Raw genomic sequence first — 57671 nt, forward strand, 5'->3', positions numbered from 1 at the left:
ACGCCTCACCAGATCGATGATGAGCGCGTCTTTTTGCTCGTGCGTCAGGTCTTCGATGTCAGGCATCTTCGTCATGTCCAGCACTATGCAGTGCCTGGCTCCGGTTTACAACTGCTGAATAGTTACGCGGCAGGCAAAGAAAAGTAGGTGCCCGCCCCGCACAGGGGCGACGCTAATAAACCAACATCAATTCAAGGAAAGGCCAACGCCGTAAGGGCACAGCCCCAAAGCGCCTCGCAGGCAAAAACCCAAACAAAGCCCAACGCCGTAGGCAAACAGCCGAACAAGGGCCGCGAAGGCAAAAAAAACCTTAATCCCCCGCTGGCCACGGCAACCCCACCGCCGACCAATCCAACTCCACCCCAACAACAGCCCTTTCAGTAGCAAACTGCACAGCCAAAGTAACCGCAACACAAGGCCGCCCACTAGCCAAAGAAAGATAAGGATTACTAGCCACCGCCACCCCAGGAAACAAAACCGCATTGCGAAAATAAGGCCGATGATCCCATCTGGCATACTGGGGATTCGCCACAGGCTGCAGCGAAGCCGCTTCGCCATTCCATGCCGGCCCCCGCAATTCATTCCCGATCTGCCGCCCTGAATCATTCAGAATAAAACAACTGACACACCGCTCAAGCGTCGCCAAAGCAGCAAACGCCTGCTCCATCAAAACCCCAGCCAGCAAATCATCAGCCGCCCGGCTCAAAGCCGACCGATACGGCTCCACCTCCGACTCGAACAACGCATGCTGACGCGCCCTCCCCTGGGCAATCACATCGAAAGCATCATCGATCCGCTGATGCGCCGATTCAGGCGGCGCAATCTCGGCCGCCGGCCGCCCGAGCAGATAGCCCTGCGCGAAATCCACATTCGACTCCACGGCAAGAATCAATTCCTCAGTGGTCTCCACGCCCTCAACCACCACTAGCATCCCCGCCTGATGCAACAGCGAAACAAGCTTCGGCAAAATCGGCTGCTCGGTGCCGTGACTGGTCGCGCGAATCAGCTCGCCATCGAGCTTCACAAGATCCGGCCGAATCCGCAACAGCCGGTCGAGATTCGATTGACCCGCACCAAAATCGTCGACGGCGATCAGGAAGCCATGCTCGCGGTACAAAGCCGCCGCGCGCGACATGTCATCGACGCTGCCGCCATGTGATTCGAGAATCTCGAGAATCACCTGTTCAGGTTCAAGTCCCACCGCCCGCACGATCGCTGCGAGCCGATCGGCATAGCCTTCAGCGATAAACGTAGCGGGCAGAATGTTGAGGAACAGCCACGCATCGCCGGGCAGCAACTTGCGCGCATTGGCCAGATGCACGGCATGACTCGCGCGATCGAGCGCGCCTTCGTCGCTGGACGGCCGCGGCGCGAACAGCACCACGGGCGGCACCAGCGTGCCGTCGTCCTGCTCGCCGCGCAGCAAAGCCTCGAACCCCACCTGCTTCTGATGCGACAAACTGTAGAGCGGCTGGAAGTGCGAGGTCAGGTAATAGTCCTCCCAGCGATGCCGCCGCTCGGCCGCCCCACCCTCCTCGTACGCGGCGTCGGCGTCGAATTGCAGCAGTTCGAGCGGCAACGCGCGTTCGGCGCACACGCGGTTTCTGCCCGAATGCTTGGCGCGCAACAAGGCTTCGTCGGCGCGATCGAGCAGCACCATGATGCTTTCGCCGCTCCGGTGTTCGGCCACGCCGAAGCTCGCGGTCAGATGGCCGTCCGGGCGTTCAATCGCGGCAATCGCGCTACGCAGACGCTCGGCCAGCGCCAGTGCGCCGGCCAGGCCGTCGCGCAGCAGCACGGCAAACTCCTCTCCGCCGATCCGGCTCACGCTGTCGTCCGCGGAGGTTCCCTCCATCAGCACCTGGGCGACCTCGTACAGCGCATGGTCGCCGACCGCGTGGCCGAAGCGGTCGTTCAGCGATTTGAAACTGTCGATATCGAGAAAAATCGCGCTGACCCGCTCATCCGGCGCGATGACTTCGAGGCGGCGCTCGGCCTGCTTCACAAACGCGCGGCGGTTCTGCAGGCCGGTCAGCGGATCGGTCGCGGCGAGCTGCGCCAGTTGGCTCTCGAGCAGAAATTGATTGCGCCGGAACCGGTAGAAGCCGAAGTGAAACACAGCGGAAGTCGGCACGCCGATCGCCACGATCCACATCCACACGACAACGTCGACGTCATGCGTGCGCGGCGCGCCGAACAGCGTGGCAAACGCCGCCGCATAAAAAAGCGCGCTGCCGACGAAGAAATGCATCGGCGTGAGCCACAGGGGCGCGGCGCAGATCGGGATCGCGACCATGGCCGGCAGTACCCACAACAAAGGATGCTCGACCCCGGAGACGTTCAGCGCGAGACCGGCCACCAGCACCAGTGAGTACGCGACACCGATCGCGCCGAACGTCCAGGTCGAGCTGGTGCGTGGAATCGCCATCACCAGCAGTGCAAGTACCAGCGCACAGGAGAGCCGGTAGGCGAGCGGCGTCGCCGGGCCGTTGACCATATTGCGCGCCCCAACAAGACACAGGAACGCGACAACGGTGAACGCCAGCGTCACGGTCGAAAGTGGACGCTGGTGTTCCAGCGATCGTCGATGAAAGCGATCGCGCAAACCAGAATCGGACAGTGGCTTCGTTGAAGTGGAAAGCATATTGATAGATATCAGGCTGGCTCCGGTCACTTGGCCCCTGTATAACGGCAATCGTCTGATAAATATTTATGCCCTACCCGCAAATAGAATGGCGCCCCGCCCCATCTGGGCTACGCCGCCATCACGCGATCGCGTCCCGAGGCCTTGGCGGCATACAACGCGCCGTCGGCACGCGCCATCAACTGGGCAAGCGATTCATCGCGCCGATGCTGATCCACGCCGACGCTGAAGGTGTACTTCAATCCACGCGGCAAATCCGCCGACGCGGCCGACGCGAGCCGAACCCGCAGACGATCCATCAGTCGCACCGCTTCGGCGGTGCTCGTCGCCGGGCACAAGACGCCGAACTCCTCGCCGCCCAGCCGTCCGAATACGTCGCCGACTCGCAAATTACGGGTGATGAAGGCTGCGAAGTGGCTCAGCACCTGGTCGCCGGCGGCGTGGCCGTAGCCGTCGTTGACCGCTTTGAACGAATCGATGTCGATGATCGCCATCGCCACCGGCGAGCGGGTGCGCAACGACGCCTTCAGCAGCGCCTCGCCGATTGCGGAAAACGCCCGGCGCGACAACGCGCCCGTCAGATCGTCGACATTGGCAAGCCGCTCGAGCCGCTCAGCAAGCCGATCATGCGCCAGCATCACGACGCCGATCGAAAGACACGGCGGCGCGAGGATGCCGAGTGCGAGAAAGGCGACGTTACTTGGCGTCACCTGCAGCAAGCTGGACTGCAGCAGCATGCCGAAGCCGTTCATGACGCCGCGCGAAAGATGCCCCGCGCATAACAGCACCGAAGCTACCGCGAGAAAGTAGTAGCAGTAACGCGGCCGGTTCGAGGGACGACCGCGCAGCATCATGATGGCGAGCATCGCGTAGAGGACCGCGTGATACGCCGATGCCACGGCCACCCGCGCATCGAAGTCCGGCCGGGCAAACGTCCAGTAGATCATGCCGATCAACACTGCAAGCGCGCCAGCGTAAGCCACCCAAGGCCGCGTGCGGCGGCCCAGAAAACGGTAGCAGCCTTCTACCACCAGCAGCAGCGAGATGGCCAACAGTTCGTTGGCCGCCACGAAAGTCAGCCAGCGCGACGCGTGTCCCTGCAAGGCAAAAGCTAGAAGCGCCACGATCGCGACCGCGTTGGCCGAGATCCAGTAGCCGACGCCGGGTATCGCCGCGCGCCATAACGAGCCGAGCACGGCCATCCCCATGGCGCCCGACAAAACCGTGACAACCAGAATAGTGAGTGGATTGAGCATTGTTGTTTTGAGTCGAACGGCATCGCCATAACGCACCACGCCCCTGCGTGTCCGCGCCTGTCTGCTGCGCGATTTGCGCCGGCACTCGCACAGCCCGGCGGCACCAGTCCGTAAGCTTACTGGTAGAGGCAAATGTTGGGGGCGCAAAGAACCTGAAAGATGCGACAAGCATTCCCGGCGACCCAAATGCTTATCGCATCCGCGCGAGGCAAACTCGACCGTTGCATTGACCACGAAACGAAACGCCGCTTTCTTTGCTTATCTTTCTTTGCGGCGGCGGCAAAGAAAGTAGGTGCCGCCCCGCACAGGGGCAACGCTAATAGACCACTAGAAGTCTTACTGTGTCACGTATGTTTCGTGCCATCGCTGCGATGAATGGTGCAGGCGCTGCGTGAGCCGTAGTCCGAGGAGGACGCGCAACGTCGTGATGGAGTCAGGAACGTGGCGTTGTGCGCGCTGGGCTGCCGCGTGCGATGTAATCCGCGGGAAGCGCAGGCAGCGCGCGTTCGATGAAGTTTTTTTTATCGCCGCTGCCTGATCCCATCCTGAGTCTCTGGGCCATCAGAAACCCATATGCGGCAATACTCAGCGTGGCGTGGTGGTGAAAGCCACGCCAGCCGCGACCTTCGTAGTGACCCAGTCCGAATTCCTGCTTCAAGTCCTGATAGTCTCGCTCGATGCGCCAGCGCATCTTGGTTACCGATACAAGCTGTTCAAGTGTCGCCTCCCCGGGAGCGGTACTGAGAAAGTACTTGAGCGGCTCTTTATCTCCCTCGGGCCATTCGATGAGTAGCCACTCTTCCTCGCGCTGGGTAGTGCGCCAATAGTCCTGATGAGCGGGACGAACCCGCACGGCGGCAAAGCGCGAGGAGAGTGCCGCGTTGCTGCCTTCCCGCCAGGTGACGGTCTGCCAGGCGTTCGCAGGTAATTGCATGGCCAGCGCCTTGACCGCTTGCGGTTCGTGGCCGGGTGCGCGACGCAGCAGTGTCGGTGGGTTGCCACGCCCATTCCAGGGCTTGGGCGGTAGCGGCGCCGTACCCGGTGCCCATACTGAGGTGCCCGGACGGATCCCCACGGCGTATAACAAACCCAGTTCGCTTATCCCTTCCCGAAAGGCCGTTTCATCACCATATCCTGCATCGGCCAGCACGATACCCGGCACAATCCCGGATGCAATCGCTTCGCGCAGTTGGGCCAGTGCAATCTGTGGTTTGGTTGCGAAGGCCTGATCGTCAGGAATGCCGGCGCGACGGGCACGTTCCCGATCGTCAATCCACTCCCTGGGGACATACAGTTGCCAGGCGACAGGCAGGCTGCCGCGTTGCGTTGCGATCGATAAACTCACTGCGACCTGACAGTTGTCCTGTTGATATGACTCCCCGTGTCAATAGGGTGGTTTTTAAATCTTGCTCATAGGCGTTTTTGAATTTCCTGAGGGCGACGTAGCAGTAAATCTCGACGGTGGATCACGCTGATATTCGCGGGTTGGGTACCGCATTACAGAGGTCCGTGTCATGAGCCTGCCGCTTTCTTGCCACGCAAGTCGGCTTGATGCCATTGCCAAACAGGAGCGCGGATTACTCAGATACCGGGCTACGCCGCCTTCAGAAAACTCTCGTAGTGTATGAGCTGTTGTGTGGTTGGAGAAACTGGTTATGCAGGCTGTTCGCTTTGCGGCACCGCCAGGGTCATCCCCATCCGGCCGATGTCCCAGATGAACGCGGCAAGTTCACGAGTCACAGCAATGATTGCAACTTGCCGGCTCTTTCCTCTGGCCACGAGCCTGCGATATCGGCCACACAGCCGTAGCTGGGCATCCCAGGCCCGATCGGCAATGGGCTTGGGTATGCCTTCCTGCCGTCTCTGTATGTCTTTGCTCACGCGCGCCGGATGCTGGTAGCTCCAGGCTGATTCGACCAGCAGCTTTCTTGCATAACTGTTGCCGGCCTTGGTGATACTGCCTTGGCGCCGTTTGCTACCTGATGAATGTTCTGACGGCGTGACGCCCAGCCACGCCATCAACTGCCGAGGGTGCTCAAAGCGCGACAGATCTCCCACTTCGGACACCAGCCCGACCGCCGACGTGAACTGGATGCCGCGCATCGCCTGCAACGCCAGCACGACCGGATAGAACCGCCAGCAAAGGACCGCTTCGTGCAGCGCGGCCTCCAGTCGGCCACACTGCGCGAGGCGATCTTCGATGGTGCGGCGGTGTTCGTTGAATGCCAGTTGCTGCCACGCACTGTCGAACGAAAGGGTACTCAGCCAGCGCCGGTGGGCCGGGCCCCAATTTGCCCGGCCGGAGTACTGTACGCCGTGCGACAGCAGGAAAGACTTCAGCCGCTGCCGTGCCTGCTTCAGATCGTCACGGGCGGACGACCACGCCCTGGCCAGATCGCGAAACGCCTCGTCTTCCACGGTCGGCACGTGGACTGCGGACAGATCGCCGGCTCGCAGCGAGCGCACCAGCTTGATCGCGTCACGCCGGTCGGTCTTGACGCGATCACCGGGCTTTCTCGGAATCAGTGATGGCGCACAGACCATACAATCGAAGCCTTTCCCAACGAGCCGGCGATGCAGACCATAGCCACAAGGGCCGGCCTCATAGACAACGTGAACATGCCTCGCTTTCGACTGCAGCCGCTTGCACAGGCGATCGACTTCTACCTGTGTCGTGCCGGTCTTGCCGAGCAGTTCAACTTCGTCCAGGCCCATCGCGTAGGCAACCGTGATTGAGTCCTTGTGAACGTCCAACCCAACGTACAACGTGCTATCCTGGTTCATGCTGGCCTCCGTGTCCGGAAACAAACCGTCGAGTGGTGGCTCCGGCCACACTCTTGCGGCTCTGGCAACATGCTAACCCGCGTTTCACTTCCCCACGGCGGCCAGCCTCGCTGCCACGGGAGTCATACTGTTGAGCTGGCCACAGTACTGACGTGCAACGCCCACCGAATGGCGGCCCTTCTTTGGAAAGCCTGTGTCGTCAATAATCCAGTAGTAGCCGGCCTCTTCAGCGGCATGCGCGCCTAGCGCCGGCATCACCCATTCGCGCACCCGCTGCATGATCGCCTTGTCGGACCACTCGGCCTTGGCAACGAAGTGGTGGAGCGACTGATGCTTCGCACTGGCATGAAGCGGATCGATATGCGCGGCCATTGGTTCGACGCTCTTGCGTGACAGTGGCATCACCAGACCGGAACAGTAGCCTTTAAGGCCGGCGTGGCGATTAGCGTGCCCTAACTCCTGTGCCAGATGGTCGAGATACGCGTCAAATTCATCGAGATCGTCTGTCATTGCGATACCCCGTAGTCGCTATTACTTCATACTACCAGGTATCGCTTTTAGCTGACACAGTAAGACTAAGAAAGCAAGGAAAGGCCAACGCCGTCAGGGCACACCCCAAAGCGCCTCGCAGGCAAAAACCCAAACAAAGCCCAACACCGTAGGCAAACAGACAAAAAAGCACCCCGCAGCCAAAACCCAGGTAAAACTTGCCAGCCCCCCGCACACGTCGTGCGGCAAAACCCGTAAAGCACACCTGATTAGATCCTCAGCAAACCGTTGTAGCCTACAATTATTGCTGCCGCATGGCCGCTTCACCCCCCCGCGGTGCACAGCAGGAGCTTTATCCCGCTTCCAGCTGAACATCCACGCGCGCCATGCGCGCCGGCAGAGTGGGAACACACTCATCGACGTGACCTCTGTGGAGTGCAGCAATGCCATTCCCGCCACAAGACCATGGCTGCCCCGGCTGGAACGGGGAAATGGCCCGCCGCATCAGCGAATTCGACTGGGCCGCGACCGACCTCGGCGCGATAGAAAACTGGCCCCGCAGTCTGACCGCCACCGTTCAAATGCTGCTCGCCTCGCCCGTGCCCCTCGTGCTTCTATGGGGCAAACCAGGCTACATGATCTACAACGACGCCTACGCAATCTTCGCGGGCGGACGCCATCCGTATCTGCTCGGCTGTCCGGTCGAACGCGGCTGGCCGGAGGTCGTCGAATTCAACCGCCATGTGATGACGACATGTCTTGCCGGCGGCACCCTGTCGTACCGCGACAAGGAACTGGTCCTGCTGCGCGACGGCAAGCCCGAAGACGTCTGGATGGACCTCTACTACAGTCCGGTCGCCGACGACAGCGGCGCGCCCGCTGGCGTACTCGCGATGGTCGTCGAAACCACCGCTCGCGTACTGACCGAACGCTGGCGGCAACGTGCCGAAGCGGAACTGCACGAGACCAACGAACGGCTGCAACTCGCGCTCAACACCGGCGCCGTGCTCGGCACATGGGTGCTCGACCTGCGCACCGGCACCGTCACCGGCGACGAACGTTTCGCGCGCACCTTTTCATTCCCCCTGGAAGAGGCCGCGAAAGGGGTCGAGCGCAATGCCGCGACGCAAGTGATCCATCCGGACGACCAGCCGCTCTACGAGCGCCTGACGATCGAAGCCATGCGCACCGGCCAGCCGTTTCGCGCCGAGTACCGGATTCGCCGGCCCGATGGCGACTATATGTGGGTGCAGGCAAACGGTCAGTGCGAGGTCGATGAACATGGGGAACCGACGCGCTTTCCCGGCGTGCTGATTGACATCCACGAACGCAAGATCGCTGAACAATCGCTGCGCCAGTTGACCGAAACGCTCGAACAACGCGTCGCCGATGAGGTCGCGGCACGGGCGCTCGCCGAAGAGCAGTTGCGCCAGGCCCAGAAGATGGAAGCGATCGGCAGCCTCACAGGCGGTGTCGCGCACGACTTCAACAATGTGCTGCAAGTGATCAACGGCAATCTGCAGATGCTCGCCGCCGATGCCGATGGCAATCCGGCCACGCTGCGGCGTTTGTCCGCCGCAACCGACGCCGTCAAACGCGGCGCGAAACTGGCCGCGCATCTGCTCGCCTTCGCGCGCCGCCAGCCGCTGTCGCCTACCGTGCTGAATCCGCGCCGCCTGCTCGCCGGCATGAGCGAGATGCTCCGTCGCGCGCTCGGTGAGACCGTCAAGATCGAAACGGTATTGAGCGACGACCTGTGGAATGTGCAAGCCGATCGCAATCAACTCGAAAACGCACTACTCAATCTCGCGATCAATGCGCGCGACGCGATGCAAGCCGACGGCACGCTCACCGTCAGCGCGACGAACCGCGTGCTGGACCATGCGTTTTGCCGCGGCAAGCCGGAGCTCTCGCCGGGCGAATACGTGGTGTTCTCGGTGACCGACACCGGTGTCGGCATGAAGCCCGAGATTCTGGAGCACGCGTTCGAACCGTTCTTCACGACCAAGCCCGACGGCCATGGCACCGGCCTGGGCTTAAGCATGGTGTTCGGTTTCGTCAGACAAAGCGGCGGGCATACGGTGATCGACAGCGAAGTGGGACGCGGCACCACCGTCTCGCTGTTTTTCCCGCGTTGCAGCGAGCCGGAAACAGCCGAAGCCGTCGATCAGACCGCAGCGCCGGTGGGCGGCGGCGAAACGATTCTGGTGGTCGAAGACGATGCGGATGTGCGTCTGACCGCCGTCGAAATGCTCGCGCAACTCGGCTATAAAGTGCTGACTGCATCGAGTGGCGACGCGGCGCTCGAGTTCATCGATAGCGACGTACCGATCGATCTGCTGTTTACCGATGTCGTGATGCCCGGCCAAGTGAAGAGCGTGGAACTGGCGCAGCGTGCCGCGGCGCGTTCGCCCGCGGTGCCGACACTCTTCACCTCCGGCTATACGCGCGACGAGATCGTCCATCACGGCAAGCTCGATGCCGGCATCACGCTGCTCTCCAAGCCTTACCGGCGCGACGATCTCGCGCGCAAGCTGCGCCACGTATTGCGCGCTGAAGTCGCCGGCTTGGGCGATGGCAAGATCGCCCCTTGCGTGCCGCACACGGCCTACGATCCAGCCGGCACGCCCGAAGCGTCCGATCCGCAGGAAAGCCTGCACGAACCGCCTCTTGCGGGAGAAGATCCGCTCGCAAACGCCCCGGCGAGTTCGCTGGCGGATTCCATGGCAAGTCCGCTGTCACGCCAACCCGGCACGCCGGCTCGCGTATTGCTGGTCGAAGACGACGCCGATTCGCGCGACGCACTCAGCGACCTGCTCGGCGCGTTGGGGTTCGCCTGCACTGCGGTCGCTAGCGCCGAAGAAGCGCTGCCGCTCGTGCCCACGCAACGTTTCGACGTCCTGTTCACGGACCTGACCTTGCCCGGCATGTCCGGCGACAACCTGGCGCGCGCTGTGCTGCGTCAGCAGACGGACATCCGCGTGTTGCTGGTATCGGGCTATGGCCAGAACGCCGAGATTGGCGACACCATCCCCGGCGCACGGCTGCTCGGCAAGCCGCTCGATATTTCGCAGTTGCGGCGCGAACTCGCGGAGTGGCTCGATCACACGGAGGCGGCTTCCTAGGCTCGCCTGCTCCGCGCAACCAACACGACTCCGCCGATGGACATCCGCTGCGGCACCGCTGGCTGGACCGACAAGACGCTCATTGCCTGCAAGCGCTTTTATCCACGCGGCAGCAACAGCGCTGAGGCCCGGCTGCACTTTTACGCATCGCAGTTTCCGCTGGTCGAAGTCGATTCGGCCTACTACGCGATTCCGTCAGCGAGCAATGCGCAGTTGTGGACCGAGCGCACGCCGGAAGACTTCACCTTCAACTTCAAGGCGTTTCGCCTTTTCACCGGACATCAGACGTCGCCCGATGTCCTGCCCAAAGACATTACGATGGCGCTGCCGGCGGGCATCACGAGCCCGCGCAAGAAGAACGTCTACTACGGCGACGTGCCCGCCGAGATCCGCGACGAACTGTGGCGGCGCTATCTGGAAGCGCTGGAACCGCTACGCACAACCGGCCGGCTCGGCGCGGTGCTGTTCCAGTTCGCGCCGTGGATCACCCGCTCGCCGGACGGTCTCGCCCTCGTCGACGAATGCCGGGCGCGCATGGCGGGCTACATGATGGCCACCGAGTTTCGCAATCAGTCCTGGTTCAACGGTCAGCACGCACAATGGACGCTCGACTTTCTGCGCGAGCGCAGCCTCGTCCATGTGATCGTCGATGCCCCGCCAGATGTGACGAACCGCGTGCACACCGTGTGGGAAGCAACCCATCCCGAGCTCGCGATGGTGCGTCTGCACGGCCGCAATACGCAGACGTGGAGCGCGACGGGCGCGGCGAGCGCCGCCGATCGCTTCGATTACGACTACAGCGACGGCGAACTGAGCGAACTGGCCCCCTCGATCCGCGCAATCGCGACACGGGCCGGCCGCACCCACGTCATCTTCAACAACTGCTTCGAAGATCAGGGGCAGCGTAATGCGCGGACGCTGACGGGCCTTCTGGGCGACGCCGCCGTCGTGCCGGCGCGATAGCCCGCCGAGATCGTGCACTCAGGACGGTAAGGCATCCTTTTTGCTCAACGCAAAGTACTGTCGCGAGAACGCTATGCAGGCTGGCGACAAACCCGACACGTGAGGGCGACGGCCCGGTCAACCTGCAGGGAGGCGCTATGCAAGGAAGCAATGACAAGGTACGTGCTGCAATTTTTGCCATGCTGGTTTCGTTGTTGACGGCATGCGGCGGAGGTGGCGGCGGCTCGAGTAACGGCAGTGGCGCGACGCCCCCGGCGGGTGGCATTAATCTGCAAGTTGTCTCGTTCGGCGATAGCCTGTCGGATGTCGGAACCTATGCGCCGCTTGCGAGCGCGGTGGGCGGGGGGCGTTTCACGACCAATCCTGGGCAAGTGTGGACTCAGGATGTCGCGCAGTACTACGGCGGCACGCTAAGCGCGGCGTTTACGATCGACATCACGCATAAGTTGAGTGCGCAAAACGGCCTCGGCTATGCCGAGGGCGGCGCGACCGTGGCAACGCCGGCAAACTTGTCCAACTTCCTTGTCGGCGTGATCGGCAATGTCGAAATGCCCGTCAACCAGCAGGTTTCGAGCTATCTGTCGGCTCACGGAAGCTTCAACTCCGGTCAACTGGTGCTGCTCTGGGCCGGCGCGAACGATGTGCTTCGCGCCGGGGCGCTGCCGGCCGCGGCGCAAACCGTGCAGACTGCCGCCGCCGCCCTGGCTCAAATCGTCGGACAGATCGTCCAGAACGGCGCCACGCATGTCGTCGTGGTCAATGTCCCGAATGTCGGACTATCGCCCACAGGCATCGCTTCATCCGACGGCGGGGCGAACCTGACCCAGTTATCGCAAATCTTCAACAATAGCCTGAACGCTGCCTTGCAAGCCGACAGCCTGCAAAGCAAGGTCATCCAGATCGATTCTTATGCCTGGGTGGACCAGATCATCGCGAACTTTCAGGCCAATGGCTTTACCGTGTCAAACACCGGTCAGGCCTGCAACCCTGCGACAACGCCCGATGACACGTCATTGCTCTGTTCGCCGGCGACCTACATAACGGCCAATGCCGATCAGACGTACATGTTCGCCGACGACCTTCATCCGACGACGCATCTGCATGCCCTGTTCGCCCAGTACGTGGAGCAGCAGATCGCCGGCAGCGGTCTTGGTCACTGAGCCCTGGGCGTCGCCGTTAAATTTGCGCCGGTCCCAACGGCAAGCCGCTATCGCCTGTACCCATCGTTCAGCGTCGCAAGAAACGCTGCAACGTCGTCGATGTCCCGCTCCGACCACACGGGGCGCTCGCCGACTTTGCGCGTGAGCGGCTCATCGGCGGTATCGACGTTCACGCGCAGCGCAACCGGCAAGTCGTTGAACTTGTCGACCTTGCCGTGGTCGTCTTTCGGATACCACTTTGCCGGATTCGTATCGCGCTGAACGTAGAAACGCAGCGCGTCCTTCAGCGTATGGAAGCGGCCATTGTGAAAGAACACCTGCCGCGTCGCCGTGTTACGCAGCGACACCGACTTGAAGAGTCCGCAGTTGCTCCTGTCGCTCTACTGATCGGTGCGTAGCGGACCGCACAAGCCCATATCAAAGTACTTCGGGTCCGCGTTCGCACGCAGCTCCGGATTGCGCGGCACACCGAGCGCCTGGAAGTTGAAGTCGGTGAAAAGCGGATGAGAGCCGTCGACTCCCGATTGATCGATGTGGCAGGAGGCGCAATTGCCGCCCGCCGGATCGTCGAACAGCTTCTTACCCCTTAACTCCTGTGCCGTCAGTTGGACCTTGCCGTCGAGGTAGTAATCGAACTTGCTGGTGTACGGATGAAAACTCGGGTCTTCAAGTTCGAAGCGCTCGATGGCGTACATCGCCTGCGCGAAAGCCTTGGTGGGGTCGGCGAAGGTGTTCTGCCCGAACACTTCCTTGAAGCGCGCGGCATACGGTGCCTGCGCCAGTTTCGCGAGTACGGCCGCCGGATCCTTGTTGGCCATCTCGTCCGGATTGAATAGCGGGAAACTCGCCTGATCGTGCAGACGGTTGAAGCGCCCGTCCCAGCCGTAGCCGCCGACCGGCGCGTTGTCCGTCTCGCTCAGGCGCTCGGACAGGCTGGCCGCCTGCGCGTGACTCCACATCGGCGTGCGGTTCAGCACATAGCGCAGGCTCGGCACGGCGCGCGTGCCTTGCGAGCGCATATCCGGACCACCCAGCTGCGCAGCCAGTCCGTTGGGCGGCCCGTACGCGTGCGACGGGCTATGACAGCTCGCGCACGACATCCTGCCCGAGGCCGACAACGATGCGTCGAAGAACATCAGTTTGCCGAGCGCTGCGGCATCGCTGTAGACGGGCTTCGCGTCGGCCGGCGCCGACGCTGCGGCTGCCGGGAGCGGCAGCCATACGGCACTGGCCAGCGCGGCGAGCGCCGCCAATCGGGTGGCTGTGCTCACGGTGAATCCGGTTGCAGAAAACAGCATCGAGTCACTTACAGGTTCGTGAAAATGTCATTGCCGAACCCGACCAGGCCGGCCTGCCCCGCATAGCCCAGATGACCGAGCTGGAAGATGTCTTCAATGCTCTTGAGCATCGAGTAGTGGTTGTACTGCACCGTCGACACCGTGCCCGGCTTGATGAACTTCGAGATCATCACCGCACCGGTCTGGTCACCGCCAAAGCTCTGCTTGGTCAGATTGATCGTCGCGCCCTTGTACGACAGCGACGAAGTCTCCGGGAACGCCGGCAGGTTCGGACCAGGCTGCTGACTGCAGCAGGTTGTACCCGCAAAGGTCAGTTGCGTTTGGCCCGCCGAGGGCTGGGTCACTGACGCGTAACTGCTTTCGTCGAAGTTGATGATCAACAGACCGTCCTGCTGGAACGCCGGCGAGGCGGTGATAATCGGCACCCACTTTTGCAGGAACGTGTTCGCGCTGACCAGTCCGCCCGGCTGGCCGTTCACACACGGCGAATCGTGGCCGTCGTCGCACAGGCTCGGCGTAATCAGGTTGAAGTTGGCGGTGGTTGAGATCGACTGCAGGTCGGTGGTGAGCTTGTTCAGGTTCACGACGTTCTGGCCGCAATCGGGCGAATCGATGATCGAGTGAAAGTACATGAACGGGTTGTGACGCGTCGCGTACTGATCGCCCAGCGGTACCGCCGCGCTCGGTGCTTGTCCAACTTGCGTGAGGTCGGTTGTGTTGAGCGTCGGGTGACCACAGGTCGCGGCTTCGCGCGTCGGGTCATTGCCCATGTCGTCTTCATAGCCCTTCCATGTCAATCCAGCGGCCTTCAACTGGTCCGGCAACGTCTTGACGCTGGCCGGATACACGCAGCCCGAGCCGATCGCCTGACCGTCCGGCGTCATGCCCGTGAGCGTGAAATCCTGGTAGATCGGGCAATCGTTATCCGTTTCTAGTGTCGGTGCCTGACCACTGATCATCGAGATGTAGTTGTCGAGGCTCACGTGCCCCGTGCCGTAGTACTGCTGCACCATCGCGCCTTGCGAAGCCAGTGTCTGCGACAGGTACGGCGCCTTGCTGTTCGCACCGAACGTGGTCGCGTAGTTTTCGTTTTCGAGCGTGATGACGAAAACATGCTTGATCTGTTGCTGCCCGGTCTGATTGAGCGACGAGGACGCCGAGCCGCACGCGGCGACGATAACGCCAATCATGGCAGCAGAAACGGCAGCGAAAAGTGTGCGCATCCAGGTGCGTTTTGACATTCCTTTCCCTTTTAATTGTGTTTTCTCGTTCTGATTGAATCGATATGCGTCAAAATTAATTTGCATACCAAACTAAATCAGATTGAATCGATGGACCTGCAATTACCCGTGCGACCTACCGGCAAAAAAAACCGGCGTATCCCGCGACCGGGACCGCCGTTTTTGGTCCATGGCGAGGCTAACACGGCAGGTTTAGCCGCACGTAGTCCATCTCGACTAGGGGGAAACGACAAGTGCCGGGGGCGGAACGCTTCAGGCAATCAGATACTGCTCGACGAGCCGCACCACGCTGCAAAAACCAGACCGGATGGCTCTTTGCGCTCCAGGTCGCCATGCAGATTCCGGTCGGTACAGCCCTCGCCGTGTTCTCGCACCGCCTGCTCAAGCGCGGCACGCCGTCGCGATTTGCACGCGGCGCGCTGATCAGCGGCAACGCGGGCGGCAGCGCCGCGTCGATTGTGATCCCGAGCGTGGTCGCCTTCGACGGCCGCGCACTCGGCGCCAGTTACGTATTCAACAACCTGATCGTGAAGGCCTCGTATGTGCAGTACAAGGTGGCAGGGTCGTTCAACGATCGGGTCTATTCGGGCGGCGCCAGCTACCACATCACACCGGCGCTGAACGTCGACGCCGGCGTGTGGTACACCCATGACGGGAACCACTCGACCAACCATTCGGTGATGGCGTCGACGGGGGTGGAGTATGCGCTGTCGAAAGCCACCATGATCTATGGGCAAGTCGGCTTCGTGAACAATCACGGCGCGATGCACACAGGCCTGTCAGTCAACAACGCCCTGAACGAAGTCACGGGCACGACCAGCGGCGTGAATGTCGGCATCCGGCACATGTTCTAGTGGACATTGAAGCCCAATAGCAGAATTGATCCACGTGCCGGGAGAGCAAACCTCCCGGCATTGGGTGGTTTGCTCTATCATTTGGCCAGTGCGTCGCACTACTAATGCATCAACGTGCGTCGGCACTACCGCGATGAACTTGAACTTACCAACCTAAATTGCGTTTCGCCGGTCATGCGCGGCACATACTAGCGCTGTGTCTTTCGCTGACCGGAAACGTACGTATTCAAAGGGCTCCAATGTTTATCCACTCCAGTGATCTTTCATCAGTCGGAAAGCGATGTGCAGCTATCGCCGTCGTGGTCGGCTTGTCATCATGGCTGTCTGTTTGTGCCGCCGCCGACAGCGTCGCGTCAGAACCGGCGCCCACAGCGCAAAGCGGCGCCGCGGTGGATAACGAAAGCGGCACCGTGAGTTTCATCGACAAGCAAAATTCAATCATCGTTGTGTCGGTCAGCGGCGGTCAAGAACTAAGCCTCAACGCGAAAGATCATGCTGACGTGCTGGATCGCGTTCGCGTCGGTGACAAGATTGCAATCAGCTATCAGGAGCCGTACGTAACCGGCCTGACGCGCGCGAAAGGTGCGCCGCTCACGCGCCTGACGCACACTGTAAAAGTGACCAAGTCCGCGACAGATGCTGGACCAGACGGTTTCCAGGCTGTGCGGACGTATAACGGCATGGTGGAAATCACCGCGATCAATCGTAAGCAGCATGTCCTGACCTTTGCCGACAAGTCCAATGCAGCTCACTCGATCAAGGTGATTGACCCTGCATTGGTGAAGGTCGTGGGCTCGCTTGCACGTCACGATCATGTTCAAATCAGCTACGAATCCGCTTTCACGGTAACCTTCGCGCGCTGACGTCAGCCCCGCGCGCTCCGCCCAGCGTACAACCGGTTCATCGTCGCGGGCGTGGCGATCGCCGCCTGGACGCACAGTGCGTCCAGGCCTTGATATCGCGCCTTGACACCAAGACATCATGACGTCATGATGTCTTCCATGAACACCGACCGTAACAGCCAACTCCCCCTCTACGCGCAAGTCGAAGCGGTACTCGCCGCGAGGATCGCTGACGGCACGTATCCGCCAGGCACGCAGTTGCCCAATGAAGCGAGCCTGCTGGCAAGCTTCGGCATCAGTCGCACCACGCTGCAAAAAACGGTGCAGAACCTGATTACGCGCGGCTTGATCGAAATCCGCCGCGGCAAAGGCACCTTCGTCAGCCAGCCGCGGCTCACTCAGCCGCTTACCGAACTGAGCGGCTTTGTCGAGGATATGCGTGCGCACGGCCGCCATCCGACCGCCCGGCTGTTGGCGAGGCGGATCGAAAACGCCAGCGACGCCGTCGCCGGCAAGCTGGCGCTCGAACCGGGCGCGCCGGTCGTCCACATTCAGCGCGTGCGCATCGCCGACGGCACACCGCTCTCGTTCGACGAAACCTGGCTGCCGAAAGACATCGGCGAAAAGATCATCGAGAACGATCTGGAAGCGGAGCCGATCTTTTCGCTGCTCGAAGAAAAGTACGGTATTCCGCTGATCGAGGCCGAATACCGGCTCGAGGCGATCGCCGCGAATGAAGTCGTTGCACAGGCCCTCGAGGTCGACACGGGCAGCCCGATTTTCCTGATCGAGCGAACGTCGTATTGCGACGAAAACCGTCCGGTCGACTATGAAAAGCTGTACTACCGCGGCGACCAGATCCAGTTCGTTACCCGTCTCGCCCGGCGCAAGCCGAACGCCCAGTGACCGGCGCGCATGCAACGGATCTGAGCTACACGCTGTGGCTGTTCGCGGTGTCGCTTGGGGCAAGCGCGCTGGGCGGCATGCTCGGCATGGCAAGCGGCATTTTTATCGTGCCCATTCTGACCCTGTTCGGTCACCTCGATATTCACGTCGCAATCGGCGCCAGCATCGTTTCGGTGATCGCCTGTTCGTGCGGCGGCGCCGCACAGTTCTTGCGCGGGCGCTTGACCAATGTTCGTCTCGCCGTTGTGCTGGAAACCGCCACCACGCTGGGCGCCTTGTCCGGCGTGTTGCTGAGCGGGTTCATCCCGGTACCCGTGCTGTTTTTCATTTTCGCCGTCATTCTGCTGCTGTCCGCCCAGCAAATGCTCGCTCGGCGTGCCGACCCGGTTGCCGGCCAGCGTGCTAACGCGCCAGGCGCAAATTCGTGGGGCGCTTCGTTGCGCCTGGATTCGAGCTATCCGGATCGCGCACTTGGCCGCGACGTCGGCTATCGCGTGCACCGCGTGCCCTTGGGCTTGTCCTTGATGTACGGTGCCGGGCTGATTTCGGCCTTGCTCGGCATCGGCAGCGGCGTCCTCAAGATCCCGGCGATGGATACGGCGCTGCGCTTGCCGATCAAGGTCTCGTCGGCCACCTCCAATTTCATGATCGGCGTGACGGCGGCGGCCAGCGCCGGCGCCTACTTCCTGCGCGGCGAGATCGTGAGCGCAATCGCCGGCCCGGTGGCACTGGGATCGGTCGTCGGCGCGGTGCTCGGCGCGCGCGTCCTCATGCGCGTATCGAGCGACAAGCTGCGCGTGCTCTTTGTCGTGGTGCTCGCGCTGCTCGCCGTGCAGATGCTGCTCGAAGCATTCGGCGTGCACCTTTTCGGAGCGTCGTCATGAGTCGCATCGCGTCAGCGGGGGGCCGGCTCGAACACTGGCTGGCGAAGCTCCTGCACTACGGCACATGGGTGGCAGCGGGCACGATTGCGGCCGGCCTTGCGATGGGCCTTCCGGGCGGCCTCGACAGCACCCTTGAAAGCGCATTGCCCGCTATGCGAGCTCACGCGGGACTGCTTTCACTGCCGGCTGGCATGCATATTGTGACCGTTGGCATCGCGCTTTTTATCCTGCTACCGGTAATGCGGCTTATATTGATGTTAGGGATGTTCCTGCATCAACGCGACTACCGGTTCAGCGCGATTACGGCGCTCGTGCTGGTGATCGTTGCGGTGGGATTACTGGTTGGGGCAGCTTGATGTGTGCGGCGCGAACGGCCCCCGGTATGATGCCGATCGCACCCCGGTCGGCGTTCGATTCATCGCCGCGCTGTGTTTTGCATTCTGATTTGCATTTGCAGCCGCGTTTCGCGCGGCACTTCTTCTAGTCACGAGAACCATCATGCCCGCCCAACACGACGAAGTCCCCACTGCCAGCACCACGCCGGGCAAGGCGAAGCGCAAGGATCTGTCCATTATGTCGCGCAATCTTCTGATGGTTGCGATCGGCGTCGTGGTCTTCGCGATCGTTGCGACCGTCGTGCTCTACGGTCCGATTACTTACGGTGACGAAATTCCCAACTTCGGCATCATTCTCATGCTGACCGTGCCGGTAATCGCTGGCGTGGCCTTCCGGGTAGGACTGGACGCCTGGCTGGATAGGGAATGAGCGCGCTCAACTAGGGCGCGAGCGGCAACACCACCCACACCTCCAACCCGCCGCCCTCGCGCGCACGAAACTGCAGGCTGCCGCCGTGCAGCCGCGCGATCCGCTCGACAATCGCCAGGCCCAATCCCGTACCGCCGCTGTGCGCGCGCGCATTGCGGCCGCGCTGAAACGGTGCTTTCAGTTGTTCCAGCTCCTCTGCCGAAAGACCTTTGCCGCGATCGCCGACCGCGACATACACGGCTTCGCCTGTCGCCCAACTCCGCACGGCAAGGCCCGTGCCGCCATATACGATGGCGTTCTGCATCAGGTTCATCAGAAGCCGCATCATGCTGATCGGCCGGTACGCGACCGGCGGCAGCTTGGCGAGCGACAGCGCAAATTCATGGCCCAGCCCCGCGAAATCGCCCGCGAGCCGTTCAATCAGCGCATTCAGATCGCCGGGTTCGGCAGCCTCTCGCTCGCCGCTGCCCGCGTAATCCATGAACTGCTGCAAGATCGTCTCGATCTGGTCCAGATAGGACTCGGCGGCGACCACAAAGCTGCTGTCGCTGCCGTCCGGCATCGCCATCGCCATCGAGAGCCGCAGTTTGGTGAGCGGCGTGCGGATGTCGTGCGAGATGCCCGCCAGCATCAGTGCGCGCGTCGCCTCGGCTTGCTGCAGCGCATGCGTCATCTGATTGAATGCACTGCTTACCGCTGCGATCTCAGTCGGACCGTCGGTCGGCAGCGGCGCGGGCGTTTCGCCGGCACTCACGCGGCGCGCCGCCCGAGTCAACGCCTGGAGCGGCTGGTTGAGGTGGCGCTGGATCACGTAGCCGGTCAGCGCCGCCAGTGCGCCCAAACCGAGCGACAGCAGGATCGCGGCGTCGAGTCCGGCACCTTGTGCGTCTTCTGGAATCGGCAGCGCGATCCAGTATGGCGCTTGCGGCGCATCCGCCGGGGCATGCATGCGAATCCACAAGCGTTGACCGCCTTCGGACTGCCAGCGCGCGGGCATGTCGGCAGGCAGATGATCGCGCAAGCTATCGAGAAACACTTTGCGCTGATAGGTGCGATAGGCGAGCATCAGACTAGGCGGCGGTTCAACGGCGGCTTCAGCAGGGAGTTGCGTGCGAGCATCGAGGCGTGCGGTCAATTCGGTCCGCGCGCCTGGCGGCGTGGCCCGAAGCAGGCTATCGAGCGTCGTCACATAGGTGGCGAACACCGCGCCCGCGCGCTCGACGCGGGGCCGCTGCACGTAGTGCAGCAGCACGCCAAGCGCGCATATCTGGCTTAGCATCACCAGCACGATCAGCAAGGCGATATTGCGCGCCAGCAGCGTTTTCGGCAGCGCCCTGTGCAGCCACGCGCGCGTCATGAGTCGACGTCCGCGATCAGCATGTAGCCGACGCCCCACACGGTCTTGATAAAGCGCGGCTTCGACGGATCGTCCTCGACGATCTGCCTGAGCCGCAGCACCTGCACGTCGATGCTGCGATCGAGCGCATCGTGCTCACGCCCACGGGCGCGCGCCAGCAGATTGTCCCGGCTCACGGGCCGGTTCGGCGACGAGGCCAGCGCGACCAGCAGCAGCATCTGTGCCGAATGAATCTCCAGCAGTTCTCCAGCACGCGACAACTGCTGCTTGCCGACGTCGAGACTGAAATCGCCGAAACGCACGCTCTGCGAGGTCACCGTGACATCGCCCGAGGCGATCTTCTGGCGGCGCAGCAGTGCATTGATCCGCGCCACCAGCTCACGCGGCAGGAACGGCTTGGCGAGGTAGTCGTCAGCGCCGGTTTCGAGGCCGGCCACCTTGTCGAGCGGATCGCCCTTCGCGGTCAGCATCAGAATCGGCAGCGTCTGCCCTTGCGCGCGCAAACGGGCGCAGATGGCAAGGCCGTCCTCTTCGCCGATCATCAGATCGAGCACCAGCAGATCGAACGGCTCGCGCTCCAGATAACGGTCGAGCCGCTTGCCGTCTTCCGCGATCCGTACGTCGAAGCCGTGGCCGCGCAAGAAGCGTTGCAGCATGTTGCGCAGTTCGGCTTCGTCGTCGAGCACGATGATTTTGGCGGGGCGATCCATACGAAAGCTCCTCGGTTCAGGCGTCGGGACGTGGCGGGTGTGCGTCAAAGGTCCTACGATCCCGCCGGAGCCCACGCGGCTCAGTGCGCTGCCCCGCGTTCCTGCATGAATGCCGCGATCTGCGGCAACGTGATGTAGCCCGCTTTCTGCGTGTCAATTTCATCGAAATGCTTGGCAACCATCGGCATGCCCGCAGCGGCCTGCGCTTTGGTGAGCTTACCGTCGTGCGTGGTGTTGGCGCTCGCGAAGCGCGTTTGCAACTGCTGCGCCATGCGTTCCATGCGCTGGGGATTGCTGCCCTGCGGCGCGGCGGTTTGGGCAAACGTGACGGTGGATGCGCAGCACAGCAGCACAACGGCGATCAACTTTTTCATGACTGAGTCCTTCGATTGAGTCATCGTGCGTCGCCTGCAATGTGCCGCGATCCGTTCGATGACAGACCGAATTCTTGGGGAAGTGCCGCCGGAAGGCAATTTCAGAATCATGTCGCCCTATGTCATGGTTTTTCGCGGCGTCGGCATCGCAGGTACGCGCTGCCGTCGTAACACAGCATACGCTCCATACAAACGCACACTTACGTCATCGCTCACTTTCACGCGACATTGAATGAAATAAGTTCGCGCTCCCGTTTCGAAGGCGGTTTGCGTATCTTTCGTCTTCCGGCGCCACAAGCCCCCCAAGCGCCTCGATGGTTCGGGAAGACTCTCAAGCAATCCGAACCAGCAGCACTGCTTCTTCATCGGAAGACGCACGCGCCGCTCAACGTTTCAGGAGTATCAAGTGAGTATTCGTCTCGTCTGCGCCTCTACCTTCACCGCCCTCGGTCTCGCCTGTTCGTCGACGGCGTTCGCCCGGGTGGTCGTGTATATGCCCGCTGCCGTGGTCTACGCACCGCCGCCACGCCCTGTCTATTACTACGTGCCGGTCAAGCCGGTCTATGTCGTGGCGCCCCCGCCGGCGCCGGTTCCCGTAGCGGCCGGCACGCCCGTGCCGCTGCCTGCGAAACCCATTCCCCTGTACACGACGGTCGTGGTGCCCGCGCCGACCAACTACGCAATCGTGCCCGCCCCTGCCGTCACCTATGCGCAACCTGTGACGGTGGTACCGCGTTAAGCGCGCCAAAGCGATTGATCAGACTACTGGCGGCTAACTCGATGTCAACCCGACATCGCGGAACGCGGCACGGCACTTGCTGGATTCCACACCACCGTCAGACGTGCCCATTGATTAGATGTATCTGTCCAACTGCCGGCATCCCGCTTGCACCGTTGCATCGCCCATCCACCTCTCCTTCAGGAACGTTAGATGAGCTATCAGGATATAGACAAAGAGATTGCCCATTTCGAACTCGTGTTCGGAAAAATTTCCACCAACGATCGCATTCCGTTGTCGTATTGGCGAAATAGGCTGAGCATGTTTCCCAAAATGTTGCTGATGCCGATACAGCGCGCGCGCCTCGCACGGCTCGACGCAGCGCTGCGCTTACTCGAACAGTCCGCGCATACGCTGGCGGCTGAGGAGCCGCCGCGTGGTGCGCTCAACCGGTCAGAATCCGCGCGGCGAGCGCCAGCGCGAGGGCCGGCAGCATCACCACCACCCCCACTTTCAAAAACTTCATGAAGCTCACGTCCTCGCCTTCGCGGCGAATGGCGTTGAGCCAGAGGATCGTTGCGAGCGAGCCCGTGATCGACAGGTTTGGCCCCAGATCGACGCCGATCAGGAACGCATCGATCACGCGCTCAGGACTATGCGCCTGCGTCACGGTCGAACTGGCGATCAAACCCGCCGGCAGATTGTTCATCAGATTGCTGCCGATCGCGATAGCGCTGCCCGCCCAGCCGGCCGTCGCGACTTCGCTGTGTTGCGTCGCATCTTGCAGCAGATTGACGAATGTCGTGATGACGCCGGTGTGATCGAGCATCTCGACGAGCACGAACAAGGCGGCGACCAGCGGCAGTACGCTCCACGATATTTCCTTGATCATGGGCAGCGGCGATTTGCGCTCCTGGATCAGCACGACCGCCGCGGTCAACGCGCCGAGTATCGCGGTGGGCAAGCCGAGCGGGACATCGAAGGCGGAAACCGTCAGGAGCACGACGGCCGTGACCGCGATACCCGCGAGCGCAACGCGCCCGCTCGACGACAATTCGAGGGGCTCGAGATCGGCCTCGCAGGTCCCGGCGAGCGTCTCACGCTGGGTCCAGCGCAATAGCACATAGGTCGCGACGATCGACAGAAGCGAAGGCAGCGTGAAGCGCATCAGCCACGCGCCGAGCGCGGGGGTGTGATTGCCGTACAGCACGATGTTGGCCGGATTCGAGATCGGCAGCACAAAGCTCGCGGCATTCGCGATGAACGCGCAGACGAAGAGCAAAGGCAGCGGATGCGTCTTCGCTTTTTTAGCGGCGGCAAATACCGCCGGCGTGAGGACGACCGCAGTGGCGTCATTGGAAAGGAACGCGGTGATGACCACGCCGACCAGATAGACCAGCAGAAAGAGCTTCCTCGGAGATCCTTTGGCGTGGTTCACCGCGAATACGGCGACCCAGTCGAACAGACCTTCGCGGCGCCCGACCTCCGATAGCACCATCATGCCGAACAGGAACAGGTAGACGTCCGTGCCCTTGCCGACTGCCTCGATTGCCAGATCGGCGGGAAGCAGGCCCAGCGACACGAGTAATAACGCGCCTGCGACGGCCCACACGGCCTCGGGCCATTTGAACGGCCGGGTGATGACGCCGGCCGTGGCGGCAATGGCGATACCCCAGGAAAGGAAGACGGAATTCAACATGTAAGTCTCTGGATTCTGATGGCACACGAACACGGTATTGGACCGCAGCATAACCCATGACCAGGATGCCGCCGGAGGTTGGCCGCAAGTTGTGTGCCACACCATTCAGACCGCCGCACCGTCTCATTCCCTCGCCATTAGCGTCACGGCTAGAACAATCTGTTCTCTTCTACCCGGCTATTCAGTTTTCATTGGCATCCCTACTATCCGCATTCATACCCGAAACACCGCACGCAGCAAGTACCACGACCCGTGAGCATGAGCCAATGAAACCCCACCCTTCAGACGTCAAGCACTACAGCGGCCCTGCCATCGCCTTGCATTGGCTAATCGCATTGCTGATCGTCTGCGGGTTCTATATCGGCTGGATCATGACCGATATCCATGGCTTCACGCCCACCAAATTGAAGTACTTCTCGTGGCACAAATGGATCGGTGTGACGGTCTTCGTGCTCGCCGTGGCGCGCGTGCTGTGGCGCGCCACTCACCGCGCGCCGGCGCTCGATAGCACTACACCCCAGTGGCAGAAGGCTGCCGCCCATCTCGTGCACGGCGTGCTCTACGTGCTGATGCTGGCGATCCCGCTGTCCGGTTACTTCTATAGTTCGGCCGCGGGCATTCAGGTGGTGTACCTCGGCATCGTGCCGCTGCCCACCCTGATCGGCCCGGACGAGGCGCTCAAGGCAAGCCTGCGCACGGTTCACGTACTGCTCAATTACACGTTGCTGGCGCTCATTGCCATGCACATACTCGCGGCACTCAAGCATCAATTCGTCGACCGCGACGGATTACTCGCACGGATGATTCCGTTCCTCAAGTAACCCACGAGTAACAGGCGATTGGCTACAGCCTGTTGGCAATCTAATTCCCAGCGATGTGCAATGAGCCCGCGTGGATTCGATAGGATGCGTACCACTATGAAATCAAACTTTTATCACTCCATTCTGGCCGGCGTCGCCGCTTTCTCCTTCTTCGGCGCAGGCCTTACGCACGCCGATGTCGACACGAGCAAAAGCAGCGTCATCGCGACGACGAAGCAGATGAACGTGCCGGTGGACGGCAAATTCAGGAAGTTCTCGGCGCAGTTGACTTTCGATCCGGCCAAGCCGACCGCCGGCAGCGCCAACGTGTCGATCGACACCGGCAGCTACGACCTCGGCGCGGACGACTACAACAAGCAGGCCCAAGGTAAGGAATGGTTCGATAGCGCCACCTATCCGGCCGCGACGTTCGTCTCGAGCGCGATCGCGCCGGCCGGCGGCAACCAGTACAAGATCACCGGCAAGCTCACCATCAAAGGCAAATCGCAAACCGTCGTGGTGCCGGTCACCATCGCCAGCCAGGGCAGCACGCAAACCTTCGACGGCACCTTGCCGATCAAACGTTCGCAGTTCGATGTCGGCACGGGCGAATGGAAAGACACGTCGGTGGTCGCCGACGAAGTCGTCATCAAATTTCACATCGTCGCTTCGAAGAAGTAACTGACAACAACGAAGCGTCGCAGCACTTTCTGAAAACTGGAGAATCCCTTGAAGAAGCAACTTTTACTCGCCGCAGGCGCGCTGGCCGCAGCCATGTCGTTTAACGCAATGGCCGCCGATACGTATCAGCTCGACCCGATGCACACCTACCCGAGCTTCGAAACCGACCACTTCGGCGGACTGTCGATCTGGCGCGGCAAGTTCACGAAGAGCAGTGGCACCGTGGTGCTGGATCGCGCGGCGAAGACCGGCACGGTGGACGTGACGATCGATATGAGCTCGGCGGATATCGGTAACGACAAGCTCGACTCGGAACTGGGCACGGACAAGTTCTTCGATGCAGCCAAGTACCCGACCGCGACCTACAAGGGCACGCAGATCCGCTTCGACGGCGACAAGCCAGTGGAAGTGATCGGAGCGCTGACCATGCATGGCGTGACCAAGCCGGTCAACCTGAAGATCGAATCGTTCAAGTGCATCATGAACCCGATGCTCAAGCGCGAAGTGTGCGGCACTGAAGCGACCGCGACGTTCAATCGCGACGATTTCGGCGTCGACTTCGGCAAGACCTACGGCTTCAAGATGCTGACCACGCTGAATATCCAGGCTGAAGGCATCAAGCAGTAATAGCTAGCTGCGCGGCCTGATTCGAGACATCGTTTCAGGCGCTGCGTCGGGCCATTGCGGCAACGGGCGAAAAAAAGACCGCCGCGTTGCCGCAACCCGCTCCCATCTCCAGACGATGGCAGTGGTAATCGGGAACACGCATGGCGAGAAGTCGCTTTCTGCAGTCGCGAATGGCTCCGTAACAGACGCTTACTCACGAACAACTAATAATTCTGGGGCTGCAGTGACAGCTTGTTCGTGACCGATATCACGCCCGGCACGCTTTTGGCAACCTCCTCGGCTCTGCCAATCTGTGCATTGTCCGGCACCGAGCCCGTCAATGTGACTGCGCCACCGTGCGCACGCACGAAAATGTTCTCCACCTCGATGTCCCTCGTCTTGCTCAGCGCACGCCGCACGTCAGAACCGAGCTTGCGATCAGCCTTTTTAATGCTCGTCTGATTCGCTTTGCCAGACGCAGCAGAAGCCACAGTCGCCGAGGGCGCACTAGAGTCAGACTGAGCGTACGCACCCGACGCGAGCGCCAGACTCAGCACAAAGCCCAGCGCCTGAAATATCCTGATCACTTTCATAAAGTCTCCTTTCCCCGTTGAAACGACCGGGCATGTCGCTCTTTTCCGGCAACGAGAATCGCGTTTCGAATAACCCTATCTTTGTCAGATAGGATGCCTCGTTCAGAATTGATGGCGTATGCCGGCCATCAAGCCTAGCTGGGTGCCTTTCTGCGCTGTGCCCAAGCCGTTGACACCCTGGATCTGCGCGCCGATCAGGTCGCCGCGATACAGCCCGTAGTTGCCTTCGATATAAACATCAGTACGCTTCGACAGGTTGTAGTCCGCGAGCAACTCGAACTGCGAGGCCGTGCCGTCGAGCCGCGCGGTCTTGCCGGTCTGCAGCGTGCGCCAATAATTGAAGGAAAGCCGCATTGCCGAACTGAACGAGTGCACAGCGCCGAGGCTGAACATGCGGCGCGAACTGAAGTCGGTGAACTTCAACGCGGCAAGTACCGGCGCGGTAAACGGGCCGTTAAGATAAGACTGGAAGCCTGGGTCGAGCCGGTTTTCAAAGTAGCCCGCGTGGAACTGCGTGCTCTGCCACGTGTAGGAAGCACCCGCCGTCCACGCCTTCGAATGCGAACCGTTGGTCGAATCGCGCGAATCCATGTAGCCCGCGCCTGCAGTTACCGGCGCCGCCGGCATATAAGCGACGCCGACGGCCAGTTGCGAACCGTAAGACATGTGTCCCGGCACGTTCCCGAACGCGTACGAAGCCTGGCCGACCACGTCGGCGAGCTTGATCGTGTATTTCGCCATGTTGCTGGACCAAAGGCCTCCGAGCATGGTGATTTCCGGCTGGAAGCTGAAATTGAACGGCACCCACGAATTCGATGCATAGGTCCGGTCGACTATGCTGGCGAGTACGTTGCTCTGACGCCCCATGGTAAGCGTGCCCAGAGTGGCGGACTTCAGACCGACGAATGCCGTGTTCCAGAACGGCAGAGCGGGATCGGACTGGCCATTGTTGAGATCGAAACGGTTCTCCAATCGGAAAATCGCCGCGTTGCCACCGCCCAGGTCCTCGGTTCCATTCACGCCAAAGCGGCTTTCCGACAGACCGCCGCCGCCCATTTGCACGGTCGAATCCCCAGCGCGATTGACGTGAGTCAGATACTGCACGCTGACATCGGTGAGTCCATACAAGGTCACGCTCGACTGCCCCATCGCGCTTCCCGCTCCCAATGCTGCAAGCGCTCCAGCAACGTAAATAGTTTTCAAATCGTCTCCATTTTTATATAGTTCGGCGCCACGTGATAGCCGGGCGGTGTCGCCATCCCCGGCCGTGATCAACCGCCAGTTCATCAGCCCGCGCCACGATTAAAGCGGGTTTTACAAATTGATAGAATCACCTCGCAAAATAATAAGGATACTTAATTAATAAAATAACAAACCTGCCATCACTTGCGATGACGCTGACATGGCCAGCGCACAAAACGGAACCCTTCCAGCTTATTTTCGTTCGAACACCCCGCGAAGTTCTCCGTACGCGAGGACGTTGTCCTGAAGCACACGCAGCACATCGTCGCGCGTCATTCCTGACCCGAGGCCGGATTTTCTGGCCAACGCAAAAACTTGGAACACGTACGTGTGCGGTCCGTGCCCCGGCAACGCGCGCGGCCCCCCATAGCCCAGTTTCCGGAAGGTTGTCAGCCCCAATTCCCGTTGGGTCGAAAACGAACTGGCGTTGAGCGAGCTTTCCGCCATGCCCGATGCAGACGGCGGGATGCACGCGGCGACGAGATGGACAAACGGGCGGCGAAACGGTGCATCGGGATCTTCGATGTTCAGCACCAGTTCGACAGCGCGATCCGGCACGTTGCGCCATGCGAGAGGCGGCGAGACGTTATCGCCTACGCCCTCTCCCGCATAGCGCAAAGGAATCACCGCACCGGGTCTGAACGCCGTGCTTGTCAGTTCGATGGTGGCCAGGCTGGAAGCGAGGCGCAGATCGCGATTGAGCAGGTGCTCTTCGCCGGCGTGCCGGCCACGCAAAAGACGACCCAGCAATCGGTCGATCATTGCGTGCGCCTCGTGAAGGAAAGCCTGGACGCGAGACAAAAAAATAGCGTTTGCATGATGTAATAGGACGGGTAACGCAAGACGAACGGACCGTCGCTTCGGTCCGATTCAAAAAGGCGGTAGCTCATTCAAGCGGTGACTTTACTGGCTCAGCCAGCAGTCCGATCAGCTCGCGGACATCAGCCATCTTGTCGAGACCCACGACGGCGCGCTCGATCTCGTCACGGCGCGACACCGCGATCACGCCGTCAGTCAGTTGCCGGAACTTGTGAACAATCTCGTCGTTAGACACTTCAGGCAGCGCGTCGCCCTCCGGGTGCCGTAGCAGGAGCTCCCGACGCGGACGGTTGCGAAAATGAACCACGAGGCGAGTCGCACCACGCGCGGCCGGCCCGAGGGTGTCGAACGTCGCGTCGTGACGGACCGTGATTTTCCCGATCAGGTCCCACACATCGTCGGCGTCGAGCCTTGGCGCAACAAACTGCTTCGTCAGCGCGACACCGTCAAGCACCGTCACGGCGACGGCATACGCCATGTTCATCTGCGCACCGATCGAGGTGAGCGGCCGCTCGGCAACCCAGCCGCCGTGATGGAAGACGGCATGGCCCAGATCGATTTCAATACGCTCGATATCGTCACCGGTGAACCCGGTCTCGCGCTTGAGCGCCTGGATGCCATCGATCGCCGCGAGCAGGCCACCCATTGCCGCATGACGTTTGATGATGATGCGCTGTGTTTCCCAACGCGTTCCCAGCTCGCTGCTGACCTGCGACGCATCCGGCGCATGACCTTCGCCAAAGGTCGACAGGAAACCGCCGTATTCCCGCTCGAACACGCGCTTGATGCCGGTATAACCGCCTGCCGCCAGGACCGCCGCATACAGACCGTTGCGCGATGCAAAGCCATGATGCATGCGCTTGGACATCGCCTCGAATTGTGCGGCCATCAGACCTGCGGACTGCGTGCCCGCAAGGCCTAGTGCATCCTCGAATTCCGCAGCGCCGAGCCCCATCAGCTTGCCTGCGGCAGCGGCCGACGCGTGCGTGCCGAACACGGACCCGGAATGCCAGCCACGCGAAAGCATCTGTGCGCCGTGCAACGCGAGGCCGACGCGCGGGCCGACCTCCAGACCGCACAGCATGGCGAGAAGAAATTCCTCGCCGCTCACCGGTCGCGACACCTGCTTTTCCGCGCAGGCAAACAGTGACGGCAGCACGATCGATGCGCTGTGAAGCGGCGCGAAGGGATGGAAGTCGTCGAGTTCAAAACCCTGGATAAAGGTGCCGTTCAACAACGCCGCGGCGGACGCAGTGGTGCGCCGGCCCCAGCCGATGACCGTGCAAACCTGCCCGCCATCGAAGTCGGCGACGATACCAACCGCTGTGCGAGACCACGGCAGTTGCGCACCGACGAGCGCACATCCGATACCGTCCAGCATCAGGTAGCGTGCACGCTCGATCACATCGCCCGGAATGTCCTTCAGTTCGACGGCGGCCAGCCATTGCGCCAACTGACCGGTCGGACCGTCGGGATCGGTTGGAGCCGTTGAAGCAAGCTCAGCCGCCTCGGCGTCAAGAACACGTTTTTTCATATGTCGTTATATTCATCATCGCCGCAAGGAGCGCGGCAGGTTGTCGTAGGCGCGACACCCGGGCGTAGAGGCAAATGACCCATGGATGCCGCAAGCATTTCAGCCGCCCCCTTAAGCCATGCCGCTGGTTCTCGCGAGCCTCGGTGCCAGCGCCCACATCCATGGACGGTTCTCACTATCACGATGTTGCCAGGCCGCAATATCGGACTCGCGCAGCATCGTCTGACCAATCTCGTCGAGTCCCTGCAAAAGCGCGTTGCGGCGCAATAGCTCGATTTCGAACCGGAAGACCTGTCCCCGCGGCGCAGTAACCGTTTGCTGGTCGAGATCCACCGTCACGCTTTCTCCGCCGGCCGCGTCACGACTCAGCACGTCCAGTTCGGCAGCCGATAGCTGCACCGGCAGCAGTCCGTTCTGAAAGCAGTTGTTCCGGAAGATATCGCCGAAGCTTTCTGCGATCACGCAACGAATGCTGCTTCCCCATAATGCCGAGACGGCGCCCTCGCGCGACGATCCGCAGCCGAAGTTGGCGCCGGCAAGAAGAATTGGAGCATTTTTGAAGGCGGGCTGATTTAGCACGAACGCCGGTTCGTCACTTCCATCGTCCCGATAGCGCAGTGCCTCGAACGCATAAGGTCCCAATTGGCCGCTGGGCACGCTGGTGAGTCGCTCTATCCGGATGATCAGGTCCGTGTCGACATTGGCGAGCATGAGAGGAGCCGCGGCCCCCGTTATCTTCGATACTTTTTCCATCGCTACAGACTCCGAACATCGACAATGGCGCCCGCGACCGCAGCGGCCGCGGCCATAGCCGGGCTGGCCAGATGCGTACGCGCCCCCGGACCCTGACGGCCAACGAAGTTGCGATTCGACGTGGACACGGCCCGCGCCTGCGGCGGCACCTGTTCGCCGTTTGCTGCCACGCACATGCTGCAGCCCGGTTCGCGCCACTCGAAGCCAGCGTCAAGGAATACGCGATCCAGTCCCTCTGCCACAGCTTCGCGCCTGACCGATTCAGATCCGGGCACGACCCACGCGGTTACACGATCCGCGACCTTGCGCCCGCGGATAACTGCTGCCGCCGCTCTGAGATCCGGCAGCCGCGAGTTCGCGCATGAGCCAATGAAGACCCAGTCGACCGTCGTGCCCGCGATCGGACGACCCGGCTCAAGACCCATATATCGGAGCGCTTCTTGCCAAGCCTCGCTCCGCCGGCTGTCAGGCACAGCGGCCGGATCGGGAATGACACCGTCGATTCGCATCGCGTGCTCGGGGCTCGTTCCCCACGTCACGGTCGGCACGACTTCGTTCACGTCGAATGTGACCTCACGGTCGAAACACGCGTCCTCGTCGGAGGGCAACGTGCTCCAGTATGCGCGGGCACTGTCGAACAACGCGCCCGCGGGTGCGTACGCACGGCCCTGAAGCCATTCGCCTGTCTTCTCATCCGGCGCGACCATGCCGATCTTCGCACCGAGTTCGATCGACAAGTTGCACAGCGTCAGGCGCTCTTCGATTTCGAGCGCGCGGATCGCGGGACCCGCATATTCGATTGCGTAGCCTGTGCCGGCGTCGGCACCGAGCTGCCCAATGACGTGCAGGATCAAATCCTTGGCGGTCACGCCTCGCGCGAGACGTCCATCGAACCACAGTCGCATTGTTTTCGGACGGCGCTGCAATAGCGTTTGCGTCGCCAGCGCGTGCGTGACCTCGGACGACCCGACACCGAACGCGAGCGCACCCAGGCCGCCGTTGGTGCAGGTATGGCTGTCACCGCAAATCAGCGTCGCGCCTGGCTGGACGATGCCGAGTTCCGGCGCCATCACATGGACAATGCCCTGCCCGGGTTCGCCAAGATCGAAGAGCCGGATGTTCGCCCTGGCTGCGAGCTGGCGCAAGCCGTGATACAGGCGCGCGCCCCCCGCGAAAGTCTCGCCCGTGCGACCAGGGGCGCTCGATACCGCGTGATCGGGCGTCGCGAAAGCCAGTTCCGGGTTGCGCACAGTGAGCTTGCGTTGAGCCAGTTCATAAAGGCCGGACGTACCGGACAGGTCATGCAGCAAATGCCGGTCGATATGCAGCAGCGCCCAATCGCCACCCAGGTCCGAGACAACGTGGCTGTCCCAGATCTTGTCGAAAAGTGTCTTGCCTGTCATGACGGCTCCATCAATCCGCACGCGACGGGTCACCGGCGACCGTGCTGTTGTCACGAAAGCGCGTACGCAGTTCGTCCCACTCACTCGAGCCCAGATTACGGAACCGCTCCGCCAGCGTAGCGGCGCCCGCCGATGCGGGCGGCGTATTGGTTTCCTTCAATTGCCGCAAGGTACGGATGCAGGTGTCGGTAACGTCGGCAATAAGCAGGCTCGGCAGGATGGCGAGGCGGTAGCCGAACCGCTCAACCGTTGCCAGGTCCACGTCAGGCGTCTTGCCGCCACGCACGATGTTCAGCAGACAGGGACCCTTGACGAGGCGCGGCACAGCGGCCATTTCATCAAGCGATTGCGTGGCTTCAAGGAAGATCATGTCTGCGCCGGCCTGGAGGGCCAGGTTAGCGCGTGTTACGGCCTCGTCCATGTCAGCGACGGCCCGTGAATCCGTGCGTGCGATCAGCAGGAAATCCGGATCGCGCCGCGCCGCTACGGCAGCGCGAATCTTCGCGATGAACTCCTCGCGCGAGATAACGTCTTTGCCGTCGAGGTGACCACAGCGCTTGGGCGAAACCTGATCTTCGATATGAATACCCGCCGCGCCGCTACGCTCGAATTCCCGCACGGTGCGAAACACATTCAGTTCCGTTCCGTAGCCGGTGTCGGCGTCGGCGATGACTGGCACGTCCACCGCATTCGACAGGATGCCTGCGTTGTCGACCATCTCGCTCATCGTCAGCAAACCGTAGTCGGGATAACCGTAACGCGCCGCTGTCCCCGCTCCCGTCATGTATACAGCCGGAAATCCCGCACGCTCCACCAATCTGGCGGTCAGGCCATCATAGGCGCCGGGCGCCACGACCAGTTCCTGCTTTGCGAGCAACGCCCGCAATTTTGCTGCTGCTGTCATCCAGCCTCCACTATTGTCTTTGCGATTCCGCTTGAATACACACCGCGTTCGATTCAGTTCGATGGCGGCGTTCTTATATGTTATATATTTATAACAACATGTCAATGAGTGATTGTCGGCGTGCTTGTGATGTGACCGAAACCGGAATGTCCGGGCGACTCCGATACGGTTGTACTGTTGACATAACATAAGACGGAAGATCAATTTCTACGCTATGATAGAAAGACTCTATAAACCTGCTCTAAACGATGTTTACTCCGACTTCCCCGCAGCTCCCCCGGTCCCGCGGTACCTCACTGCATCGCCAGATGTTCCTTGTATTGCGGGAGCGGATCATCACCGGCACGTATGCTGCGGGCAGCATGATTCCAAGGGAAGAAGATCTATGCACTGAGTTCGGCGTGTCGCGGATCACTGCGCGCCGGGCGTTGGCGGATCTCGAAGCGCTGGGTCTGGTGCAACGCCGTCAGGGCCTCGGCACCTTTGTGCCCACCGACCTGCCGGTGGCCCGTCAAGCGGCCACACTCGGGTTCGTCGACGCCTTGCACAAGGCCGCCTCCGAGACCAAGGTGCAGGTTCTCAGCGTCAATCTGGAAACGCCGCCCACGGCCATTGCGATCCAGTTGGAACTGGAGCCCTCTGACCGTGCGGTCCATGCGCTGCGGCTGCGCAAATCCGGAGATACGCCTCTGATGGTTTCCGAGGCGTGGATTCCCGAGCGCTACAGCAAATCGATCACCGCCGCCAGCCTGAAAAAGCGCGCCTTGTACGAGATCCTGATGAGTCACGGCGTGGACTTCGGCCGCGTGATTCAGGAGGTAACTGCAGTCGCCGCAGACCCCACCTTTGCGCAATGGCTCGACACGGAAATTGGTATGCCGCTGCTCAGGACCACACGCCTCGTGTACGACTCGAAACGTACGCCGGTCCAGCATCTGACCATCACTGTTTCGCCTGAGCGCAGCCGTCTCGTGACCGACATGTCCGCAGATTCCATCAACACGCTGCGCACAGGCCAGGTCATACACGACGTGCAACACGAAGCGCCCAAAACTTCGAAGGAACGTGTATCAGGAACCGGCACGCGGCGCGGATAAGCCGGCCTGCATGCACATGCACATTGCTCTTTGCACACGCATCGTTATAGACCCACCTCGCCATCGCCGCCCTGGGTTTCGCTACTCAGGTCGTCAGCGATGCGCGAACGCCGCCTGACAATCACTCCGATCACAGGCGGCGTATCGCGTTAAATCATTGTTTGCTGGACTTTGTTGCGGCCTGCTCGATCAGCTTCGCGACTTCGGCTGGATGCGAGATATAGGCCACATGGCTCGAGTTAATCTCGACCGTCGTGCTTCCGGCGCGCGTGGTCATGAAGCGTTCAAGATCGGGGTTGATTGCACGGTCCGCCGTTGCGACGACTGCCCAGCTCGGCTTGGTCCTCCAGGCCGCGTGCTGGATCGGAACACCAAACGCCTGGGCCGCAGGCGTCACCTGCGAGATAGCCATGAAGTTTGCTTCGGCCGCGGGCACATCGGCGCAGAAGTCCTCATGGAACATTGCTGGTTCGATGTACAAGTGGCCGTCCGCAGTCGGCTTGATGGATTTAGACGCGGGCGGCATCTTTTTGGTCAGATCGAGGGGACTTTCTCCCGTATCGGGCTGGAATGCCGCCACATAAACGAGACCGGCGACCTTGTCGTCGTTGCCAGCCTCGGTCACTACCGCACCGCCGTAACTGTGGCCGACGAGGATGCTCGGACCATCCTGTTCGTCGATAACCCGGGTGGTTGCCTTCACGTCTTCATCGAAAGACGTTTCCGGCTCTTGCACGACAGAGACCTTGTAGCCGTCGCGCGTCAGGATTTTTGACAACGCCTGCCAGCCCGAACCATCGGCGAAAAAGCCGTGAACCAGGACGACGTTCCGGACCGGCGCGGCCATTTCGGCATGCGAACCCAGGGCGGCGAATGAAACGGCAAGTGCAGCAGCGATACGGGTTACAGATGAGATTGTTTTCATTTTTATACTCCACGAGGTTGGATAACGACAAGACATCGGCAGGTATTTACAACACTGGTTCAGATTTTATATAAGTAGGACTCTTGACAATTTGATTGATAGAAAATCCCCCGTCCGGACTTCTGCTGCAAGTAGGATTGCTATAGACCCACGTCACCATCGCCACCATGGATCTCACTACTCAGGTCGTAAGCGATTCAAGTGATCTGCCTTTTGTCGACGGTCCAAGTACAGCGATCGACAACGCAACCATACCCATGCTCGCGGCAATCAGCAGCAGCGCACCGGAGACACCTGCCCGGTTTAGCGCGTACGACACCAGGAAGCCGCTGAAAATGCCCGACAGCCGGCTCCACGAATACACAAAGCCTATTGCACGCGCACGAATACGGGTCGGATAAAGCTCTGACTGGTAGGCGTGAAAGTTGTAGGACATGGTCGTGGCGCCCAGTGTCACCAGCGCACCGGTCGTCACGATGAACACCGGATTACGCGCTTCGGCAAACAGCAACCCGGCGCCGGCTACCAGGATCGACGAAGCCACGATCTGCCATTTTCGCTCGAAGCGGTCACCATAAAGCAAGGCGATCAGCGGACCACACGGCATCACCAGCGTGATCCCCAGCGTATAAGCCAAGCTCGTCGTTACCTCGAAACCCTGCTTGATCAGGAAACTCGGCACCCAGTTGGAGAACCCATACAACCCGATCGTCTGGAAGACGTGGAAGATGCTCAACATCACAGTGCGCGACAGAAATGCGCGACTGAATATTTCCCGAAGCTGGCCCGTTTCTACCACTTCACCCGACGTCGCTTCAGGCACCGGCAAGGGCAGGCCGGTTTCTCGCTCGGCCCGCCGCTCGAGCTCCGCCACGATCCGCTCGGCCTTCTCCGGTTCGCCGTGCGCCGCAAGCCAGCGCGGACTCTCGGGGATACGCCGGCGAATCACCCAGATCACAACGGCTCCCACCGACCCGAGTAGGACGACCCAGCGCCATCCATCGAGACCGAACGGAGTAAGGGGCACAAGCTGCCAGGCGAGGCATGCGATTACCGGCACCGCCAGGTAGGTGATGAACTGGTTGAAAGCAAACGCACGTCCGCGAATATGTTTAGGGACGATCTCGCTCAAATAACTGTCGATGGTCACCAGCTCGACACCCAACCCGATCCCTACCATGAAGCGCCAGAAGTTCAACCCGAGTGCTGTCGTCTGAAACGCCATGATTGCCGCGGACACGGTGTACCAAAGCAACGCGAACGTGAATACCGAACGCCGCCCGAACTTGTCCGCGATCGCGCCGAAGAACAGCGTGCCGACAAGCAGACCCGTGAACGCGGCAGCAATGAAACTCGCTATGCCGCTCATGCTCAGAAAGCTCCTTGTGGTAGCCGTCAGGACACCCGACCGAATGATGCCCGGAGCAATGTACGCGGTCGAAAACAGCTCGTAGAACTCGAAGAAGCCGCCGAGCGAGATCACCAGCACCAGCATCCAAACAGACCGTGACACTGGCAACCGATCAAGCCGCGCGCCGATCATGCCCGTGGTTTCATTTGCTTTGATTGCGCGTATCTGGCTTGTGTCGGACGCGCCAACGGGCGGTCCGATCGCGTCGTGTGTCGACGACATATGCTCCTCCATTTGTATTTTTAGCGATGTACGTCGGCTTTATGCGAGCGCGTCTGTTACGGGTAGTGCAAGCACCTCGATCAGTTCGGCGATGTCGTCGAGCCGCTCCACACCAACGACAAGTTGCTCGATTCGCTGCTGGCGCCCCTTACCGATCACACCGTCTGTCAGCGTGCGGAATTTCTCGACAATGCCTTCGTTCGATACGTGATCCAGCGGACGGCCTCGCGGGTGTCGCAGCAGCCGCTCCTCATGGCTGCCGTCCGTAAACGTGATGCGGATCCGCACGGCTCCGCGGGCAAGCGGGCCATCCCGGTCGAACGCCTCTTCGTGCCGGACCGTGACCTTCTTCATGAACGCCCAGACATCGTCAGCGTTGATACGCTCAGGGCTGAACTGCTTCAACAGCGCGGCGCCATCGAGCGCGGCAACGGAGACCGCGTAGGCCATGTTCATCTGCGCACCGATCGACGTCAGCGGCTTGAGCGCCTGCCAGCCGCCGTGGTGGAACGACGAGCTCGCGCAATCGAGCTCGATTTTCTGTATGTCAGTTGCAGTCGTGCCGCGCTGCCGCTGGATCTCCAGCACAGCGCCAATCGGCCCGAGCAGCGCACCCATTGCAGAGTAGCGCTTGATCACGTACGCCTCGGTCTCCCATTTCGCACCAAGGTTGGCCGATATCTGCGACGCGTCCGGATCGTGCCCCTCGCCGAACGTCGAGAGGAAACCGCCATACTCGCGTTCGAAAACCCGCTTGATGCCTGTATAACCGCCCCCCGCCAGCACCGCCGCATAGAGGCCGCCGCGCGACGCAAAGCCGTGATGCATGCGCTTGGACATGGCTTCGAATTGCGCTGCCATCAGTCCGCCGGATTGCGTGCCGGCGAGCCCAAGCGCATCCTCGAAAGCAGCAGCGCTCAGGCCATGCAGCTTGCCAGCTGCTGCAGCGCTTGCATGCGTGCCGAATACCGCACCCGAGTGCCAGCCGCGCGACAACATCTGCGAACCGTGCAATGCGAGACCGACACGAGGTCCCACTTCATAGCCGCACATCGCGGCAAGCAGGAATCCTTCACCACTGACCTGACCGAGCAAGCTTGCGCTGGCAAAGAGCGACGGCAACACAACCGATGCCGCGTGCAGCGGCGCGATCGGATGAAAGTCGTCGAGTTCGAAGCCCTGGATGAAGGTGCCGTTGAGCAGCGCTGCCGCGGGTGCGCTGATCTTCTTGCCCCAGCCGATCAGACTTGCGTCCCCACCGCCTTCAAGCGCGCTGACGAGTTCTACTGCCTTTCTCGACCAGGGCAATTGCGCGCCGACGAGCGCGCAACCCAGTCCGTCGAGCGTCAGATATTTGCCGCGTTCGAGCGCCTGTTCGGGGATGCTGTCGAGTTGCACGGAAGCAAGCCACGTTGCCAATTTCCCTGTCGGACCGTTCGGGTCCGTGGGGTCTGAATGAGCCGTGGTAGTAGAGGCCGACTGAATTAAAGATGCCATGCGTGAGTGCTTCCTGAAGATCGGGGACATGGATGACGTCCGTTGAAGTGACATGGACAAAGCCTGCTACCGAGGAACACCGGGACCATTGCCTATCAACATGTTGTTATATTATTAAGATGACTGGCCGGATAAAGCGAGAGAGGGTTTACGCTAATCGCTTAGCCAGTCGTGAGGGCAACCGCAGCGGGTTCCATAGCAATAGGGGACGTTGTCTGCTGCGGTCCTTAGAAGCATGGATCGGCTGACGGTGAAAGTGCCGAAATCCGCAATAGTTGACGTCTTGAAGTGATTGCAGTTGGCACTGTGGATTTGCACAATCAGCCAGCCACGTTGCCGCCCCTTCCACAAAGCGAAGCGAACACGCTTCTTTTATCAGATGAATAGACCGGTTCCTGAGGAAACCACGTGTGTTGCAAACGGGTCTTCGGGGGCAGCCATGATCGAAGCACGGCATTCAACCGATCCAACGAATAGCCCTTCAGAACAGGCATAATCTGCTCAACAAGCCGGATTCGACCGTCTGTTTTTGCAGGTGTCACACGCCATATCTCCCAGTTTCTTTGCGCGCGAAAACTTGAGCGCGATGAGCCGCCGTAACTGCCCGCTTTTCGCCGGTTTGAACCATACGGCTAAACCTTAAAGTCGCCAGCACGGAAATAACCCTTGTTTGGAGACTGTGCGGTGAGTCAGGTAAAAAAAGCGGCGCTGGTGGCGACAGTGGCGATGATGATGGCGGGAGCAGTAGACGCACAGGAAATTTATGCACACGGCGGCACACTCGGCGCAGGTGTCGGCGCGGCGTTGCCGTTGGCCTCGTGGGCCGGTGTCCATGCGGAATTCGAAGGACTCGGCTTCTCGCATTCGGTCAATGTCAGTGGGAACGAGTACGACGGACACGTCAAGCTGCTGCAAGGCGGCTTGTATCTCGATCTGTTTCCGTTTGCGTCGAGCGGTATTCGCGTGACGGCCGGCGCGCTGATCAACGACGACGAACTGACAGGCCGCGCGGTGCCGAACGCGCAAGTCCACAGTCCACGATTGGCATGCAGACCGGAAGCGTAGCACCTTGCCCCGGCGGAGCAAGGTAATATTATGGTTTGGCGTCCCGCGTGCAGCGCATCATGACTCGCGCGTCCTGACGCCCGACACAGCCAGCTATAGAACAGGGCAACGGCCGCGCCCATCGCCTGTTATGCTCGCTGCCCGCACCGTCATCCGTTTCCGCCCTCCATGAGTTCTGCAAGCCGCCGCATCGCGCACCTGGACATGGACGCGTTCTACGCGTCCGTGGAGCTCTTGCGCTATCCGGAACTGCGCGGCAAGGCCGTGGTGATCGGCGGCGGCCGCAATGGCGTGCCGCAAACGCTTGAAGACGGCAGCCGCCGCTTTGCGAAGCTGCGCGATTACGCGGGCCGTGGCGTGGTGACGACCTCCACCTACGAAGCCCGCGCGCTCGGCGTGTTCTCCGCGATGGGCATGATGAAAGCCGCCGTGCTCGCGCCCGAGGCGATTCTGCTGCCCACCGATTTCGAGTCGTATCGCCACTACTCGCGCCTGTTCAAAGCAGCGGTCGCCGCGTTCACGGACCGGATCGAAGACCGCGGCATCGACGAAATCTACATCGACCTCACCGAGTTGCCGGGCGAGCCGCGTGAGATCGCCGCGCGCATCAAGCAGGCCGTCAATCAGGCAACCGGCCTCACCTGCTCCATTTGCGTGGCGCCGAACAAGCTGCTGGCGAAAATCGGCTCCGAGCTCGACAAACCCGACGGTCTCACGATTCTGACGCCCGCCGACGTGCCGTTGCGCGTCTGGCCGTTGCCGGTGCGCAAGGTCAACGGGATCGGCCCGAAAGCTGCGGAAAAGCTCACGGCGCTCGGCCTCGCCACGGTCGGCGATCTGGCGGCGGCGGACGCGGGCCTGTTGCAGGACCATTTCGGGCGCAGCTACTCGGCGTGGCTCATGCAAGTCGCGCAGGGCTATGACGAGCGGCCGGTGGTAGTCGAATCGGAGCCCAAGTCGATGAGCCGTGAGACGACCTTCGAGCGCGATCTGCATCCGCGTCATGATCGCCCGGCCCTGTCCAGTTCGTTTACCGGCTTGTGCGTGCGGGTCGCGGAAGATCTGGTGCGGAAGGGCTATGTGGGGCGCACCGTGGGCATCAAGCTGCGCTACGACGACTTCCGCACGGTCACGCGCGACCTGACGCTCGACGAACCCACCGCCGACGTCACCGAGATCCGGCGCGCCGCAACCGAATGTCTGAGGCGGGTGGAATTGAACCGCAAGTTGCGGCTGCTGGGTGTACGCGTGAGCGCATTGACGCCCGCCAACGCGCAACCGGTAAAGCCGCGCGTACCGGTTCAGGCCGACTTGCCTTTTACCGGCGACGATTAACCCGCCGCTTCCACCGGGACACCGGCATTCGTGCGTGCCGCCGGCAAGCCGGTTTCCACACTCGACGCCGCAATCGAAAATGCAAACGTGTTGATCCCGTTCGCGCTTTCCGCCGACACCGTGCCGCGATGCATTTCCGCAATGGCCTTCACGATCGCCAGACCCAGCCCATGGTTTTCGCGGCTATTGGTACGCGATACTTCCGCGCGATAGAACCGGTCGAACAGATGCTCGAGCACGGCCGGCTCGATCGGCTCGCCGGGGTTGGCCACGGCTACGCGCAACTGATCATCGTCACGCGCAATCGTCACGCTGATCTCCGCACCTGGCGCACAGTGCTGGATCGCGTTCATCAGCAGATTCGTGCAGGCGCGGCCGAACAGCGAGCGGTTCACACGCGCCACCGCGTCACCGCGCAACTGCGCATGCACGCGCGCTTCTTCCAGCGGAATCTCGAGAAACTCCAGCGTATGCGCGACTTCCGCGGCCAGCGACACTTCGACGAGACCCGTCGCGCGCTCGCCCTGGTCGGCACGGGCGAGGAACAGCATGTCGTTGATGATCGCGCGCATGCGCTCGAACTCTTCGAGATTCGATTGCAGCGTATGGCGCAAATCGTCGACCGAGCGATTGCGCGTCAACGCCACTTCGGTCTGCCCGATCAGAATCGTCACGGGCGTACGCAGTTCGTGAGCCACGTCCGCGTTGAACGACTCGAGGCGGCCGTATGCGCCGTCCAGACGTTCGAGCGCGCCGTTGAACGAGTTGGCCAGATCATTCAATTCGAGCGGCAGCGAGGCCGTATTCAAACGCTGTGAGCGGTTATTCGGGCTCACCGCGGAGGCGTCTCGCGTCAGGCGCGTCAACGGCGCAAGTCCGAGCCGTGTGACCGAGTAACTCAGCAGCAGCACGGCGAGACTGCCCAGCGCGGACAGCGCGGCGAGCGTCGAGCCGAACACGCGCATCGTGCGGGCGTTTGGCGAACAACTGGCGGCGGCCTGCAATTGCACGGGTGGGCGGGCGCCGTAAGCCGGTATCGTCACGTTGACGGTCAGCATATCCGCGCCGCCGCCGACCGGCGAAATCTTCGCGTAGCCGCCCTGCCAATTCGACACGACCGGCCCCTCGACGGGCTTGCCATAGTGGAAATACGGATCGGCGCTCGACACTGCATACACGGTACTGCCGTCGTGCGGCGTCATGTCGGTGAGCTTTTCGCGGGCCATGCGCCATTTTTCGGGCGTCACCGCGTGATAGACGATGATGCGCGCGATCTCGGTGCGAGCGTCGAGCGATTCGCGCAGATGGTGTTCGAGTTGCGTGCGCAACACCAGAAACAGACAGGTGCCGACCAGCGTGAAGACGAACAGCGCCACAAGCGCGAACATTAACGCGAGGCGGCGGGCTATCGACCGATTCATAATTGCTCTGCCTCCTCACGCACTTCGAGCACGTAGCCCATGCCGCGCACGGTATGCAGCAGCTTCGAGGGAAACGGGCCGTCGAGCTTGGCGCGCAATCGTTTGATTGCGGTTTCGACCACGTTCGTATGGCTGTCGAAATTGACGTCCCACACCAGCTCGGTGATGGCTGTCTTCGACAGAATATCGCCCTGGCGGCGGGCCAGCACGCTTAGTAACTGAAATTCCTTGGCGGTCAGATCGAGCCGCACGCCATCGCGGGTAGCGCGCCGGCCGATCAGATCGACGAACAGATCGCCCACCGAAATCAGCGTCGACTCCTGCGAACGCGTGCGGCGCGCGAGAGCATGCAGCCGCTCAACCAGTTCGAGAAAGGAAAAGGGTTTGGTGAGGTAGTCGTCGGCGCCTTCGCGCAAGCCCCGCACACGGTCGTTCACGTGATCGCGTGCGGTCAGCATGATGACCGGCGTCGACTTGCGCATGCGCAGCGCCTTCAGCACGCTAAAGCCGTCGCGTTTGGGCAGCATCACGTCGAGGACGATCACGTCGTAATCGAATTCGGTAGCCAGATGCATGCCTTCCTCGCCGTCGAGCGCGACGTCGACGACCCAGCCCTGCTCTGTCAAACCGGAGCGCAGGTAGTCCACCACCTTATGCTCGTCTTCAACGATCAGCAATTTCATGCGCATCCCCTTGAATCTGCATTATACGAAACGCCTCGATTTCCTCTTTCCTGTCTGGCCGTGTCATTGCCGGGCGGCTCACTTCGCGGGAGCCATCGCCTCCTTCGTGTCCGTTGCGTTCGTTGCGTTCGCTATGTCCGTTGCATTCGTCGCACCCGTTGTGTTCGTTGGGTCGCCAGGCCGCGGCGCGCCCGACACGCCCGTGCTCGCGTCCCAGCCGCCGCCCAGCGCCTTCACCAGTGACACCGACAGCGTCATCTGCTGGCCGTGGATCTGCACATCCTGGCGCTCGCTGGTGAGCAGCGACTGCTGCGCGGTGATGACGTCGAGGTACGCGACCAGACCGCCCGAATAACGGTCGTTGGCGAGCGCCAGCAGATGCTGCGCATCGGTGACCGCCTCGTGCGACTGCTTCGCCGCGCCGTCCAGCACCGAGAGGCCGGTGATACCGTCCTGTACCTGCTGGAATGCGGTGAGCACGGTTTGCCGGTAGTTCGCCTCGGTGGCCTGGTAGCCCTCGCTCGCAAACTTCACGTTGGCCGCGCGGCGGCCGCCGTCGAACAGCACCTGGCCGACCGTCGCACCGAGCGTCCACATCAGCGTGGGCGCGCTCAGCAGGCTCGCGAACTGCGTGCTTTCCCAGCCGATGCCCGGCATCAGCGTCAGGCTCGGGAAGAACGCCGCCTTGGCGACGCCAATCTGCGCGTTCGCCGCGGCCATGGCGCGCTCCGCCGATGCAATATCCGGGCGGCGTTGCAAGACGTCGCTCGGAAGCCCGAGCGGAATCGGCGGCACCTGCGTGTCGAGTACTTTGGCTTCGATCGCGAACTGCGGCGCGGGCACGCCGACCAGCGCGGCAATCGCGTGTTCTTCCTGCGCGCGCTGATTCAGCAGCAGTTGCGCCTGCACACGTGTCGAATCGAGTAGCGATTTTTGCTGCAACACGTCAAGCCCGGACACCGATCCGAGATCGTGCTCGCTCGTGACGTAATCGAGCGCCTTTTGCTGCAGCTTCACCGACTGATTCAGCACGTCGATCTCGGCGTCGAGTTCACGCAGCGAGAAATAGTCGGTGGCGAGATCGGTGGTGAGGACTAGCCGTGCGTTGGCGAGGTCGTCGGCCGATTGCTGCGCGGAGGCCGCGGCGCCTTCCACTTCGCGGCGTATCCGGCCGAATAGATCGGTGTCGTAGTTGATCGTCGGGCCGAGTTGCAGATTGTTCTGCACCGTCGACGTGGTCGGCGTGCCGTAATTGGTCAGCGGGCGATCATGCGAAATTCTGAAGCGCGACCCGGACGCCCCCAGATCGACTTCAGGAATCTGCTGCGCACGGGTATTCGCCAGCGTCGCTTTGGCTTGCTCATAATGCGCGCTTGCCGCAACCAGTGTCTGATTCTGCGCGAGCGCCTGTGTTTCCAGCGCGGCGAGTGTTGGATCACTGAAGGCGCTCCACCAATCCGGCGAGATCGGTGCATGCGAAGGAGCCGCGACGCGCCAGTACGAATCGGTTTGCCAGGCCGGCGGCACCTCGGCTTGCGGCCGCTGATAATCCGGACCGACTGTGCACGCGGCCAGCAACGCGGCGCTCGCGGTGGCCGCAAGCGCCGTTCGTGTCGTTCGTGCCCGATAAGCGGCCGCCGGCTTCGCGATCACGACGCCCCCTTGACGCTTTTCTGCGGCTGCGCGATCTGCACGTGATCGCCGTCCGCAATCGAATCGCTCGGGTTGATGATGATCTTATCGTTCGCCTCGATTCCGCTTTCAATTTCGAGCGACTGCCCCAGGTCCTGAGCGATCACGATCTTGCGCAACGCCACATTGCCCTTCCCATCGACCACCGCGAGCCGTGGACCTTCGGCACGAAACAGCAAGGCATTGCCCGGCACTGTCAATTGCGCATGAGCGGCCGCCGGCACGGCCACCTGCACATACGCGCCGGGCCGCAGCGTGCCGTCAGGATTCGGCAAGGTCACTTCGATCTGCAGCGAACGGGTCGGCACGTCGATCGCGCCGGAGATGTGCGTAATCGTGCCGTGGAACTGCTGGCCCGGCAATTCGGCCTGCGTGACCACCACCTTCTGTCCGACCGACACGTTCTCCGCGTACGCCTGGGGCAGTTGCACATAGACCCGCAGCGGATCCGACTGCGCCAGCGCGAACAGCGCGCGGCTCGTGCCACTGCCCGCGTCGATCAGGTCACCGACGTCGACATTGCGCTGCGTGACCACGCCCGCAAACGGTGCGACGATGCGCTTGAAGGATTCGAGTTGCTGCAGGCGTTTCACGTTGGCATCGGCGGCGGAGAGATTGGCGACGTCCTGCGTGTAGGTGCTCTGCCGCTCGTCGAGTTCCTGCTGCGAGACCGCATCGCGTTGACGCAATTGCTGCCAGCGTTCCGCCGAGCTTTTGGCAAGGCCGAGACTCGAACTGGCTTGCTGACGCTGCGCCAACGCCTGCGCGAGCTCCTGATCGATCTCCGGCGTATCCAGATCGGCGAGCAGTTGCCCCTGCTTCACCCGCGCGCCGATATCGACGTACCAGTGCAGCAGATAACCGGTGGAGCGCGCGTAGATCGGCGATTCGACATTGCCGCGCAAGGTGCCCGGCAACAAGGTGTTGCCGCTGCCTTCTGTTTGCGACGGGCTCACCACGGTCACATACTGCGTGGCGTTCAGCTTCGTCGTTTCAGCGACTGAACGGCTTTGCAGAACATCCGCGATCACGGTGCGCAATGCGCCGAGAGCAAGCAGCACCAGCACGATCCAGACAGCGATTTTGGCGCGCTTCCATTCGCGATTGCGCGGCGGCAAGGCGTGGCCAGCTTCGGTCTCTCGCGCGGGAATCGCCAGCGATGCATGAGTTTTTTCGGTCATCTCAGTCAGCTATCTCAGTCAGCCGTCAATTAACGTTACGCGGGCTTGCCATCGCCGCCGTGGTCCAGCGTGGGGCCGTCATGGCCATGGCCGCCCATCGTGTCTGTGTCGTCATCGTCGCGGTGGCGCCGCGCGAGTCGGGTATGAATGGCCGCGAACACCAGCGGCACGAAAAACAGCGTGGAGACCGTGGCGAACAGCAGCCCACCGATCACCGCGCGGCCAAGCGGCGCGTTCTGCTCGGCACCCTCGCCGAGTCCCAGCGCCATCGGAATCATGCCGATGATCATCGCGAACGCGGTCATCAGCACCGGCCTGATCCGGCTTGCACCGGCTTCGAGCGCGGCGGTGAGCGGCGGTGCGCCGGCGGAGAGCCGCTGGCGCGCGAACGACACCATCAAAATACTATTGGCAGTGGCGACGCCCATCGTCATGATCGCGCCGGTCAATGCGGGCACGCTCAAATGCGTGCCGGTCAGGAACAGCATCCAGACGATACCCGCCAGTGCCGCGGGCAACGCGCTGATGATGATCAGCGGATCAACCCACGACTGGAAATTCACCACGATCAGCAGATACACCAGCACGATCGCCATCGCCACGCCAAGGCCCAGACCGAAGAACGAGCTGCGCATGGTCTGCACCTGGCCGCGCACCGTGATCTGACTGCCGCGCGGCAGCGAGGCCCGCACGTTATCGACGAGCTTGTCGACCTGATTCGCCACGCTGCCCAGGTCGCGCTTCTCGACGCTCACATACAGATCGATCACCGGCCTGATGTTGTAGTGCGTGACTTCCGCGAACTGAGTCTGCGGCGAGACCCGCACCAGGTTGCCGAGCAGTTGCGTCGGCCCGTTGGCGGCACCTGAAACCGGTGTGCGCAACAATTCATCGATCGACGACACCTGATATTGCGGAGTTTGCACCGCGACGCTGTATTCCACACCGTTTTTATTGTTGAACCAGAACCCCGGCGAAGTCTGCGAACTGCCCGACAGTGAAATGAGCACATTTTGCGCCACGTTGCTCGCGCTCAGATTGAGTTGCTGCAGGCGCGTGCGATCCATCTGAAGATTGATCGCCGGTTCGTCCAGTTTCTGCTGGATGTGCGTATCGACGGTGCCGGGAATCATGCGCACCTGTTTCAGCAACTTGCGTGCGATGTCGAAGTTGCCCTGCTGGTCCGCGCCGGCAATCTGCACGTCGACAGCGGCGGGCAGGCCGAAGTTGAGAATCTGCGTGACAATGTCGGCCGGTTGAAAGAAGAATTCGACGCCCGGAAAGCGCTGCGGCAGGATCGCGCGCAGTTTGTCGATGTAGCGTTGCGTCGGCTTGTGGCCCTCGTTCAAGGCCACCTGAATTTCGCCGTCGAGCGTGCCGATCGTGCCCGCGTTGCTATATGAGAGATTGATACCGCTATAGGGCAAGCCGAGGTTATCGAGAATCGTGGCGAGTTCCTGAGGCGGCACGACCTCGCGAATCACCTTCTCGACTTCGTCCGCGAAACGCGCGGTTTCCTCGATGCGCGTGCCGGTCGGCGCACGCATGTGGAGACGAATGTCGCCGGCGTCGACGCTCGGGAAGAAGTCTTCGCCGAGCACGAAAACAAGACTCATCGAGACGACACAGAAACCGAGAAACACGCTGCCGAACATACCGCGGCGCACCAGCACGCTGCTGAGAATCACGATGTAAGCAGCCCGCATGCGCTCGAAACCGCTGTCAAAACGCAAATAGATGCGCCTGAACAGACTCGGCCTGGCATCGGCCTTGGGCTTGTGCGCGTGGCCCATCAGCAGCATCGCCAGAGTCGGCACCAGCGTACGCGACAGGATGTACGAGGCGAGCATCGCGAACACCACCGCTTCGGCAAGCGGCACGAACAGATAACGCGCGACGCCGGTCAGGAAGAACATCGGCACGAACACGATACAGATACACAGCGTCGAGACCAGCGCCGGAACCGCGATTTCGCCGGCGCCGTCGAGAATCGCATCGTGCAGATTCGTGCCCATATGCAGGTGCCGTTCGATATTCTCGATCGTCACCGTCGCATCGTCGACCAGAATCCCGACCGCCAGAGCAAGACCGCCCAGCGTCATGATGTTGATGGTTTGCCCGAGCGCGTGCAGTGCGATCAACGAGGACAGAATCGACAGCGGAATCGAAATCGCAATGATGCAGGTGCTGCGCCAATTGCCGAGGAATAGCAGAATCATCGCAGCGGTCAATGCGGCGGCGACCACCGCCTCCCGCACCACGCCCTGCACTGCCGCCTTCACAAACACCGACTGGTCGAACAAGGCCGTGATCTTCAGGTCCGGCGGCAACGCGGCGCGCACGTTCGGCAGCAGGGCATGCAACGTATTGACGATCGAGAGTGTCGACGCACTGCCGTTTTTCAGCACCGATATCAACACACCGCGGTGTCCGTCCTGCCGCACGATATTGGTCTGCGGCGAGAAGCCGTCGCGCACATGAGCGACTTCACGTAGATACGTTGTCGCGCCATTGAGCGTGCGCACCGGAATATCGTTGAGCCCTTCCACCGTGGCGGGCGAGCCGTTCATATTGATCGTGTATTCCTTAGGCCCGATCTTGGCCGTGCCGGTCGGCAGAATCAGGTTTTGCGCGTTGAACGCGCTGACCACATCCGAAGGCGTCAGGCCTTTTGCGAGCAACGCACGCGTGTCGAGGTCGACCGAGATCAGACGCGATTTGCCGCCGTACGGATACGGCACGGCGGCACCCGGAATCGTCACCAGTTGCGGGCGCAGGAAGTTCAGCGCGGTGTCGTTGAGCGCCTGCTCGGAGAGCTTCGGGCTCGACAAGCCAAGCTGGATAACCGGAATGCTGGAGGCCGAATAACTGATCACCAAAGGCGGCGTGGCGCCTGGCGGCATCTGTTTGAGCTGCGCCTGTTCGACGGCCACCGTCTGCGCGATCGCGGTCTGGATGTTCGCGTTCGGCTGCAGGAACACCTTGAGAATCGTGATGCCCGCCAGCGACTGCGATTCAATGTGCTCGATGTCGTTGACCGTGGTGGTCAAACTGCGCTCGTTGACGGACGTGATGCGGTTGGCCATGTCTTCGGCCGACAAGCCCGTGTAGTTCCAGATGATGCTGACCACCGGAATATTGATTTCCGGCAGCACGTCGACCGGTGTGGTCAACAGCACGAATGGCGTCGCCAGCAAGATCAAAATGGCCATCACGATGAACGTGTATGGCCGCTTAAGCGCAACGTTAACGATCCACATGAAACGCGCCCGAGAGAATGCAGGTAAGGGATAGGTGAATCAACTCGTATGCTAGATCGATAGTACCAACGCCTGCATGGCACGAAAATGGCGGAATTGTCAGGAAGGCTAATGTAAGGATAGGCGACGCTTCAAACGCGCGCAGGCTAAGGCTGCGCAAACGTTTGGTTAGAGCGAGATAGGCGCTTTTAAGGGTATGGCTAAAGACATATCTCGTCGAACTGCCGCGAGATATGCCGTTAGATTAAATTGCGTGATGCAAATACCTTACGCTTTGTTTTTATTATTTCAAATACATTGCATTCAAGTCGAGCCTAGGTAATCACCGTCCACTTGCCGACCTTCGCTACCTCATGCTCGTCGAAATCGAAGCCGAGACCCGGCGTCTGATGCAACACGATGCGCCCGTTCTTGTGGTCGAGCTGACGATCGATCAGGCGGCGGAAATTGAGCACCTGGTCGTCCCAGAAGTACTCGACGTAACGCGCATTAGGTGTGGCCGCAACCAACGGCGCATGCACGTCATGGAACCAGTGCGGGCACATCACCACGCCGTAGCTCGCGGCAGTTGCCGCAATCCGCCGCCATTCACTGATGCCGCCGCACACCACCGCATCGGTTTGCAGGATCGCCGCGCCGCCCTTGTCGAGCAGCTCCTTGTGATACCAGCGGCCATAGCCGATTTCGCCGGTCGCCACCGGCACGCGTGTGAGTTTGGCGAGACGCGCGTGGTTGTCGATATCGTCAGGGGAAAAAGGCTCTTCCACGAAGTACGGATCGTACTGCTCGATGCGCCGCAGATGCTGCAAGGCTTGGGTCGTGTCGGTCCAGCCGTTGTTGATGTCGATCATCAGTTCGACATCCGGGCCAATCGCTTCCCGCGCGGCGCGCACGCGCGCTTCTTCTTCGCGTGGCGACAGGCGGCCGCCCTTCATCTTCACGGCCTTGAAACCCATCTCGACATAGCTCGCCATTTCTTCGCCGAGCATGCCCGCGGACTTGCCGTCGAGGTAATAGCCACCGCTGGCATACGCAGGCACAGTATCGAGTTCGACGGCACCGAGGTACTTGTGCAGCGGCACGTTGTGGCTGCGTGCGTTCAGGTCCCACAACGCCGTATCGAGAATACTGATTGCGCGCATCACGGTGCCGGCACGGCCTTGCAGTAACGCCTCCTGATACATCGCCTGCCAGAGACCTTCGACCGCATAAGAGTCCTTGCCGATCAACACCGGCGCCAGCAATTGCTCGACGGCCACGCGCAGCAGTTCGCCACCCGCGCTGCCGACATAACAGAAGCCGATTCCTTCCACACCATCGGTCGAGCGCACTTTCACCAGACCATAGTGACGCGTCGAGACCGTGCGCGTTGCAAACGAGGTCACGCGATCGAGCGGTACACCCGCCGCGCAAACCGATACCGATTCAATCCTTGGCATTTCCACACTCCTCCATTTTTGCGGGCCGTCCGCGCATGATGCGCGTTCGGTGAGATCGAAGTGTGATAGCCGCAAGGCGTCAGAAACAGTATCCTTTGGCTTCTTCAAAAGATAAAAATTCTATTCGATGGACTCGCGCTATCTGCAGAGCTTTGTCTATGTGGTCGAACTCGGGTCGATCGCGGAAGCCGCGCGCAGGCTCGATCTGACGGCCGCGGCGGTCGCGCAGCGCGTGAAGATGCTCGAACAGGAATTGGGCGCGAAGCTGGTGCGCCGTTCGGGCCGCACCGTCGGCACGACCGAAGCTGGCGAGCGCATTCTGGCGCGCGCCCGCGCGGTGCTGCACGATATTCGCGACCTGAAGTCCGATCTGAACGACGAATCGGTACTCGCGGGTCAACTGCGGCTGGGCGGCACGCCCACCATGATGACGAGCGTGATTCCCGACGTGCTGGCCGGGCTGCTCGCGCGGCATCCGCAGATCGATATCTATCTGGAACCGGGTAACTCGGTCGATCTCTTCCGCAAAGTGGTGAGCGGCGATCTCGATGCGGCGATGCTGGTTCAGCCGCTCTTCGATCTGCCGAAAAGCTGTGACTGGCACACGTTTCGTGAAGAACCGCTGGTGCTGCTCACGCCCGCGTCGATGCAGGTCGACGATCCACACGCCGTGCTGCAACGCGAGCCGTTCGTGCGTTACGACCGCAATGTGGTCGGCGGGCAGCTGGCCGATGGATATTTGCGGCAGCACGGTATCCAGCCGCATCAGCGCTGCGAGCTCGACGGGCTCGATGCCATCGCGGTAATGGTGGACCGGGGGCTCGGCGTCTCCCTGGTGCCGGACTGGTTGATGACGCGCTTCTCCGGGCTGTCGCTCGCGAAATGGCCGTTGCCGCATGCGTTTCCAAAGCGTGTGGTCGGCTTGTTGTGGGGCCGCTCGTCGGCACGCATGCGGCTCGTCCACGCATTCCTCAAGGCCGCTCAGGAAGTGAACGCCACGCCCGGCGAGACACAAAAATAATTAACGTTTGAAGCAAGCGGCTCGCGCTTCTTCGAGGTTCCAGGTCACGCAATACTGCGTCGGCGCCTGAATGCTTCGCACCGGCCTGCCGGGCATTCAAGGATGCGACCTACATGGACATCGAAGGAGACATTCCCATGAGCACGCCCACGCCCGGCCTACGCGGCGTCCTATCGCCGGTACTCACGCCGTTCAACGCCGACCGCTCGCCCTCGCCCGCCCGTTTCGTCAAACATTGCCGCTGGCTGCTGCGCCAAGGCGTGGGGCTGGCCGTATTCGGCACCAACTCGGAAGCGAACTCGCTGACAGTGAGCGAAAAGCACGCGCTACTCGACGCGTTGCTCGACGCCGGTTTACCGCCCGAACGAATGATGCCGGGTACGGGCGCCTGCGCGCTGCCCGATGCGATCGAACTGACGCGCCACGCAGTGAACAGCGGTTGCGCCGGTGTGCTGATGTTGCCGCCGTTTTTCTACAAAGGCGTGAGCGACGAAGGTCTGTTTCGCGGCTTTGCCGAAGTCATCGAAGCGATAGCCGATGCACGCCTGCGCGTTTACCTGTATCACATCCCGCCCGTCTCTCAGGTCGGTATCAGCTTCGGATTGATCGAGCGTTTGCTGATGTGCTATCCCGGCGTGATCGCCGGTATCAAGGACAGTTCCGGCGACTGGAATCACACCACTGCGCTGCTGCAGGAATTCCAGAGCGCCAGCTTTGATGTATTCGCCGGCACCGAAACGCTGCTGCTGCCGACCATGCAGCACGGCGGCGCAGGTTGCATCACGGCGACCGGCAACGTCAACGCGGCCGCAATCATGCGCCTTGCGCAGACATGGCGCGACGCGGATGCCACCGATCAGCAGCAACGGCTCAACGACACGCGCGCGATATTCCAGCGTTACCCGATCATCGCCGCGATGAAGGCCGCGATCGCGTGGCAATCGGGCGATCCGCAATGGACCACGATGCGCCCGCCACTGATCGAACTCGACGACGCACAACAACACGAACTCCGACAGGCGCTCATACAAATCGGCTTCGAAATCGAAAACGCGTCGGCGCTCGCAGCCGACCTTCAGGAGACCAGCCCCGCCTAGCCATGGAAGCGCGGCTCACCTGCCCGTACACTCTCACATCGTTCGCCCGCCCCAGCCTTCAAAACAACCAGCACGGCGGGCCAGGAGACTACCCTTGCTGACCCAAACGTCCTACCCTGCCACAGTCGACGCGAACCCGGCCGATCAGCTATTCCGGCGCGTCGCGTGGCGCTTCATGCCACTGCTATTCGTCGGCTACGTGGTCGCTTATCTGGATCGCGTCAACGTCGGCTTTGCGAAACTGCAAATGCTCAGCAGCCTGCATTTCAGCGAAGCGGCTTACGGCCTCGGCGCCGGTTTCTTTTTCATCGGCTACTTCCTGTTCGAAGTGCCGAGCAACCTGCTGCTACATCGCTTCGGTGCGCGGCGCTGGATCGCCCGCATCATGATTACGTGGGCGCTGCTTTCGATGGTCACTGCCTGGGTGCACACGCCCTTGATGTTCTACGTGGTGCGCTTTCTGCTCGGCGTCGCCGAAGCGGGCTTCTTTCCCGGCATGATCCTGTACCTCACCTACTGGTTTCCCTCACACCGGCGCGGCAAGATGACCGCGTTGCTGATGGCCGGGATTCCGGTCTCCGGTTTGCTCGGCGGCCCGCTGTCCGGCTATCTGATGCACGCCTGCAACGGCACGTGGGGTCTCGAAGGGTGGCAGTGGCTGTTCATCGTCGAAGCGTTGCCCTCGCTCGTGCTCGGCTTCGTCATCTATCGTTGCCTTGACGATCGCGTGGCCGATGCAAAGTGGCTCAGCAGCGAAGAAAAGCGCCTGATTCAGGATGAAATCGATGCCGACGCCGTGGTGCGCACGCATGGTTCGGTGCGCGCGGTGTTCGGTTCGGCGCGCGTCTGGCTGCTGTGCCTCGTTCTGTTCGGCGTGGTCATGGGCTCGTACGCGATCGGCTTCTGGCAGCCCACCATCATTCGCGGCACAGGGATCGACGATCCGTTGATGATCGGTTTGCTGACGATGATTCCCTACTCGGTGGCGCTGATTTCGATGATCACAGTGGGCCGCCACGCGGACCGCACGCGCGAGCGGCGCTGGCATGTCGTCGTGCCCGCGCTGGTGGCGGCGTGCGGCTTCAGCCTGTGCGCGGCCAACGGGGACAGTTCACTGCTGTCGATGATCGGGCTCACACTGGCCGTCTCCGGCGTGGTTAGCGCGCTGCCGATGTTCTGGGCCCTGCCCACCGCGTTTCTCGGCGGCAGCGGCGCGGCGGCGGGGATCGCGCTGATCAACTGCACCGGCAACCTGGCGGGCTTCATCAGTCCGACCGTGATCGGCTGGCTCAAGGGCTACACACATACGCTGGCGTCCGGGCTCGTGCTGACGGCGTGCACGCTGACGTTATCCGCCGTGCTCATTCTGGTGTTCATTCCGGCCCGGCTGGTGAATCGCTGAGCTTGGGCGTCAAGCAAAAAGGCAGGTCAACCATGAGGGTTGGCCTGCCTTTTTGCATTTCGAACCGCCGGCTTATGTTGCCAACGTCATTGCGCCGATATTACTTCGCAAACAACGACGACATATCCGCAAACGCCTTGAATTCCAGCGCGTTACCCGACGGATCGAGGAAGAACATCGTCGCCTGTTCGCCAACCTCACCCTTGAAGCGCACGTGCGGTTCGATGATGAAGTCGATGCCGGCCTTCTGCAGCTTGTCCGCGGCGGACTGCCATTGTTCCATCGAAAGCACCGCCCCGAAGTGGCGCACCGGCACCGCGTCGCCGTCGACCTTGCTGGTCTGACGGTGGCCGATTTCCTCGGGCGCGAGGTGCGCGACGATCTGGTGGCCGTAGAAGTTGAAGTCGACCCAGTCCGGGGAACTGCGCCCTTCCGGACAGCCGAGCAACTCGCCATAGAACTCGCGTGCGGCGGCAAGGCTATGCACAGGAAACGCCAGATGGAACGGCGGCAAAACGGTTTCGGCAACGCTCATGATGGGAAAACTCGCAGAAAGGAAAGTGGGCTCGCGTGTCGGCCAATGAAGCGGTCCATGAAGGCGCACGCGTGAGGCAAATTTTAACCATGACTAAAAATGGTGAAAAACGATATATATTTGATCTGACCAACACCAAAATCGATCAATCGACGATGCTCAGCGAACTCAAGACCTTTATCGCCGTCAGCCAGTACGGCACGTTTTCCGGCGCGGGCGCGCGCATCGGCCTGACCCAATCCGCCGTGAGCGCGCAGATGCAGCGGCTCGAAACGGAGCTCGGTTTCGCGCTGTTCGACCGCACGGGCCGCTCCGCCACGCTCAACGACGCCGGCCGCGACACGCTCGCGCTCGCCGAAGAAATGATGACGCTGTACGCACGGCTCTCGGAACGCGGCGCGGGCGCGGCCGAAAGCGGCATGCTGCGGGTGGGTGCGATCGCGTCCGCGCAAGTGTCGTTTCTCGCCGACGCGCTGGCCCGCTTTCGCGACGACCGCCCCGGCTGGCGGATTCGCGTCGTGCCCGGCGTGTCGCTGGGTTTGCTCGGGCAGGTGGACTCAGGCGAGCTCGATCTCGCCGTCATCATCAAACCGCCGTTCGCGCTGCCGTCAGAAATCGAATGGCGCACGCTCGTCACCGAGCCGTTCGTGCTGCTGGTGCCCAAGGCGCTTCTGCGGGACAAGCGGTCCTGGCGCGAGCTGCTCGTGAGCGAACCGTTCATCCGCTACGACCGCGGGTCGTTCGGCGGCAGGCTGGTCGACCGCTTTCTGCGGCGCGCGCGGCTGAATGTGCACGACGTGATCGAGCTGGACGAGTTACAGGGTATCGCGCAACTGGTCGCGCGCGGCATCGGCGTAGCGCTGATTCCGAATACGGCGGGACTGGGCAAGTGGCCCGCCAATGTCGCCGCGCTCGAACTCGGCGACGCGACGTTTCATCGTGAAATCGGGCTCGTTCAGCGTCCGCGGCATAGCCGTCAGGCGGTAGCGGAGGCACTGGCCGACTGCATTGGTACGGCGGCGGGGGCTGGAGTAGTGCGACCAGGCTGAGTTTCCGGTGTGATCGGTGTGATCCGTCGCTGGCTGGATGGCTCGCTGGCAATCATGTTCGGCATTGCCGGTATCAAGCTGCTGACTTCGAAAAGCTAGCCGCGTCTTCGGGGCGCGCCCGCTCTGCGATACTGTCACCCTGATGACTCGAGCGGACACGCGGACACGATGAGCGGTGGCAACGACCTGAATCCGGCAGCAAAGCGCTCGCCATTACAAAAGCGGCTTTATCTGGCGGGCGCGATCGTGCTGCTCGCCAGCCTGGTCGCCGCGGTGATCATCTATGCAATGGCGCCGGCGCCAGATAGCGCCGTCTCCCAGTACGGCATCGCAGACCCTCGCTATCAGATCGAATTGCAGCGTATTGGGGGCACCGCGGAAGTGCTGATGGCGCAGCTTCATCAGTGGTTCGACGGTCTTTGGCAGGGCACGGCGCTCGCGTATACGGTGGCCGTGCTCGGCGCGCTGCTCGCGGGCGCATGCTTTTTCGTCGGCTACTTCTTTGCCGACGAGGAGCCCGACACCTGAAGCGACCCGCCGCGTCTGACCAAACAGGCGCTTATAACGCCTCCTGATAGCCGCTCGCTTACGACGCCTCTTTGTGCGTACCCGGCTGCTCCACGCCTGCCACGAGCAGCGCCTCATGCAAGGTGCTGAAAATGCGGTTTGTGCCGACGATCGGCGTGATTCCATGCCGATCCATATCCGAGCGCAGATACTGGTTCACACGCGCAAAGATCACGTCGACGCCACTCTGTTTTAGCGTCTCGCACAACTCGCCGACTGAACGCGCCGCCGAATAGTCGAGGTCGGTGATCGCGCCGGAGTCGATCACTAACCAGCGCACCGCGCTCGGCGCATGATCGATCAGGCTGCGGACGTCGTCGACGAAAAAGTGGTCGTTCGCGTAGAACAGATCGGCGCCGAAGCGATAGACGATCAACCCCGGCGCGGTCTGGAGTCCGGGCGCGGCCGGCACCGGCACCCAGATGCCGCCTTCGCCCGGCACGAGAATCATGGTGTGCGGCTCGTAACTATGCCGCACATGCCGCAGCAGCGATAACGCCACCGCCACCAGAATGCCGTGTTCGACACCGATCAGCACCACGGCCGCCGCCGTAAACACGGCCAACGTGAACTCACCGGGACTTTCGCGGCGGATCGAAAACAACGTCGTCAGATTGATCAGGCCGATGGCGATCGTAAACACGATGCTGGCCAGAATGCAGTGCGGCAGGTACTGCAGAAAACGGCTGAAAAACAGCAGCACCACGACCACCACTAGCGCGAATACGATCTGCGCGAACTGGCTGCGCGTACCGGCGCGATCGGCCATGGCGGTTTGCGTCGGACTGCCGTTCACCACGAAGGCGCCGGAAAACGCCGCCGCGGCGTTGGCGGCGGCAATACCCAGCAGATCGGCATTGGTATCGACGGTTTCGTGATAACGCTCGGCGAATACGCGGCTCGCGGCGGCGCTTTGCGCGACGATCATGACGAAACACGAGGCGGCGACCGGCAGCAGTTCGAGCATCTGCTCCCACGTGACCGAGGGCATGCGCAGTGGCGGCAGCCCGCCTGCCACCGGCCCCAGTATGGCAATACCGTGCGCCGCGAAGCCGTAGACATCGCTCGCAGCGATACCCGCCACCACCGCGATCAACGGTACCGGCACACGTGGCAGAAAGCGCTTGCAAACCAGAATGGAGACCACCACCAGCACAGAGATGGCAAGCGTCGGCAGATTGATCTGCGCCGACTCGCGCACCACGAGCGCGAGTTGAGCGACGCTGCTCGCGCCATGCCCGGGTATGCCGAACATGTCGCCCAGCATGGCAATACCGACCTGCACGCCAACGCCGGCGAGGAAGCCGACCAGCACCGTGCGCGAGAGAAAGTCAGCGAGAAAACCGAGCTTGAAGATCCGCGCGATGA

Annotated in this window: 47 protein-coding genes and 4 pseudogenes (1 of these 51 running past the window's edge); 22 read left to right on the forward strand and 29 right to left on the reverse strand. The window is 61.6% G+C overall.

Annotation, left to right across the window (positions count from 1 at the left end; translation table 11 throughout):
- Nucleotides 1-310: 310 nt before the first annotated feature.
- From GNZ12_RS12810 to GNZ12_RS12830, 5 genes and pseudogenes are all read right to left on the reverse strand, one after another.
- Nucleotides 311-2644 carry a bifunctional diguanylate cyclase/phosphodiesterase gene (locus GNZ12_RS12810; protein ID WP_172310680.1) on the reverse strand — a complete coding sequence of 778 codons (2334 nt, stop codon included), beginning with the start codon at nt 2642-2644 and terminating at the stop codon, nt 311-313.
- 110 nt (nt 2645-2754) lie between these two features.
- Nucleotides 2755-3900: a GGDEF domain-containing protein gene (locus GNZ12_RS12815; protein WP_172310681.1), complete on the reverse strand. Its 1146-nt coding sequence runs from the start codon at nt 3898-3900 to the stop codon at nt 2755-2757.
- Nucleotides 3901-4333: 433 nt separating this feature from the next.
- Nucleotides 4334-5281: pseudogene (locus GNZ12_RS12820) on the reverse strand (IS701 family transposase); the annotation flags it as partial.
- Nucleotides 5282-5553: 272 nt separating this feature from the next.
- Nucleotides 5554-6684 (reverse strand): IS110 family RNA-guided transposase, encoded by a 1131-nt coding sequence (locus tag GNZ12_RS12825; RefSeq protein WP_172310765.1) that lies wholly within the window; start codon nt 6682-6684, stop codon nt 5554-5556.
- Nucleotides 6685-6816: 132 nt separating this feature from the next.
- Nucleotides 6817-7194 (reverse strand): annotated as a pseudogene (locus GNZ12_RS12830) (transposase); the annotation flags it as partial.
- 422 nt (nt 7195-7616) lie between these two features.
- Between GNZ12_RS12830 and GNZ12_RS12835 the strand changes: the two are divergent.
- The 3 genes from GNZ12_RS12835 (at nt 7617) to GNZ12_RS12845 (ending at nt 12421) form a co-directional block, all read left to right on the forward strand.
- On the forward strand, nt 7617-10298 hold the full coding sequence (locus GNZ12_RS12835) for a hybrid sensor histidine kinase/response regulator (protein ID WP_172310682.1): 2682 nt from the start codon (nt 7617-7619) through the stop codon (nt 10296-10298).
- A gap of 36 nt (nt 10299-10334) precedes the next feature.
- Nucleotides 10335-11261 (forward strand): DUF72 domain-containing protein, encoded by a 927-nt coding sequence (locus GNZ12_RS12840; protein ID WP_172310683.1) that lies wholly within the window; start codon nt 10335-10337, stop codon nt 11259-11261.
- A 137-nt stretch (nt 11262-11398) separates the two neighbouring features.
- Complete coding sequence (locus tag GNZ12_RS12845) at nt 11399-12421, forward strand: SGNH/GDSL hydrolase family protein (RefSeq protein WP_172310684.1); 1023 nt, start codon at nt 11399-11401, stop codon at nt 12419-12421.
- A 47-nt stretch (nt 12422-12468) separates the two neighbouring features.
- On the opposite strand, the pseudogene GNZ12_RS12850 reads toward GNZ12_RS12845, so the two are convergent.
- Nucleotides 12469-13719, reverse strand: a pseudogene (locus GNZ12_RS12850) (cytochrome-c peroxidase).
- A gap of 8 nt (nt 13720-13727) precedes the next feature.
- Nucleotides 13728-14960 (reverse strand): alkaline phosphatase family protein, encoded by a 1233-nt coding sequence (locus tag GNZ12_RS12855; RefSeq protein WP_235993708.1) that lies wholly within the window; start codon nt 14958-14960, stop codon nt 13728-13730.
- A gap of 332 nt (nt 14961-15292) precedes the next feature.
- Between GNZ12_RS12855 and GNZ12_RS12860 the strand changes: the two genes are divergently transcribed.
- The 6 genes from GNZ12_RS12860 to GNZ12_RS12885 all read left to right on the forward strand — a co-directional run bounded on the left by GNZ12_RS12860 (nt 15293) and on the right by GNZ12_RS12885 (nt 19211).
- On the forward strand, nt 15293-15814 hold the full coding sequence (locus tag GNZ12_RS12860; protein WP_172310685.1) for a porin: 522 nt from the start codon (nt 15293-15295) through the stop codon (nt 15812-15814).
- 239 nt (nt 15815-16053) lie between these two features.
- Nucleotides 16054-16677 (forward strand): hypothetical protein, encoded by a 624-nt coding sequence (locus GNZ12_RS12865; protein ID WP_172310686.1) that lies wholly within the window; start codon nt 16054-16056, stop codon nt 16675-16677.
- Nucleotides 16678-16815: 138 nt separating this feature from the next.
- Nucleotides 16816-17562, forward strand: coding sequence for a GntR family transcriptional regulator (locus tag GNZ12_RS12870; RefSeq protein WP_172310687.1), 747 nt, complete (start codon nt 16816-16818; stop codon nt 17560-17562).
- Nucleotides 17559-18446: a sulfite exporter TauE/SafE family protein gene (locus GNZ12_RS12875; protein WP_328805990.1), complete on the forward strand. Its 888-nt coding sequence runs from the start codon at nt 17559-17561 to the stop codon at nt 18444-18446. The genes GNZ12_RS12870 and GNZ12_RS12875 overlap by 4 nt, the downstream gene beginning before the upstream one ends.
- Nucleotides 18443-18802 carry a DUF1634 domain-containing protein gene (locus GNZ12_RS12880; protein WP_172310688.1) on the forward strand — a complete coding sequence of 120 codons (360 nt, stop codon included), beginning with the start codon at nt 18443-18445 and terminating at the stop codon, nt 18800-18802. Before GNZ12_RS12875 ends, GNZ12_RS12880 begins: the two co-directional genes overlap by 4 nt.
- Before the next feature lie 142 nt (nt 18803-18944).
- Nucleotides 18945-19211 carry a hypothetical protein gene (locus GNZ12_RS12885; RefSeq protein ID WP_172310689.1) on the forward strand — a complete coding sequence of 89 codons (267 nt, stop codon included), beginning with the start codon at nt 18945-18947 and terminating at the stop codon, nt 19209-19211.
- 10 nt (nt 19212-19221) lie between these two features.
- Here the strand turns inward: GNZ12_RS12885 and GNZ12_RS12890 are convergent, their stop codons facing one another.
- From GNZ12_RS12890 to GNZ12_RS12900, 3 genes are all read right to left on the reverse strand, one after another.
- Nucleotides 19222-20568, reverse strand: a complete 1347-nt coding sequence (locus GNZ12_RS12890; RefSeq protein WP_172310690.1) for an ATP-binding protein — start codon at nt 20566-20568, stop codon at nt 19222-19224.
- Nucleotides 20565-21278 (reverse strand): response regulator, encoded by a 714-nt coding sequence (locus GNZ12_RS12895; protein ID WP_074288114.1) that lies wholly within the window; start codon nt 21276-21278, stop codon nt 20565-20567. Before GNZ12_RS12895 ends, GNZ12_RS12890 begins: the two co-directional genes overlap by 4 nt.
- Nucleotides 21279-21358: 80 nt before the next feature.
- Nucleotides 21359-21652 carry an EF-hand domain-containing protein gene (locus GNZ12_RS12900; RefSeq protein ID WP_172310691.1) on the reverse strand — a complete coding sequence of 98 codons (294 nt, stop codon included), beginning with the start codon at nt 21650-21652 and terminating at the stop codon, nt 21359-21361.
- Between the two features lie 406 nt (nt 21653-22058).
- Here GNZ12_RS12900 and GNZ12_RS12905 point away from each other — a divergent pair, with 406 nt between their 5' ends.
- Nucleotides 22059-22391: a hypothetical protein gene (locus GNZ12_RS12905; RefSeq protein WP_172310692.1), complete on the forward strand. Its 333-nt coding sequence runs from the start codon at nt 22059-22061 to the stop codon at nt 22389-22391.
- Nucleotides 22392-22815: 424 nt separating this feature from the next.
- On the opposite strand, the gene GNZ12_RS12910 is transcribed toward GNZ12_RS12905, so the two are convergent.
- Nucleotides 22816-24066 carry an arsenic transporter gene (locus GNZ12_RS12910; protein ID WP_172310768.1) on the reverse strand — a complete coding sequence of 417 codons (1251 nt, stop codon included), beginning with the start codon at nt 24064-24066 and terminating at the stop codon, nt 22816-22818.
- A 269-nt stretch (nt 24067-24335) separates the two neighbouring features.
- On the opposite strand from GNZ12_RS12910, the gene GNZ12_RS12915 reads away from it, so the two are divergent.
- The 3 genes from GNZ12_RS12915 (at nt 24336) to GNZ12_RS12925 (ending at nt 26177) form a co-directional block, all read left to right on the forward strand.
- Nucleotides 24336-24890 carry a cytochrome b gene (locus tag GNZ12_RS12915; protein ID WP_172310693.1) on the forward strand — a complete coding sequence of 185 codons (555 nt, stop codon included), beginning with the start codon at nt 24336-24338 and terminating at the stop codon, nt 24888-24890.
- A gap of 96 nt (nt 24891-24986) precedes the next feature.
- Nucleotides 24987-25550 (forward strand): YceI family protein, encoded by a 564-nt coding sequence (locus GNZ12_RS12920; protein WP_172310694.1) that lies wholly within the window; start codon nt 24987-24989, stop codon nt 25548-25550.
- A 48-nt stretch (nt 25551-25598) separates the two neighbouring features.
- The gene (locus GNZ12_RS12925; protein WP_172310695.1) at nt 25599-26177 is read left to right on the forward strand and encodes a YceI family protein; all 579 of its coding nucleotides are present in this window, start codon (nt 25599-25601) and stop codon (nt 26175-26177) included.
- A gap of 203 nt (nt 26178-26380) precedes the next feature.
- Here GNZ12_RS12925 and GNZ12_RS12930 read toward each other — a convergent pair whose 3' ends face one another.
- The 7 genes from GNZ12_RS12930 to GNZ12_RS12960 all read right to left on the reverse strand — a co-directional run bounded on the left by GNZ12_RS12930 (nt 26381) and on the right by GNZ12_RS12960 (nt 33404).
- Nucleotides 26381-26749, reverse strand: a complete 369-nt coding sequence (locus GNZ12_RS12930) for a BON domain-containing protein (RefSeq protein ID WP_172310696.1) — start codon at nt 26747-26749, stop codon at nt 26381-26383.
- Nucleotides 26750-26851: 102 nt separating this feature from the next.
- Complete coding sequence (locus tag GNZ12_RS12935) at nt 26852-27952, reverse strand: porin (RefSeq protein WP_235993709.1); 1101 nt, start codon at nt 27950-27952, stop codon at nt 26852-26854.
- Nucleotides 27953-28183: 231 nt separating this feature from the next.
- Nucleotides 28184-28753, reverse strand: a complete 570-nt coding sequence (locus tag GNZ12_RS12940) for a YbhB/YbcL family Raf kinase inhibitor-like protein (RefSeq protein ID WP_172310698.1) — start codon at nt 28751-28753, stop codon at nt 28184-28186.
- Between the two features lie 124 nt (nt 28754-28877).
- The gene (locus tag GNZ12_RS12945; protein WP_172310699.1) at nt 28878-30344 is read right to left on the reverse strand and encodes an MmgE/PrpD family protein; all 1467 of its coding nucleotides are present in this window, start codon (nt 30342-30344) and stop codon (nt 28878-28880) included.
- A 111-nt stretch (nt 30345-30455) separates the two neighbouring features.
- A complete protein-coding gene (gene leuD, locus GNZ12_RS12950) occupies nt 30456-31097 on the reverse strand; it encodes a 3-isopropylmalate dehydratase small subunit (protein WP_172310700.1) in 642 nt (213 codons plus the stop codon).
- Nucleotides 31098-31099: 2 nt separating this feature from the next.
- Nucleotides 31100-32500 (reverse strand): 3-isopropylmalate dehydratase large subunit, encoded by a 1401-nt coding sequence (gene leuC, locus GNZ12_RS12955; protein ID WP_172310701.1) that lies wholly within the window; start codon nt 32498-32500, stop codon nt 31100-31102.
- Between the two features lie 10 nt (nt 32501-32510).
- Complete coding sequence (locus GNZ12_RS12960; protein ID WP_172310702.1) at nt 32511-33404, reverse strand: isocitrate lyase/PEP mutase family protein; 894 nt, start codon at nt 33402-33404, stop codon at nt 32511-32513.
- A 308-nt stretch (nt 33405-33712) separates the two neighbouring features.
- Between GNZ12_RS12960 and GNZ12_RS12965 the strand changes: the two genes are divergently transcribed.
- Nucleotides 33713-34501, forward strand: coding sequence for a GntR family transcriptional regulator (locus tag GNZ12_RS12965; protein ID WP_235993710.1), 789 nt, complete (start codon nt 33713-33715; stop codon nt 34499-34501).
- A 154-nt stretch (nt 34502-34655) separates the two neighbouring features.
- On the opposite strand, the gene GNZ12_RS12970 is transcribed toward GNZ12_RS12965, so the two are convergent.
- The 3 genes from GNZ12_RS12970 to GNZ12_RS12980 form a co-directional block, all read right to left on the reverse strand.
- A complete protein-coding gene (locus GNZ12_RS12970) occupies nt 34656-35426 on the reverse strand; it encodes an alpha/beta hydrolase (protein ID WP_172310704.1) in 771 nt (256 codons plus the stop codon).
- Nucleotides 35427-35607: 181 nt separating this feature from the next.
- On the reverse strand, nt 35608-36969 hold the full coding sequence (locus GNZ12_RS12975; protein WP_407947696.1) for an MFS transporter: 1362 nt from the start codon (nt 36967-36969) through the stop codon (nt 35608-35610).
- A 129-nt stretch (nt 36970-37098) separates the two neighbouring features.
- The gene (locus GNZ12_RS12980) at nt 37099-38556 is read right to left on the reverse strand and encodes an MmgE/PrpD family protein (RefSeq protein ID WP_172310706.1); all 1458 of its coding nucleotides are present in this window, start codon (nt 38554-38556) and stop codon (nt 37099-37101) included.
- A 684-nt stretch (nt 38557-39240) separates the two neighbouring features.
- Here GNZ12_RS12980 and GNZ12_RS12985 point away from each other — a divergent pair.
- Entirely contained in the window at nt 39241-39621 is a 381-nt protein-coding gene (locus tag GNZ12_RS12985; protein ID WP_235993711.1) for a hypothetical protein, read from the forward strand.
- Between the two features lie 168 nt (nt 39622-39789).
- Complete coding sequence (gene dinB / locus GNZ12_RS12990; RefSeq protein WP_172310707.1) at nt 39790-40956, forward strand: DNA polymerase IV; 1167 nt, start codon at nt 39790-39792, stop codon at nt 40954-40956.
- Here the strand turns inward: dinB and GNZ12_RS12995 are convergent.
- The 6 genes from GNZ12_RS12995 to GNZ12_RS13020 all read right to left on the reverse strand — a co-directional run bounded on the left by GNZ12_RS12995 (nt 40953) and on the right by GNZ12_RS13020 (nt 50632).
- On the reverse strand, nt 40953-42377 hold the full coding sequence (locus tag GNZ12_RS12995; RefSeq protein WP_172310708.1) for a heavy metal sensor histidine kinase: 1425 nt from the start codon (nt 42375-42377) through the stop codon (nt 40953-40955). The genes dinB and GNZ12_RS12995 overlap by 4 nt on opposite strands.
- Complete coding sequence (locus GNZ12_RS13000) at nt 42374-43060, reverse strand: heavy metal response regulator transcription factor (protein WP_172310709.1); 687 nt, start codon at nt 43058-43060, stop codon at nt 42374-42376. The genes GNZ12_RS12995 and GNZ12_RS13000 overlap by 4 nt, the downstream gene beginning before the upstream one ends.
- Nucleotides 43061-43138: 78 nt before the next feature.
- Nucleotides 43139-44710, reverse strand: coding sequence for an efflux transporter outer membrane subunit (locus GNZ12_RS13005; RefSeq protein ID WP_328805992.1), 1572 nt, complete (start codon nt 44708-44710; stop codon nt 43139-43141).
- Complete coding sequence (locus GNZ12_RS13010; protein ID WP_172310710.1) at nt 44710-45933, reverse strand: efflux RND transporter periplasmic adaptor subunit; 1224 nt, start codon at nt 45931-45933, stop codon at nt 44710-44712. Before GNZ12_RS13010 ends, GNZ12_RS13005 begins: the two co-directional genes overlap by 1 nt.
- A gap of 35 nt (nt 45934-45968) precedes the next feature.
- A complete protein-coding gene (locus GNZ12_RS13015; protein ID WP_172310711.1) occupies nt 45969-49193 on the reverse strand; it encodes an efflux RND transporter permease subunit in 3225 nt (1074 codons plus the stop codon).
- Between the two features lie 314 nt (nt 49194-49507).
- Nucleotides 49508-50632: a mandelate racemase/muconate lactonizing enzyme family protein gene (locus GNZ12_RS13020; RefSeq protein ID WP_172310712.1), complete on the reverse strand. Its 1125-nt coding sequence runs from the start codon at nt 50630-50632 to the stop codon at nt 49508-49510.
- Between the two features lie 127 nt (nt 50633-50759).
- Between GNZ12_RS13020 and GNZ12_RS13025 the strand changes: the two genes are divergently transcribed.
- From GNZ12_RS13025 to GNZ12_RS13035, 3 genes are all read left to right on the forward strand, one after another.
- Nucleotides 50760-51653, forward strand: coding sequence for a LysR family transcriptional regulator (locus GNZ12_RS13025; protein WP_172310713.1), 894 nt, complete (start codon nt 50760-50762; stop codon nt 51651-51653).
- 137 nt (nt 51654-51790) lie between these two features.
- A complete protein-coding gene (locus GNZ12_RS13030; RefSeq protein ID WP_172310714.1) occupies nt 51791-52750 on the forward strand; it encodes a dihydrodipicolinate synthase family protein in 960 nt (319 codons plus the stop codon).
- Between the two features lie 97 nt (nt 52751-52847).
- Complete coding sequence (locus tag GNZ12_RS13035) at nt 52848-54152, forward strand: MFS transporter (RefSeq protein WP_407947697.1); 1305 nt, start codon at nt 52848-52850, stop codon at nt 54150-54152.
- Between the two features lie 100 nt (nt 54153-54252).
- Here GNZ12_RS13035 and GNZ12_RS13040 read toward each other — a convergent pair whose 3' ends face one another.
- On the reverse strand, nt 54253-54687 hold the full coding sequence (locus GNZ12_RS13040; RefSeq protein ID WP_172310715.1) for a VOC family protein: 435 nt from the start codon (nt 54685-54687) through the stop codon (nt 54253-54255).
- Nucleotides 54688-54842: 155 nt separating this feature from the next.
- On the opposite strand from GNZ12_RS13040, the gene GNZ12_RS13045 reads away from it, so the two are divergent.
- The 3 genes and pseudogenes from GNZ12_RS13045 to GNZ12_RS13055 all read left to right on the forward strand — a co-directional run bounded on the left by GNZ12_RS13045 (nt 54843) and on the right by GNZ12_RS13055 (nt 56264).
- Nucleotides 54843-55736 (forward strand): LysR family transcriptional regulator, encoded by an 894-nt coding sequence (locus GNZ12_RS13045; protein WP_172310770.1) that lies wholly within the window; start codon nt 54843-54845, stop codon nt 55734-55736.
- 21 nt (nt 55737-55757) lie between these two features.
- Nucleotides 55758-55835: pseudogene (locus GNZ12_RS44305) on the forward strand (LysE family translocator); the annotation flags it as partial.
- Between the two features lie 69 nt (nt 55836-55904).
- Nucleotides 55905-56264: a hypothetical protein gene (locus GNZ12_RS13055; RefSeq protein WP_172310716.1), complete on the forward strand. Its 360-nt coding sequence runs from the start codon at nt 55905-55907 to the stop codon at nt 56262-56264.
- 58 nt (nt 56265-56322) lie between these two features.
- Here the strand turns inward: GNZ12_RS13055 and GNZ12_RS13060 are convergent, their stop codons facing one another.
- Nucleotides 56323-57671, reverse strand: partial view of a SulP family inorganic anion transporter gene (locus tag GNZ12_RS13060; RefSeq protein ID WP_172310717.1) — the 3' portion only. Its footprint extends 361 nt past the window's final position; the window shows 1349 of its 1710 coding nt (coding positions 362-1710); its start codon lies off the right edge, out of view; the stop codon is at nt 56323-56325.

This window comes from Paraburkholderia solitsugae, from assembly GCF_013177695.1.
GTDB lineage: Bacteria > Pseudomonadota > Gammaproteobacteria > Burkholderiales > Burkholderiaceae > Paraburkholderia > Paraburkholderia solitsugae.

Excerpts from the sequence above, each read along its gene's own strand:
- GNZ12_RS12980 (WP_172310706.1), bottom strand. The coding sequence starts at position 38,556 with ATGGCATCTTTAATTCAGTCGGCCTCTACTACCACGGCTCATTCAGAC.
- GNZ12_RS12855 (WP_235993708.1), bottom strand. The coding sequence starts at position 14,960 with ATGTCAAAACGCACCTGGATGCGCACACTTTTCGCTGCCGTTTCTGCT.
- leuC (WP_172310701.1), bottom strand. The coding sequence starts at position 32,500 with ATGACAGGCAAGACACTTTTCGACAAGATCTGGGACAGCCACGTTGTC.
- GNZ12_RS13000 (WP_172310709.1), bottom strand. The coding sequence starts at position 43,060 with ATGAAATTGCTGATCGTTGAAGACGAGCATAAGGTGGTGGACTACCTG.
- GNZ12_RS12825 (WP_172310765.1), bottom strand. The coding sequence starts at position 6,684 with ATGAACCAGGATAGCACGTTGTACGTTGGGTTGGACGTTCACAAGGAC.
- GNZ12_RS13010 (WP_172310710.1), bottom strand. The coding sequence starts at position 45,933 with ATGACCGAAAAAACTCATGCATCGCTGGCGATTCCCGCGCGAGAGACC.
- GNZ12_RS12890 (WP_172310690.1), bottom strand. The coding sequence starts at position 20,568 with ATGACGCGCGCGTGGCTGCACAGGGCGCTGCCGAAAACGCTGCTGGCG.
- GNZ12_RS13020 (WP_172310712.1), bottom strand. The coding sequence starts at position 50,632 with ATGCCAAGGATTGAATCGGTATCGGTTTGCGCGGCGGGTGTACCGCTC.
- GNZ12_RS12835 (WP_172310682.1), top strand. The coding sequence starts at position 7,617 with ATGCCATTCCCGCCACAAGACCATGGCTGCCCCGGCTGGAACGGGGAA.
- GNZ12_RS13025 (WP_172310713.1), top strand. The coding sequence starts at position 50,760 with ATGGACTCGCGCTATCTGCAGAGCTTTGTCTATGTGGTCGAACTCGGG.
- GNZ12_RS13045 (WP_172310770.1), top strand. The coding sequence starts at position 54,843 with ATGCTCAGCGAACTCAAGACCTTTATCGCCGTCAGCCAGTACGGCACG.
- GNZ12_RS12885 (WP_172310689.1), top strand. The coding sequence starts at position 18,945 with ATGCCCGCCCAACACGACGAAGTCCCCACTGCCAGCACCACGCCGGGC.
- GNZ12_RS12965 (WP_235993710.1), top strand. The coding sequence starts at position 33,713 with ATGTTCCTTGTATTGCGGGAGCGGATCATCACCGGCACGTATGCTGCG.
- GNZ12_RS13015 (WP_172310711.1), bottom strand. The coding sequence starts at position 49,193 with ATGTGGATCGTTAACGTTGCGCTTAAGCGGCCATACACGTTCATCGTG.
- GNZ12_RS12880 (WP_172310688.1), top strand. The coding sequence starts at position 18,443 with ATGAGTCGCATCGCGTCAGCGGGGGGCCGGCTCGAACACTGGCTGGCG.
- GNZ12_RS12930 (WP_172310696.1), bottom strand. The coding sequence starts at position 26,749 with ATGAAAGTGATCAGGATATTTCAGGCGCTGGGCTTTGTGCTGAGTCTG.
- GNZ12_RS12945 (WP_172310699.1), bottom strand. The coding sequence starts at position 30,344 with ATGAAAAAACGTGTTCTTGACGCCGAGGCGGCTGAGCTTGCTTCAACG.
- GNZ12_RS13030 (WP_172310714.1), top strand. The coding sequence starts at position 51,791 with ATGAGCACGCCCACGCCCGGCCTACGCGGCGTCCTATCGCCGGTACTC.
- GNZ12_RS13055 (WP_172310716.1), top strand. The coding sequence starts at position 55,905 with ATGAGCGGTGGCAACGACCTGAATCCGGCAGCAAAGCGCTCGCCATTA.
- GNZ12_RS12915 (WP_172310693.1), top strand. The coding sequence starts at position 24,336 with ATGAAACCCCACCCTTCAGACGTCAAGCACTACAGCGGCCCTGCCATC.
- GNZ12_RS12840 (WP_172310683.1), top strand. The coding sequence starts at position 10,335 with ATGGACATCCGCTGCGGCACCGCTGGCTGGACCGACAAGACGCTCATT.
- GNZ12_RS13040 (WP_172310715.1), bottom strand. The coding sequence starts at position 54,687 with ATGAGCGTTGCCGAAACCGTTTTGCCGCCGTTCCATCTGGCGTTTCCT.
- GNZ12_RS12975 (WP_407947696.1), bottom strand. The coding sequence starts at position 36,969 with ATGATCGGCGCGCGGCTTGATCGGTTGCCAGTGTCACGGTCTGTTTGG.
- GNZ12_RS12995 (WP_172310708.1), bottom strand. The coding sequence starts at position 42,377 with ATGAATCGGTCGATAGCCCGCCGCCTCGCGTTAATGTTCGCGCTTGTG.
- dinB (WP_172310707.1), top strand. The coding sequence starts at position 39,790 with ATGAGTTCTGCAAGCCGCCGCATCGCGCACCTGGACATGGACGCGTTC.
- GNZ12_RS12860 (WP_172310685.1), top strand. The coding sequence starts at position 15,293 with ATGCAGATTCCGGTCGGTACAGCCCTCGCCGTGTTCTCGCACCGCCTG.
- GNZ12_RS12895 (WP_074288114.1), bottom strand. The coding sequence starts at position 21,278 with ATGGATCGCCCCGCCAAAATCATCGTGCTCGACGACGAAGCCGAACTG.
- GNZ12_RS12815 (WP_172310681.1), bottom strand. The coding sequence starts at position 3,900 with ATGCTCAATCCACTCACTATTCTGGTTGTCACGGTTTTGTCGGGCGCC.
- leuD (WP_172310700.1), bottom strand. The coding sequence starts at position 31,097 with ATGGAAAAAGTATCGAAGATAACGGGGGCCGCGGCTCCTCTCATGCTC.
- GNZ12_RS12960 (WP_172310702.1), bottom strand. The coding sequence starts at position 33,404 with ATGACAGCAGCAGCAAAATTGCGGGCGTTGCTCGCAAAGCAGGAACTG.
- GNZ12_RS12900 (WP_172310691.1), bottom strand. The coding sequence starts at position 21,652 with ATGAAAAAGTTGATCGCCGTTGTGCTGCTGTGCTGCGCATCCACCGTC.
- GNZ12_RS12845 (WP_172310684.1), top strand. The coding sequence starts at position 11,399 with ATGCAAGGAAGCAATGACAAGGTACGTGCTGCAATTTTTGCCATGCTG.
- GNZ12_RS12870 (WP_172310687.1), top strand. The coding sequence starts at position 16,816 with ATGAACACCGACCGTAACAGCCAACTCCCCCTCTACGCGCAAGTCGAA.
- GNZ12_RS12970 (WP_172310704.1), bottom strand. The coding sequence starts at position 35,426 with ATGAAAACAATCTCATCTGTAACCCGTATCGCTGCTGCACTTGCCGTT.
- GNZ12_RS12940 (WP_172310698.1), bottom strand. The coding sequence starts at position 28,753 with ATGATCGACCGATTGCTGGGTCGTCTTTTGCGTGGCCGGCACGCCGGC.
- GNZ12_RS12810 (WP_172310680.1), bottom strand. The coding sequence starts at position 2,644 with ATGCTTTCCACTTCAACGAAGCCACTGTCCGATTCTGGTTTGCGCGAT.
- GNZ12_RS12920 (WP_172310694.1), top strand. The coding sequence starts at position 24,987 with ATGAAATCAAACTTTTATCACTCCATTCTGGCCGGCGTCGCCGCTTTC.
- GNZ12_RS12865 (WP_172310686.1), top strand. The coding sequence starts at position 16,054 with ATGTTTATCCACTCCAGTGATCTTTCATCAGTCGGAAAGCGATGTGCA.